Here is a 56,176-nt window from a genome sequence, read left to right on the forward strand (position 1 = left end):
AGTTCACGCTGACGCTGCGCGTGCCGTCGTGGGCGTCGGGGGCGACGGTGCGCGTGCACAGCGGTGGGGAGGTCACGGAGTCTCCTGCGCCCACGGGCACCGTCGACGTCGCTCGCGTGTTCCGGGCCGGCGACATCGTCGAGCTGCGGCTGCCGATCGTCGCACGCGCCGCGGCACCGCATCCGATGGTGGATGCCGTGCGCGGCAGCATCGTGATCGAACGCGGCCCCGAGGTGATGGCGCTGGAGTCGACCGACTTCGGCGCTGATGCGGGCGAGGCCGTGTTCGTCGGCGACCCGATCGAGCGTGACGGGCAGGTGGTGCTGCCTGTGCGCCATCGCTCGTCCGGGACGGTAGTGGATGCCCCGCTCGTGGCTTATCACGACTGGGCCCGCCGGGGCCCCTCGACCATGAGGGTGTGGATTCCGTCCATGTGAAGTCAGGCCCTGACGAGGTCAGCTCCAGAGCGACGCGACGCGGGCCTCGGATTGCGGGTGCAGGACTGAGCGAGCGGTTCGTGCTCGACGCAGATGCGCATCAGCTGGCGCCTTCTTCGGATTCGGGTTTCGGCCAGCTCAGGTGGAGGTCGCGAAGCTCGTACGGGTGAGAAACCTCATCCGTGAGGAAGTACGTGTAGAACACGACGGCTGCTTCGTCAGCGGTGAAGACCTCGTGCGGGTAGACCGTGATGCTGTGGCGACCGTCGTCGAAGTGGATCACCTCGGTGGGCTCGCCTGTGCGATCGCCACCGGGCTTGCCGATCGCGTACTGGTGCGCGGTACCGTCAGGGTCGAGGCGACGCACCTCGAGAGCCAGCGCCTCGGCGGTGCCGGCGCACTGCATGTACTCGTCGCTGAGAGGGATGTCCTCGAGAAGGTCCGCGCCTTCGGGCGCTCGCCAGAGGCTCCATGCCCAGGTCGACAACCCATTCATCTGGTTCAGAGAGAATCGAATTTGATCCGGATACGGGCGGACGTAGTCTACGAGTGCGCCACGAGTGGAGTCGTTGATCTGTCGGATGTGTGTGGGCTGATTCATTTAACGGTCTCCAGCTGCACTCTAGTGATCTCAATCCTCTTACCGTTGTAAATGGCGGTCGCAGGGCGTTCGGGACTGACAGTGTTATCGAACCCTTTCTGGGCTGCGTCACGGACCCCGGTGCCTCCCTTGACCTCGATGCCGGTATACGTCCCATCGGCATTCTCGAAGAAGCCGTCGTAGTACCTGATCTGATCGGCGGTCGCGTCCGGCTTGTGGTGATAGCCCTCGATGCTCGCACGCACCTTGTCACGAATGACGTCTTGTCCAATATCCTCAGCGACTCGATCCAGTCCGATCTTCTCGGTGTCGACCCAGGGTCGTTGCCCGTCACCGTTCCAGTGGCCCTTGATGTCGCGACCCCCGTACTCGGGGTGCGGTGGCGGACGCTCCACGATACGGGTGGCATCATCGCCGGTCGCCTCGTTCATCCAGCGGGTGCTGGCGTGCCAGGCCGCTGCGAGCCCGGCTCCGGCGACCCCCGCTCCGGCCCACGCGACGCCGCCACCGGGTGCAGCTCCCACTCCGGTGAGCGCGACGGCGCCTCCGCCGCCGATCATGGTGCCGCCACCGATGACGAGCGCAACTCCGCCGAGGAGTTCGAGAAGGATGTCGGGGTGGTTGATGAGGGCGCTGCCCATCGAGGCGATGAAGTTCAGCTGCTCGATCGCCGGGTTGAGCACGGCGGTCTCGAACATGACCGTGCCGATCGCCCCCGCGACCGCCCAGTTCTTCGTGCTCTCCGCCTGCTTCGGAGTCTCCAGCGGCGCCGCATCGGCCGCCTCGTGAATGGCGTTCGCGGCATCCACGGCGTAGCGATCCAACACGCCCCGCGCGTTGGTCAAGACCTCCACGGCCTGTGCGCGCAGGTCCGCTCCGCCATCGACGAACGGGACGTCGAGCTCGACGTGTCGCAGGCCGAGGTCGCGCTCCAGCTCCCGCACCTTCACCCGGTGCTCCTGGTGCGCGGCGATCGTCGCCGCCTCCGCCTGCTCCCACACGTCGATTGCCCGTGCCGCTTCGTCCTGCGCCCACCGCAGAGCATCTCCGTAGGCCGACAGGGCGGCGGCGGCGCTCATCAGGTGCTCGCCGCATCTCTGCCACGACGACCGCACGTACTCGGCCCGCTCGAGGTATTTCTCGTGCGGGTACCCCGTCCACGCGGAATCGACCTCGAGGCCCCGCAGCCCATCCCGAAGCGTCGTGGCAGCCTCTGAGCGAGACCGCCACGCGGACGCGACCGTGTGCGCTGCGGCATACGAGCCCGGGATCAGTGCGACCGGGTCGTTCGTCATCCCCAACTCGGGCATCAGTAGTCGCTCTCCGACCAGATCATGTGGTCGAGTTCGCTGCTCGATGCCTCGTCACCCCGGTCGAAGATTTCGGCTGTCTGCCGCAGGTTCTCCGCCAACATGTCGACATCCCCGAGGCGCCGCCCCAGCGCGGTCGTCCAGGTGTCGCCGAATCGGGCCACCGCCGCATCGACCCAGTCCTCGCCCAGCCCCGAAGACTGCGCGACCACGGGCGATCCGAAGTCGCCCCGCACAGCCGCGGCCTTCGTCGCGAATGCGCGGAGCTCGTCCGTTTCCACATCTGCCATCGCCTCCCCCAATGCCCGAATGACGACTTTACGTCTTCACATGGGGCGTTTCTGCGGCTTGATGCGCTACATACCGGTGTGCAGGGATGCTTCATGGTCGACGCGGCTCAGCCGTCCGAGATCCCCGCCGGACCGCGGTCGACACCCGCCCCCGGGGGCACGCAAATGGCCCCCTGTCCACCGGACAGGGGGCCATCGGCGTGAGTCGGAGAGGGCTACTCCCGTTTTCGAGTGACCGCCCGCTGCAGCAGCACGAATACGAGCAGGATGCCGCCGGTGATGATGGTCGTCATCTCGGGTGGGATGCCTCCGTCGCGGGTGATCAGCACGTTCATGAGCCCGAGCACCAGTGCCCCGATGACCGAGCCGAGCACGTAACCGTATGCACCCGTCAGCACGGTGCCTCCGATCACCGCGGCGGCGATCGCATCGAGCTCCCACCCGATGCCGGTGATGTTCTGCGCGGTGCCGAGCCGCGCGGTGTACAACACGGCGGCGAGGCCCGCGAGGGCGCCGCTGATCACGTAGACGAGAACCTTCGTGCGGTGCACCGGCAGTCCCATCAGCAGCGCCGAGCTCTCGGATCCGCCGATCGCGTAGACCGTACGCCCGGTGCGCGTGCGGTGCAGCACGAAGAACGCGGCGGCCACGACGATGACCGCGACGAGAACCGCGGGGGTGATCACGAGGTCGTTGACCTTGGGACCGTCGATGATCTTCAGCTGCGCGCCGATCCAGCGGATGGGCGAGTCCTCGCCGAGCCGCTCGGGTGTGGTGCTGAGCAGCGAGGCGAGGCCCCGCCCGAGGAACATCATCGCCAGCGTCGCGATGAACGGCTGCACGTTGAAGTACCTGATCAGCACACCCGACACGATGCCGAAGAGCACTCCGATGCCGATCATCGCGATGATCACGGCGATGGCGTTCCACCCGGCGTTCGAGAGCATGACGCCCGCGACCGACGAGACCGCGATGATCGAGCCCACCGAGAGATCGATGCCTCCGGTGAGGATCACGAAGGTCAGGGCGACAGCGAGCACGATGAGGTGCGCGTTGTTGATGAGCAGGTTCGACAGGGTGTTGAACTGCAGGATGCGGCCGTAGGCGACTTCACCGAAGATCACCATGCCGACGAAGATGACGACCGATGCGATGGTCGGCAGCACCGACGGATTCGCGGTGATCATGCGTCGCAGGCGGTCGATGACGCTTTCGGTCGCCTGAGGAGCCGGCGCGGCGATCATGACGCTCATGCGGACACCTCTTCCTTGACGGTGATCTGTTCGACCGGTCGCTCCCTGCGGCGTCGACGGAACCAGCTGCGCACCCGCTGCGACTGGAGCAGACACAGCACCACGATCACGATGGCCTTGAAGGCCGGGGTCGCGGACGACGAGACGCCGAGATACAGCACGGTCTTGTCGAGGGTGGCGATCAGCAGTGCTCCGACGAACGCGCCGCTGAGCGAGAACTTTCCGCCCGCCAACGACGCGCCGCCGATGACGACCGCGAGGATCGCGTCGAGCTCTAGCTGATAGCCGGTACGGGAGATGTCGACGGTCATGACACTTCCGACGGACATGATGCCCGCGATGCCGGCGAGGATGCCGCTCATGATGTACGCGGTGAGCAGCAGGCCCTTCGGCTTGATGCCCGCCATGCGACTCGCCCGAGGGTTGATGCCGATGGCCTCGATCATGAGTCCCAGCGCGCTGCGCCTGACGACCCATCCGACGGCGATCACGATGAGCACGGCGAGGATGAACACCACGGGGATGCCGATCACGAAGCCGTTCGCGATCCAGCGGAACGCATCGTTGGAGGCCGTCGTGTTCTGCCCGCCGGTGATCACCTTGGCGATGCCACGACCGGCGAGCATGAGCACCAGCGTGGCGATGAAAGGCTGCAGCCCGACGTAGGCGACGAGCAGACCGTTGACCGCCCCGAGGATGCCGGTGATGACCAGCGCGAGTCCGACCGCGGCGAGTGCTGCGCCGAAGGAGTCGCCTGCGGCGCTGAGGAACTCCATCGAGACAGCCCCGGCGACGGCCATCAGCGAGCCGACAGAGAGGTCGATGCCACCGGTGGCGATCACGAGCGACATCCCGATCGCGATCATCATGATCGGCGCCGCCTGGCGCAGGATGTCGATGAGGTTGCCGACGAGGTTGCCGTTGTTGGGGTTGATCGAGAGCGCGAGGTAGGTCGGGTCCTTGATGACGTTCAAGGCGAGCAGCGCGAGGATCGCGACGATGCCCCAGAAGAACGGCTTGTGGATCAGATCCCGCCAGATGGTGGTGCCGGCTGACGCGGTCATCGCGCTGCCTCCTTGTCGGTCGTGTGGCCGATGGTATCCGGCAGTGCGCCGTCGGCGTCGTCGAGGGTGTCCGCGGCAGCCTCCACCCCGTGAGCGGCGATCACATCCACGATCACCTGGGCTGTCACGTCGGGGCCGTTCTGGATCTCGCCGATCTTGCGGTGGTCCTTGAGCACCACGATCCGCTCGGAGAGCCGCACGACCTCTTCGAGCTCCGACGAGATGAACACGACAGCGACACCGTCTTCCGCGAGCTCGGCCACTGCCTCCTGTATCTCCGCCTTCGCGCCCACATCGATGCCGCGCGTCGGCTCGTCGAGGATCAGCAGCTCGGGCTGCGTCGCGAGCCAGCGCCCGAGCAGCACCTTCTGCTGGTTGCCGCCGGAGAGGTTCTTGATCATCCGATCGGGGTCTGCCGGCCTGACGTTGAACTGCGCGATGTAGCGGTCGACGATCACATCCTGCTCCTTGCGGCTCATCGGCCGCGCCCAGCCCCGCTCAGCCTGCACCGCCAGGATGATGTTCTCGCGCACGGTCAGGTCTCCGATGATCCCCTCGTCACGGCGGTTCTCGGTCGAGAACGCGATCCGACGAGGCAGCGCGTCGGCGGGAGAGCGCAGGTCGACTGTGCGGCCGTGCAGTTCGAGCGTCCCCTCGTCGGCGCGATCTGCCCCGTAGAGCAGCCGGGCGAGCTCGGTGCGCCCGGAGCCCAACAGACCGGCGAAGCCGATCACCTCGCCGGGGAGGATGTCGAGGTCGGTCGCTTCGACCGCGCCCCGTCTCGCGATACCGGATGCCGCGAGCAGCGGCTTCTCGTCGGCGTCTCGCGGTGCGCGACGGCGGTTGCCCCCCAGCGACGTGAGCGCGTCGAGGTCCTTGCCGATCATGGTCGAGATGAGGGCGTGGCGGTCGAGGTCTCGGGTGAGGTACTCGCCCTCGTACCGTCCGTTGCGCAGCACCGTCAGTCGGTCGCTGATCGCATAGACCTGGTCGAGGAAGTGCGAGACGAAGAGGATCGCGACACCCTGGTCGCGCAGCGCCCGGATCACGGTGAAGAGCCCCTCGACCTCCGCGGCGTCGAGGCTGGAGGTCGGCTCGTCGAGAATGAGCACCTTGGCCTTGATCGCCATCGCTCGACTGATCGCGACGAGTTGCTGCATGGCGATCGACAGAGTCGAGAGCGGTCGGCGCGTGTCGAGGCGCCCGAGTCCGAGCCGATCGAGGGCTTCGGTCGCGGCGCGATGCGTGGCCGCCCAGTTGATGCCGAACACACCTCGCAGCTCGTGGCCGAGCATCACGTTCTCACCGATCGACAGGTTCGGGGCGAGGTTGACTTCTTGGTACACCGTCGAGATCCCGGCATCCTGCGCGTCCCCCGCTACGCCGAAGCTGCGCTCCTGACCTGCGACGACGATCGACCCGGAGTCGATCCGGTAGACACCGGTCAGGGCTTTGATCAGGGTCGATTTTCCGGCGCCGTTCTCTCCCATGAGCGCGTGGACCTCGCCCGGGAAAAGCCGGAAATCGACCCCGTCGAGGGCTTTCACGCCAGGGAACTCGATCGAGATCCCGCGCATCTCGACGATGGGCAGTGCTTCGTTCATCGCTGTCTCTCCGTCTGCAGAACCCGGGTGGCGCAGTGCTCCCGCCCCACCCGGGCTCGCTGCCGGATCACTCCGGCGTCGGGTTCGGTGCTCGGTCAGTACTTGCGGTCGGCGAGCACGGCCTGGGCCGCCTCGGCCGAGTCAAACGCCTCGCTGGGGACGACGATGTACGAGTCGACGTCCTCGCCCGCGAGGGCCTTCTCGACGACCTCGAGTGCGGTCTCCCCGAACAGCGGGTTGTACTCGTGCACGTAGCTGAGCTGGCCGTCAGCGAGCGCCTGCATGGCGTTCTTCGTACCGTCGATCGTGGCGATCTTGACATCCTCACCCACGACGAGGCCGGCCTCCTCGGCAGCCTGAGCGGCTCCGAGACCCATCTCGTCGTTCTGTGCGAACACGAGCTGGATGTCGTTGCCCGAGGACTTCAGCATGGTCTCGAACACGCTCTTGCCCTCTTCGGCCGACCAGTTCGCGGTCTGCGCGTCGAGCTTGGTGAGCGACGAGTCGCCGAGCCCCTCGTCGAATCCGGTGTTGCGCTCGTTCACGACGCCGACGCCCGCCGGCCCCTCGAGCACGACGTAGTTGCCGCCGTCGGGGAACGTGGCGGCGGCCCAGGTGCCGACCTCCTTCGCGACCTCGACGTTGTCGGGGGCGATGCGGGTCACATACAGGCTGTCGTCGTCGGGCTCGATGCCGCGGTCGAGCAGGATCACGGGGATCTCCGCCTCCTGTGCGCGCTTGAGCGAGTCCTCCCAGCCGGAGGCCTCGGTGGCCGACAGCAGGATGACATCGACGCCCTCGTCGACGAACGACGTGAACGCGTCGATCTGCGACTTCTGGTCGAGGTTGGTGGCGGGTGCGTACTTGAGGTCGTATCCGGCATCTTCGGTGAAGGTGTCCTGGATGTTCTGCTCGTTGGCCTCACGCCACGCACCCTCGGGACCGACGGCGACGAAGCCGACGGTGGTGAGCTCGTCCGACCCACCGCCCTCGCCACCCGAGTCGCCGGTCGAGCAGGCCGCAAGGCCGATGGTGAGTGCGCCGACTGCTGCCAGGCCGAACGCGATGCGGATGCGCTTCTTCGCGGACATTTCTTCTCCTCTTTGAGACGCCGGGAGTCACTCCGGCAATGGTGGAACCGTCATGGTCCTGTCGTGATTGCAGGACACCTGCACCGCGTGTCCTGCGGTGATGTTACCGGGAACATTTTCTTGAACACAAGAGTTCGTTACGAAATCGGTGAGATCAGTGTCGCTTGATCTTGTTACCGATCACAGTTCAGCGCTGTGGCTCAACTCTGCCGCGATCATCTCGACCACCGTGTCGACCGTGACGCCGGGACCGTTGCTGAGCTCGCCGATCTTCTCGCGGTCCTTGAGCACGATGATGCGGTCACTCAGCCGCACCACCTCTTCGAGCTCTGACGAGATGAAGACCACCGCGACGCCGTCGCCGGCCAGCTGGCTGATGCGGCGCTGGACGTCGAGCTTCGCGGCGATGTCGATACCGCGCGTGGGCTCGTCGAGGATCAGCACGTGCGGGCGCACGGCCAGCGCCCGAGCGAGCAGGATCTTCTGCTGGGTGCCGCCGGACAGCAGTTCGACCGGTCGATCGAGGTCCGCCGGGTCCAGATGCAGCGCCTCGACGTAGGTCTCGACGAGCGCCGACGCCTCGGCCTGCGAGAGCGGTCGCGACCACCCGCGCAACGCCTGCAGTGAGAGGATCATGTTCTCTCTCGCCGTCAGCTCGCCGATGATGCCCTGCGTGCCGCGATTCTCCGCGGACAGCGCGATCCGATGGCGCAGTGCGACCGACGGACTGCGCAGCTGCACCTGCTCGCCGTCGACCCAGAGCACTCCGCTGTCTGCTCGCACAGCACCGCTCAGGAGCGAGGCGACCTCGGTGCGCCCGGAGCCTCGGAGCCCGGCCAGCCCCACGATCTCACCCCGCTGGATCTCGATGTCCATCTGCTCGAGTTCCCCCCGGCGGCCGATGTCCGAGGCCTGCAGCGCGGGCTGGCCGTCGGACGAGTAGTGGTGCGCCTTGCGCTCCGAACCGAGGGCCCGGAGGCTGTCGATGTCCTTGCCGAGCATCTTCGAGATCAGGTCGGCGCGATCCAGGTCGCGGGTGGCGTACTCGCCGACCCGACTGCCACCTCGCAGCACTGTCATCCGATCGCTGATCGCGAAGGCCTGCTCGAGGAAGTGCGAGATGAACAGGATCGCCACCCCGCGCTGTCGGAGCCCACGGATGACGCGCATCAGTGTGGCGACCTCTGCCACGTCGAGGCTCGAGGTGGGTTCATCCAGCACCAGGACCCGTGGCTCGTCGACGACGGCTCGGGCGAGAGCCACGAGCTGCTTCTGCGCAGGCGTCAGCACCGACAGCGGCGTCTTGGGATCGAGGTCGTCGAGTCCCAGCCGCGCGAGCGCCTCGGCGGCATCCGCCCTGGTGCGTCGCCAGTCGATGCCGAATCGCCCTCGGCGCTCTCGCCCGAGCATCACGTTCTCGGCGACGCTGAGGTTCGGACTCAGCTGCGCCTCCTGGAACACGGTGGCGATTCCGGCGGCTCGACTGTCGGCGACTCCGCCGAAGCGGCGTGGCTCGCCGTCGACGAACACCGCACCCGCGTGCGGCGTGTGCGTGCCGGTGATCACGCCGACGAGAGTCGACTTGCCCGCCGCATTCTCGCCCATGACGGCATGCACCTCGCCGGCGAACAGGCGGAAGTCGACATCGTCGAGCGCACGTACGCCGGGGAACTCGACCGTGATGCCCTCGAGCCGCACGATCGGCTCGGGACCACGGTCGGGTGTCATCGCACCTCCCGCGCCGCGGCCGACGAGGCGCGCGCCACGAGTTCGGTCGGGATGCGGGTGAGCGCGGGGATGTCGCGTCCCTCGATCGCCGCGCGCAGCATCTCGACGACCGAGACGCCGAGCGCGCCGAAGTCCTGCCGCACGGTCGTGAGCGGCGGCACGAAATGCCGGGCGAGCGGGATGTCGTCGAAACCGACCACGCTGAGATCGGTGGGCACCTCGAAGCCGCGGTCGTGCAGGCCGTGGATCAGACCGATCGCCATGTCATCATTGGCGGCGAAGATCGCCGTGTACTCGGGCAGGCGCGTCAGTCCCTTCGCGAAATCGTAGGCGAAGTCGGCAGACCAGTCGCCGACGACGATCGGGCGCTCGCGGATGCCCCACGACTTCGCCCTCGAGTGGAACGCGCGCTCCCTGGCCCTGGCGTCCAGCCAGTCCAGAGGGCCGGAGAGATGCAGGATGTCGCGATGGCCGAGCGCGACGAGATGGTCGACGACCAGCGTCGTGCCGGCGTGCTGGTCGATCGACACGGTGAGGAAGGTCGGATCGGCGTCAGCCTTGACGACCAGCATCGGCACCGCGATCGCGATGCGGCGAAGGGCGGCGACGGACGACGATCGCGGCGCGATCACGCAGAGCGCGTCGACACCCTGCGTGACGAGGTTGTCGACGGCCTCCTGCGGAGACAGCGCATCGCCCTCATGCAGCGCGATCGGAGTGACCGAGTACCCCGCGGCACGCGCCGACAGCTCGACCGCACGGAGGATGCTGGTCGGGCCGTGCGCCACCGCGCTCTCTACGATGACACCGATGCGTCGGGTGCGCTGGGTCGCCAGCGCTCTGGCAACGAGATTGGGCCGGTAGTCGAGCTCCTCGATTGCCTCGAGCACACGTCGCCGCGTGTCGGGCTTGATGTTCGGGTGATCGTTGAGCACTCGCGACACGGTCATATGAGACACACCGGCGATGGTCGCGACCTGGCGGATGTTGGGCTTGTCGGAGCCGACGTTCGCCATGCGCACCTCCGTCGGCCGAACCTCGGGAAATGTTACCGAGAACAACCGCGGTGGTGCAATGGATGCCGCTACAGCCCGAGGCGCTCCAGATACGGGTTCACGAGCCGGCGCTCGGGGTCGAACCGGGCGGCGAGCGCCGCGAAGTCCTCCCAGCGCTCGTACCGCGAGCGCACCTCGGCGCCGTCGAGCGTGAACACCTTGCCCCAGTGCGGGCGGGCCGTGGCCGGCAGCAGGGCCTCGAGCGTGGGCAGGAATTCGCGCACCGCCGCTTCGTCGGGCTTCCAGGTGAAGTGGATGCCGACGGCATCCGTTCCGTGCGAGGAGCTGAGCCACAGCTCGTCGGCGGCGACCGTGCGGATCTCATTGACGAGAAGCAGCGGCGCGATCTGACCGGCGAGCGTGCGCACGGCCTGGATCGCGGCCACGGCATCGGCGCGCGGCACGAAGTACTCGCTCTGGATCTCGGCACCCGCAGACGGGGTGAACTCGAGCTTGAAGTGCGCGAGGCGCTCGAACCACGGCCCCGGCACTCCGAGCTGCTCGGTGCAGGCGACCGGGTCGACGCCGATGATGGGGTGCCGCTTGGCGGTCGCCGCTTCGCCGTCGATGCGCGAGAAGAGGTCGGCGCGGGCGATCTCGCGTGCCTCGGGCTGCCGCTGCTTGACCCAGATCTGGTCGGCGACGTCGGTGCGCTCCCAGCGCGAGAAGATGCTCACGCTCGTGCCGATGCTCGTCACCTCGTCGAAGTCGGCGAGGATCGCGTCCCACGACGGATGCTCGAACACGTGCTGTGCGACCTCGTACGCCGGTTCGACGTCGAGGGTCACGTCGATCACTGCGCCGAGCGCGCCCAGACTCACGACTGCGCCGCCGAAGTCGTCGTCGCCGCGCTGCAGCGCGCGCACCTCACCCGAGGGCGTGACGATCGTGAGCGCGCGCACCGCGCTGGCCAGAGAGCCGATCGCGTCGCCCGACCCGTGCGTACCCGTGGCCACCGCCCCGGCGATCGAGATGTGCGGCAGCGAGGCGAGATTGGCGAGCGCGAGCCCCTCGGCATCGAGCAGCGGAGCGATGTCGCCGTACCGCAGGCCGCCCGAGACGCGCACGGCATCGCGCGCCTCGTTCACCTCGAAGACCGTGGGCATGCGATCGAGCACGATCAGCAGTCCGTCGGTGTCGGCGATGTCGTTGAAGCAGTGCCGCGAACCGAGCATCCGCACCCTGCCCCCTCGGGAGAGCAGCGCCTGCAGCTCGTCGACCGACGCAGGGTGCTCCACTCCGGATGCTCGGTAGGTGAGGTTGCCTGCCCAGTTGCGTTCGATCGTCATGGCGCCATGTTAGCCACGGCTGCGGGTTGTCCATCGATGCACCGGGCGCGCCGAGGTGCCCGACTAGGCTGACCGCATGACAGCGACGCCACCGCCCCGAGCGACCATGAAGGACGTCGCGGCGCTGGCCGGAGTCTCGATAAAGACCGTCTCGAACGTCGTCACCGGCACCGTCGCGGTGCGCAAGGAGACCCGCGTCAAGGTCGAGGCCGCGATGGCGCAGCTCGACTTCGTCCCCAATCTCAACGCCCGCGGACTCCGCAAGGGGCGCTCGGGCATCATCGCCGTCGCGCTGCCCGACCTCGCCACCGCGTTCTCGGCCGAGCTGTTGCACCGCATCGTCGAGACGGCGCACGAACGCGGCCTCGCCGTGCAGATCGAGGAGACCGCGACCGACCCCGAGCGTGAGAAGGAGCTCGTCTCGCGCGCCCGCGCCCACCTCGTCGACGGACTCATCCTGAACCCGATCCGTCTCGAAGACAGCGTGCTCGAATTCGGTGATCACCTGCCACCGCTCGTGGTGATCGGCGAGGTGGAGCAGAGCCGGGCCGACCATGTGCGCATCGATAGCAGACGTGCGGCTGCCGACGCCACGCGGCATGTGCTGTCCCGCGGCGCGACGCGCATCGCCGTGATCGGTGCGGACGATGACCCCTCGGTCGCGACGGCGACGAGCAGGCTCCGACTCGAGGGCGTGCACGATGCTCTGCGCGAGGCCGGGATCCCCCGCGACGCCGCGCTCGAGATCAACCCGATGCCCTGGTCGATGACCGGCGGAGCCGCTGGTGTCGAGACGCTGTTCCGCCGCGCCGTCGCCTTCGACGCGATCGTCGCCTTGACCGACACCCTCGCGCTCGGCGCCCTGCACGCCCTGCACGATCACGGCGTCAGCGTGCCCGACGACGTGATCGTGACCGGCTTCGACGACGTGGAGTTCTCGCGCTACACCTCCCCGTCTCTCACCACCATCGCGTTCGATCGCCGCGCCTTCGCCGATGCCGCGCTCGGACTGCTCGAGTCGCGGATGGATGATCGTGCCGCTCCGCCGCGCGCGCTCACGCTGTCGCACCACCTGCTCGAGCGAGCCAGCACGGACGGCACGCCCCGCGGCTACCGCCCCTGACTCCGAGCCTCGGCCCGTCGCCGCACACGGTGCGATCCGAAAGTCGGAGATGACTCTTGCGAGTCGATTACATCGATGTAATGATGTAGCTCGATCCCGACCGCAGTCACGAAGGAGTGACGATGACACCCCCGCTCGATCTGTCTCGGCGGCAGTTCCTCACTGCCGCCTCCGTCACGGCCGCCGCAGCCCTGCTGGCCGGCTGTGCGCCGGGCACTGTATCCGGCGCGAACGGCGCGAACGCCGCCACCCTGCAGTTCTGGCACCTGCTCTCGGGCGGCGACGGCGTCACGATGTCGCAGCTGCTCGACACCGCCAACGCGGCACAGAACGCATACCGCATCCGCCCCACCGTCCTCGCGTGGGGAACGCCCTATTACACGAAGCTCGCCATGGCCGGAGCCGGCGGCCGGGCGCCCGATGTCGCGATCATGCACGCCACGCGCACCGTCGGCTGGGCACCGGGGGGCCTGCTCGACACGTGGGATCTCGACCGCCTCGCAGCCCTCGGCGTCGACGCCTCGACCTTCCCGAAGCCCATCTGGGAGAAGGGCTTCGTCGGCGAGAACATGTACAGCATCGCGCTCGACGCCCATCCGTTCGTGGCGATGTTCAACACCGACATCTGCGACGCGGCGGGCGTGCTCGACAGCGACGGGCGCCTACAGGAGACCTCCTCGCCCGAGGAGTTCCTCGACCAGCTGCGCACGATCGGCGGCAAGGCCGACGGCCACGCGCTCTCGTACGGCTACCTCGGCGACGGCGCGCAGATGTGGCGCCTGTTCTACACCTTCTACTCGCAGCACGGCGGCGCCATGGAGCTTCCTGCCGGCGGCAAAGCGGTGATCGACAAGGATGCCGCGGTCGAATCGCTCACACTCATGCGCACCCTGCTCGACGGTGAGATCGCCCTCGCGCAGGCCGACTACGGCAGCGCGGTGGCAGAGTTCGCGACCGGCAAGAGCGGGATGCTGTTCACCGGCGTCTGGGAGCTGCGCACCATGCAGAGCGCCGATCTCCCCTTCGACGCGACCATGATCCCCACGCTCTACGGCACCCCCGCGGTCTACGCCGACTCGCACTCGTTCGTGCTGCCGCACCAGACCAACGCCGACGAGCAGAAGCGCGAGCTGACCTACCAGTTCGTCGCCGACATGCTGAAGGGCTCGTTCGGCTGGGCCGAGGCCGGGCACATCCCCGCCTACCTTCCCGTGACCGAGTCGCCCGAGTACGCCGACCTGATCCCGCAGGCGCACTACGCCGAGGCCGCACAGCACGTGGTCTACGATCCGACCGCCTGGTTCACCGGCAGCGGCTCGAACTTCCAGGGCGAGTTCGGCGCCGCCGTGCAGGGCGTGCTGCTGTCGGGCGACGACCCTGCCGCCGCGGTCGACCGCTTCGAGACACGCGTCAACGCCCTGCTCCGACAGCCGAACCCGGCAGACCCTGAGGGGACGTTCGCATCATGACCACCGCGACCGACTCCACCCGCACGATCGTCACCGGCTCCAAGGCCGCATTCCCGGCCCGCCGCGCCGGCTCCTCCCGCAACCGCGAGCAGCTGATCAGCTGGGCGTTCCTCGCCCCGTTCCTCGTCGCCTTCGCGCTGTTCCTCGTCTGGCCGATCGTGCACGGCGTCATCCTCAGCTTCACCGACCAGTCGCTCACCGGCGCCGGTGGCTCGTTCATCGGGTTCGCGAACTACGCCGAGGCGCTCACCGACCCCAAGATGTGGCAGTCGATGGGCAACACGGTGTGGTTCACGCTGCTCTCGACCGTGCCGCTCGTCGTGGTCGCGCTGCTGATGGCGGCGCTCGTCGACCGCGGCATCCCCGGCCAGTGGCTGTGGCGGCTGTCGTTCTTCATGCCGTATCTGCTCGCCTCGACCGTGATCTCGCAGATCTGGGTCTGGATCTTCAACCCGCAGATCGGCGCCGCGAACAACATCCTGAAAGCCTTCGGTCTCGAACCGCTGGCCTGGCTGCAGAACCCCGACACGAACATGCTGTCGATCGTGATCGCGACGGTCTGGTGGACGGTCGGCTTCAACTTCCTGCTGTACCTGGCGGCGATGCAGAACATCCCGCCGCAGCAGTACGAGGCCGCCTCCCTCGACGGCGCGGGCCCCTGGCGGCAGTTCTGGTCGATCACGCTCCCCCAGCTGGGTCCGGCGACCGTGCTGATCCTGATCCTGCAGATCCTCGCATCGCTGAAGCTGTTCGATCAGGCGTACCAGATGCTCGGCGGCGTCGCGAGCGACACCACCCGCTCGATCGTCCAGTACATCTACGAAGCGGGCTTCGTCAGCTACCGATTCGGCTACTCGGCCGCGATCTCCTATGTGTTCTTCGCTCTCATCGTCATCATCGGCGTCGCGCAGGCTCTGATCTCGCGCCGCCGGAAGGAGCAGCTGTGATGTCCTCCGCCACCTTCACCGAAACCATCACCACGCCCACGGGCAGGCCTCCGCGCGCCCGTCGCTCGCACCTCCCCGGTCAGAAGCCGTTCGGCGCCCTGCGCATCAGCGCCCTCATCGTGCTGATCGTCCTCGCGATCGGCTGGCTGCTGCCGTTCCTCTGGGCAGTCGCGACCGCCTTCAAGACCGAGACGGATGCCGCCAGCGGCGACCCCTCGTGGATCGGCGCCTCCGGTCCGACGGTCGAGGCGTTCACGGCGATCCTGTCGCAGGGCAACGTCTACACCTGGGCGTTCAACAGCCTGTGGACGTCGATCGCGGTGACCCTGATCACCCTGGCGATCTCGGCCCTCGCGGCGTACGCCTTCTCGCGGCTCGACTTCACCGGCCGCAAGTGGCTGTTCGTCGCGGTCATCGCGTCGATCGTCGTGCCGCCGCAGGTGCTGATCATCCCGCTCTTCTACCAGATGCTCGCGTTCAACATGATCGACACCTACTGGGGCCTGATCCTCCCGCAGGTCGTCGCCCCTGCCATGGTGTTCATCCTGAAGAGGTTCTTCGACGCGATCCCGATCGAGCTCGAAGACGCGGCCCGCGTCGACGGCGCCAGCCGGCTGCGCATCTTCTGGTCGATCGTGCTGCCGCTCTCGCGGCCGATCCTGGCATCCGTCGCGATCTTCGTGTTCATCGGCGCCTGGAACAACTTCCTCTGGCCGTTCCTCGTCATCAACGACACCACGCTGATGACGCTGCCCGTCGGCCTCCAGACCGTGATCAGCGCCTACGGCGTGCAGTACGCGCAGGTCATGGCCCAGGCCGTGCTCGCGGCGCTGCCGCTCATCATCGTGTTCATCATCTTCCAGAAGCAGATCGTCAAGGGCGTCGCGACCAGCGGCTTCGGCGGTCAGTAGTCCCCCCACCCGGCCACAGAGCCACAACCGGCCACAGAGCCAGATACAAGGAGAGCAATGTCTCAGGCCCGCATCACCATCGACCGCGATTTCACCATCGCCGACGTCCCCCGGAGGCTCTTCGGGTCATTCGTCGAGCACATGGGTCGCTGCGTCTACACCGGCATCTACGAGCCGGGGCACCCGCAGGCCGACGAGCGCGGCTTCCGTCAGGATGTGCTCGCCCTCGTGAAGGAGATGGGTCCGACCGTGGTCCGCTACCCCGGCGGCAACTTCGTCTCGGGCTACCGCTGGGAAGACGGCGTCGGCCCGGTCGAGGACCGCCCGGTGCGCATCGACGGCGCATGGCACACGATCGAGACCAACGCGTTCGGTCTGCACGAGTTCATGGACTGGGCGAAGGAGGCCGACGTCGAGGTCATGGAGGCGATCAACCTCGGCACCCGCGGCGTCGAGGAGGCACGGTCGCTCGTCGAGTACGCCAACCACCCGGGCGGCACCTACTGGTCCGACCTGCGTCGCAAGAACGGCGCCGAGCAGCCGTTCGACATCAAGCTGTGGTGCCTGGGCAACGAGCTCGACGGCCCGTGGCAGATCGGCGGCAAGACCGCGACCGAGTACGGCCGCCTGGCCCAGGAGTCGGCCAAGGCCATGAAGCTGGTCGACCCGACGATCGAACTCGTCGCGGTCGGCTCGTCGGCCCGATCGATGCCCACGTTCGGCACCTGGGAGCACACCGTGCTCACACACGCGTACGACGAGGTCGACTTCGTCTCGATGCACGCGTACTACCAGGAGCACGACGGCGACGCCGAGTCGTTCCTCGCGGAGTCCGTCGACATGGATGCATTCATCGACGGCGTCATCGCGACGATCGACGCCGTGAAGGCCGCGGGCAAGCACACGAAACAGGTCGACATCTCGTTCGACGAGTGGAACGTGTGGGACCAGGTGAAGTTCAACGACGTCGAGTCGGTGGAGATCGCGAAGGCGGGGTGGAAGAAGCATCCGCGCGTCATCGAGGACACCTACAACGTGACGGATGCCGTCGTCGTCGGCACGCTGCTGAACAGCCTGCTGCGCCACGGTGACCGCGTGAAGATCGCCAACCAGGCACAGCTGGTGAACGTGATCGCGCCGATCCGCTCGGAGGAGAACGGTCCGGCCTGGCGTCAGACGAGCTTCTGGCCCTTCGAGCGCATGGCGCGCCTGGCGAAGGGCCGCATCCTGCGCCTCGCGGTGTCGGCCCCGCAGATCGAGACGAAGCGCTACGGCGGGGTCGACGCGATCGACGCGGCCGCCACCTGGGACGAGGAGACCGGACGCGTGGTCGTCTTCGTCGCGAACCGTTCGCTGGACGAGGAGAGCGACCTCACCGTCGACCTCCGCGGCCTCACCGGTCTGCGCGTCGTCAACGCCGAGACGCTGACGATCCCCGAGGGCGGCGACCGCCTCACGTCGAACCTCGAGACGACGCAGGATGCCGTGCACATGGTGCCGCTCGCTGCCGCCGAGGTCGTCGACGGCGCGGTGCGTGCGACTCTTCCGCCGCTGTCGTGGTCGGTCATCGAACTGGCCTGAGCGCCCGGTACCCCTGAACACGAAGAAGCCCGGTATCGATCGATACCGGGCTTCTTCGTGTTCAGGCTGAGAGGATCAGCTCTCGATCGTCTGGCGACGGCGAGCGAGCAGCAGGAAGCCGCCCGAGAGCAGTGCGAGAGCGATGGCCGCTGCGGAGAGCGGGACGATCACGTCACCACCGGTGTTCGCGAGGCCGCCCTCACCGGGAGCAGCTGCGCCACCCTCACCCGGAGCCGCACCACCGCCACCGGCGACCGGAGCCGCGAGGACGGAGAACGCCACGTCGGTCGGCGCCGAGGCGACGCCGGTGATGGCCTGGGTGACCGAGACGGTGTACGTGCCGGGCTGCAGAGCCGCGCCGAAGTCGACAGCCCACGATCCGCTCTCGACCGTGGCCGTGAACGTTCCGCTGGCTGCGGCGAAGGATGCCGCGAGTGCTGCCGTCGTGCCCGCCGGAGCCGGCTCAGCGCCGGTGAGCGTCACGGTGACCTCAGCGCCGCTGATGCCCGTGCCCGAGAGCACCGAGGGTCCACCGTCGTGCGGGAACTCCGCGCCGTTGGCGACCGAGGTCACGGCCGGCGAGACGGGGATGACGGAGAACGTCGCGGTCGCCTGGGGCGAGACCTCGGTCTCTCCGTCCAGCGTGCGGCTCTGGGTCACGACGATGCTGTGCGAGCCGTACTTCAGGCTCAGGTCGTCGACGGTCCAGGAACCGTCTGCGGCGACGGTGGTCGTGCCCAGGGACTCGCCCTCGGCGTCGCGCACCGTGATCTCGGAGGTCGGCAGACCGGTTCCGCTGACCGCGGTGACGGTCTCGTTCAGCGTGGCGCCGTCAGCCGGCGAGGTGATGACCGGTGCGACCAGCGGTGCCGGCACGACGGTCAGGTCGAGCGTGGTGGCCGACGACGTGCTGAAGCCGTTCACCGCGGTGATGCTGATCGTCGCGTCACCGAGCTCGACCGGTCCGACGAAGGAGAACGCGCCGTCGACGACCTCGACGGTCTGCTCTGCGCCGTAGCCGCTGACGGTGACCGTCTCGGCGCCGGGCGCGGTTCCGGTGATGGCTGCGCCGGGGTTGACCTCTGCGCCGTCAGCCGGGCTGGACACGACCGGTGCGTCGAGGTCGAGTGCGATCTCGTAGCCGTCGGTCTTCGGGAGAGCGGTCACGAGCGATGCCGCCCAGGTGAACTGCTCTTCGGTCTCGGTCGCTTCGGATCCGCCGGAGATGAGGCCGACGGCCGCGTTGCCCTGGATGACCGCGCCGCCGGAGTCGCCGGGGCCCGCGAGCGTGTTGCTCGAGAAGCCCTGCACCCAGTGACCGCTGATGCTCGCCCAGCCGTCGAGGATGTCGTCACTGTCGACCGTGCCGGTGGTGAAGCCGGTCGTGCGACCGCTCTTCGAGACCTCGCCGAGCGACGGAGCCGCGACCGACTTGATCTCGACGACGCTGTCGGCGAGCGAGCTCAGGGAGTCTCCGGCCGTGGTCCAGTCGGTGACCGCGGGGACCGGGGTGAAGCCCGACTCCGGGTCGATGTCGATGACCGAGATGTCGGTCGCCGTCGTGTCGCCGTTCGAGCCGAGGCTGCCGTTCGCGCCACCGAACTGCGCGAAGCCGAACGTGCCGAGGAGGTCGATCGTGCTGGGCAGCTCGACCTGATCGCTGCCGGCTGCGTCTTCGCTGCTGGGCACCGAAAGCGTCGTGTCGATGAGGGGCTCATCGTTGTCGTCGAACGCGCAGTGTCCCGCGCTCAGGAGCGCCGGGGCACCCGCGGGCGAGAACGCCGCGAAGCCGATCGAGCACGACCACGCTGCGCTGCCCGGCTCGTTCGCGAGGAAGCCTTCGAGATCGGGGGCGACGGACAGGTAGCCCTGGCCACCGACGACATCGCCCTCGTCGAACGCCGAGAGAACGCGGTCGACCGTGACGACAGAGGCGTCGGTCAGGTCGGCCTTCGCGGCGACGTTGTCGATCGCAGCCCCACTGGTCGGGCTGTCAGCGGTGACGACGACGACTCCGCTGCCGTCTGCCGTCGTACCGAAGGCGACGACCTCGACGCCTTCGTCTGCTGCCTGCTTCGTCGCCTCGAGGATCTCTGCGTCGGGGCCGCTCTGGCTCGATGCGTCCGTCGCGGGCGTCTGATCTGCGCCGTCCTCCGCGAACGCCACGGGCGCTCCCAGGAAGAGGCCCGACAGGGCGAGAGTGGTGGCGGCGGTCAACGCCAGCGGGCGTCGACCTGTCCCTCTGTGCTTCATGTGATGTATGTCCTTGCTGGTCACGGATCGTCAGTCAGTTTCAGTTCCGGCACGCGCACGGAGCACAGAACCGGCCGCCTCCCGGTGGAGGCGTGAACTGCGACGCTGGCCCCCCGACAAGCAGGATCCTGCCCGTCGGGACGAACAGGGATCTCCAGCAGAGTACCCAGTAAATCCACAGAATGGGGAAATTGTTTACCAGAATTTTGCCAGTTGACCTGGCACTCGTTTCCGGGTTATACGCGCGAGGCGCCGCGGTCGGGCATCCGCTTCTCCGCACCGCCGAATCCGCTGAGAACCCAATATTCTGGCGACCGACCCGGTTACCATGGCCACCATGAGCACCCACCGCAGAGCACGGAACCTCGTCGGCGTCGCGATGCTGGGAGCCTTCGCCCTGCTGGCCACGGCGTGCGCGACCGGCGCGCCCGGCGACGCCCCGACCTCGACTCCCGAGCCGAACAGCGAAGAGGCTGCCGTCGTCGAGAAGCTCGTCGGGCTCTGGGGTGAGAATGCGGCTGGCCAGCCCCACCTCGAGTTCGCCGCCGACGGCACCGTCACCGGCAGCGACGGATGCAACGGCGTCAGCACGACCTACTCGGTGAACGGCGACCGCGTCGACCTCGTCCGGTTCGCCTCGACCCTGAAGGCCTGCCCCGGCGTCGACGACTGGATGCGCGGGGTGCGCGCGGTCGAACTCGACGGCGATGTGCTCGTGATCATGGACGCGTCGGGCGCCGAGCTGGGCAACCTCACCCGCTCCAGCTGACCCTTCCCGGTCGTCGAGCGACCCCGCGCACCCTCCCCGGTCGTTGAGCGAGCCCGGCGCAGCCGCGCGAGACGGAACGCGCCCCTCCCCGGTCGTTGAGCGAGGCGCGAAGCACCGAGACGAAACGCGCCCCTCCCCGGTCGTTGAGCGAGGCGCGAAGCACCGAGACGAAACGGAGTCAGCCTTCGACGTGCCGCTCGTCGACGCCGTCGTAGAACGACAGCGGTCGGATCAGTGCGTTGGCTCCGGCCTGCTCGATGATGTGCGCCGTCCACCCCGTGACACGGGCCGCCACGAACAGCGGCGTGAAGGTGAGTGTGTCGAAGCCGATCAGGTTGTACGCCGGACCCGACGGGTAGTCGAGGTTCGGGTAGATGCCCTTGCGCGAGACGAACTCCGATTCGAGGGCGTCGTACAGCTCGGCCACCTCGGCGCGGTCGTAGTGCGCGACGAGCGTGTCGAGTGCCGCCTTCATGGTCGGCACACGCGAGTCGCCGCTCTTGTAGACGCGGTGGCCGAACCCCATGATCTTGCGCTTCTCGGCCAGAGCCGCATCGAGCCAGGGCACCACGTTCGAGGCGTCGCCGATCTCGTCGAAGATGTGCAGCACGGCCTCGTTGGCGCCGCCGTGGAGGGGTCCCTTCAGCGCGCCGATCGCGCCGACCACGGCCGAGTACAGGTCGCTGAGCGTCGAGGTGATGACCCGCGCGGTGAACGTCGAGGCGTTGAACGAGTGCTCGGCATACAGGATCATCGAGCGGTTGAACGCGTCGACCACCACGGGGTCGGCTTCTTCTCCGAACGTCATCCAGAGGAAGTTCGCCGAGTAGTCCAGGTCGTCGCGCGGGGCGATCGGCTGCTCGCCACGGCGACGGCGCTGGCCGTACGCGACGATGGCGGGAAGCGCGGCGAAGAGGCGGATGCTGCGCTCGAGGTTCTCCTCGGGGCTGCCGCCGGCATCGAGCACCGAGCCGCCCGCATGCGTGTCCGAGGCGCCGATCAGGCTGACGGCCGTGCGCACCTCGTCCATCGGGTGCGCCTCGAGCGGGATCAGATCGATCGCCGCCTTGACCGTGTCGGTCAGCGCGCGATGCGGACGCTCCTGTGCGCGGAAGGCCGCGAGCTCGTCGAACGTCGGCAGCTCGCCGTGCCAGAGCAGGTACGCGACCGCCTCGAAGGACTGCGTCGCCGCCAGCTCCTGCACGGGGTATCCGCGGTAGAGCAGGCTGTTCGTCTCGGGGTTGACCTTCGAGATCGCCGTCGTGTCGACGACCACCCCTGCGAGGCCCTTCTTGATGTCCGGCTCGGTCATGCTCACTCCTTCGTGACGGTGAAGCCTGCGACGCCCGAGTCGAACTGCGTGTAGGACTCGTAGTCGATCAGGTCGTAGAGATCTGCGCGGTGCTGCATCTCTCCCAGTTTCGAGGTGAGGTGCCCCTCCTCGCTCAGCGTATCGAGCGCACGGCCCGCCGCGCCCATCGCGATGCGCAGCAGCGACACCGGCCAGATCACCATGTTCACGCCGACATCGCGCAGCTGGTCGACCGAGAACAGGTCGCTCTTGCCGAACTCTGTCATGTTGGCAAGGATCGGCACGTCGAGCGCGTTCGCCACGGCCTCGAACTCGGCGAGCGAGCGCATCGCCTCGGGGAAGACCGCGTCGGCCCCGGCATCCACGAGCGCCTTGGCGCGATCGATCGCCGCATCCAGTCCGTCGACGGCGCGGATGTCGGTACGCGCCATGATCAGGAAGTTCGGGTCGCGGCGGGCGTCGGCCGCGGCCCGGATGCGCCGGATCGCCGTGCGCTCGTCGACGACGCTCTTGCCGTCGAGGTGACCGCAGCGCTTCGGGTTGATCTGGTCTTCGATGTGCGCGCCGGCGAGCCCCGCATCCTCGAGCTCCTGGATCGTGCGCGCGACGTTCATCGGCTCGCCGAACCCGGTGTCCGCATCGACGATCGCGGGGATGTCGGTCATGCGCGCGATCTGCTTCGCCCGGCCGGCGACCTCGGTCAGGGTGGTCAGACCGATGTCGGGCACCCCGAGATCGGCCGAGAGCACCGCTCCCGAGATGTAGACGCCGTCGAAGCCCTTCTGCTCGATCAGGCGCGCGCTCAGCGGATTGAACGCCCCGGGGAACCGCAGCAGATCGCCGCTGGCGAGCCGCTCGCGGAACAGGCGGCGCTTCTCGGCCGGAGTGACGTGCGAGTACAGCATCAGAACAGGCCCTTCGGGGCGTCGGCACCCTCGAGCAGACCCGGCTTCGCGATGATCGACAGCTCGCCGACCTCGGCGGCCGTGAGTTCGGGCAGGCGCTGCACGAGGTCGAGGAAGCGCTCGATCTCGGCCGGCTCGAGCACGGGTTCCGCGAGCAGACGGAACTTCGCGATGTAGTTCTCCCGGGCGAACGGACGAGCGCCGAGCGGATGCGCGTCGGCGACGGCGATCTCGTCGACGACGGTCGTGCCGTCGGTCAGGCGGAACTCCACGCGACCGCCGAACGCCTTCACGTCGGGGTCCTCGGAGTGGTAGCGGCGCGTCCACTCGGCGTCCTCGGCGGTGGTGATCTTGTGCCACAGTGCGACGGTGTCTTCGCGACCCGCGCGCTCGGGCGTGTACGAGTCGACGTGGTGCCAGCCGCCGTCCTGCAGGGCGACCGCGAAGATGTACGGGATCGAGTGGTCGAGCGTCTCGCGCGACGCCGTGGGGTCGTACTTCTGCGGGTCGTTCGCGCCCGACCCGATCACGTAGTGCGTGTGGTGGCTGGTGTGCAGCACGATGGCCTCGATGTTCGCGGGGTCGCGCAGCGCCGGGTTCTCGGTGCCGAGCTTGCGGGCGAGGTCGATCCACGCCTGCGCCTGGTACTCGGCCGAGTGCTCCTTCGTGTACGAGTCGAGGATCGCGCGCTTCGCCTCGCCCGTGGCGGGCAGCGGCACCTCGTAGGCGGCGTCCTTGCCGTCGAGCATCCAGGCGATCACGCCGTCTTCGCCCTCATAGATCGGTGCGGGACTGGTCTGTCCGCGCATCGCCCGGTCGACGGCCTCGACAGCGAGCTTGCCGGCGAAGGCCGGGGCGTGCGCCTTCCAGGTCGAGATCTCGCCCTTGCGGCTCTGCCTCGTGGCGGTGGTGGTGTGCAGGCCCTGGCCGACGGCCTGATAGATCGTCTCGACGTCGAGGCCGAGCAGGGTGCCGATGCCGGCCGCGGCCGACGGACCGAGGTGCGCGACGTGGTCGATCTTGTGCTTGTGCAGGCAGATCGCCCGCACGAGGTCCATCTGGATCTCATAGCCGGTGGCGATGCCCCGCAGCAGCGCGCGGCCGTCGGCCTGCACGTGCTGGGCGACCGCGAGGATCGGCGGGATGTTGTCGCCCGGGTGCGAGTACTCGGCGGCGAGGAAGGTGTCGTGATAGTCGAGTTCGCGCACGGCGACACCGTTGGCCCATGCCGCCCACTCGGGGCTGGTGCGGTGGTCGAGCGCCGCGCCGAACACCGTGGCGCCGATGCCGCCGGTCGAGACGGGGTGGCTGAACGCCTGGGCGCGAGCCGCGTTGATGGGGCCTCGGGTGAGGGATGCCGCGGCGACCGACGCGTTGTCGATGATGCGGTTGATGATCATGTCGGCGACGTCCTGCTCGACCTCGACCGGGTCGGCGGCGACCTCGGCGATCTTCCAGGCGAGCTGGTCTTCACGGGCGAGGTTCTCGTCGCTGCGGTGGACGCGGACGTGGTGGGTGACGGTCATTTCACACCTTCGGGGTTGGCGGTCAGGGAGTCGAGGATGCCGGCGAGCGCGTTGTGCAGATGCACGTGCGTGGCGTGGGCGGCGAGGTCGCCGTCTCGGGCGGCGAGAGCTGCGGCGATCGTGCGGTGCTCGCCGGCGGAGGCGGCGAGGCGGTCGGGCTTGTCGCGGGCCATGCGCCGCACCCGCACGAGGTGCGTGCGCACGGTGCGCAGCGCCGAGGCGATGTAGTCGTTGGCGACCGCCGCGTCGAGCGCCGCGTCGAAGCGTGCGATGAGCGCGTAGTAGGCGTCACGCCCTTCGACCGCGGCGAGGTCGACGTGCGCGAACTCCTCGGCGAGCGCGGCGAAGAGGTCGGCATCGCCGCGCTGGGCGGCGAGGCGGGCAGAGGTCTCTTCCAGCGCGCGGCGAATCTCGAACAGTGCACGGATGTCGTCGGCATCGAGATCGGCGACGACCGTGACCCGAGGGGACTGCTGCACGACGAGGCCGTCGGCGGCCAGGCGCCGCAGCGCCTCGCGCATCGGCGTGCGACTGATTCCGAGGCGGGCGGCCTGCTCGACCTCGCCCAGCACGGAACCGGCGGGGAGGGCGCCGGACTGGATCTCGTCGAGCAGCGCCGCATGGGCTCGGTCACTCGCGCTGATGCGATCGGCGACGGAGCTCATTCCCTCAGTGTATACATAAGGCGAGGAGAGTGGGCTCTTTACGCGAACGGGATGCTCTCACGTATACATTGCGCTAGTGCTCTGGCCGCACAGCATCCGGAACCGGCTCCACGAACTCGGCCGGGCGCGGTTCGCCGAGCTTCACGACGACCACTCCGACCAGCACGAGAGCGGCCCCGAGGGCCTGCAGCAGATCGGGGAGCTGGCCGAGCAGCAGCCACCCGAAGAGGAGCGCGGCGACGACCTCGGAGAGCGCGATGAACGATGCCAGGCGCGATCCCAGCATCCGGGTCGACGCGATGCCGAGCACATAGGCGAGAGCCGTCGCGATCAGCCCGATCGCGAGCACCGGCACGAACCAGGGCACGGTGCCGAAGCGGTAGGCGATGTCGTCCGTCGTCCACGCGATCGGGAGGATGCCGACGAGTCCGGCGATCGTCAGCGCGATCGCCCCGAGCAGCAGCCCTCCCCCGGCGAGCGCGATCGGCGGCAGCCCGGTGTCGGCCTTGGCCGAGAGCACGAAGTACGTCGCCGCGCCGACCATCGCGGCGAGCGCCCACAGGATGCCGGCGACGTTGACCTCGGCGCCGGTGAGGATGTCGAGCATCAGCACGAGCCCGACGAAGGCGATGGCGGCGCCGATCACGCTGCGGCGAGTCGGCCGCTCGCCGCGGCGGAGCCACAGCCACAGGATGACGGCGATCGGGGCGGTGTACTCGATGAGCAGGGCGAGGCCCACATCCATCACGGCCACGGCCTGGAAGTAGCAGAGCTGCGTGGCGGTCACCGCGAGCAGCCCGTAGGCGGCGACCATGCCCGCGTTCTTTCGCAGCACTCCCCACCGCCCCCGGAGCGACAGGATCGTCGGCACGAGCAGCGCGAGGGCAGCGACCCACACCCGCACGGTCACCGCGGCCCCCGGCGTCCAGCCGGCATCGATGAGACCGCGCGCCCAGGCACCCGACATCCCGAACGCGAACGCCGCGCCGATCGCGAGCGGCAGACCGAGCCGTACACCCTGCGTCGTGATGTCATTGGCAACCGTGCTCATGACAGGTGACGCTACTCGCGCGAGCTGTAAGGTGTCAATATGACGTTCGCCGATGACACCGAAGAGGCGCTGCGCGCTGCCGTCTGGCTGGTGAACTCCGCCGGAGAGCCCGAGACCCTCGAGACGCCCGCCGACCACGCGGCGTTCCTCACCGAGTTCCCGTACTCGGGACGTCTGGATCGCGACGCGGGCGAGCTGGCGGCGCTACGCAGCATCCGCCCCCGCCTGCGCACGATGCTGCTCGCGCCGCGCGACGAGATGGCCGAGCACGTCAACGCCGCGCTCGCCGAGAACCCGCTCGCTCCGCGCCTGGTGCGCCATGACGGCGTCGACTGGCACCTGCACACCGTCGCCGACGACCGCCCCCTCGTCGAACGCGTGCTGCTCGAGACCGCCATGGCGCTGATCGACGTCATCCGCGCCGACGAGGGCTCTCGCATCTCGGTCTGCGCCGACGACACCTGCGAGGCTCTCGCGCTCGACCTGTCCCGCAACCGCTCGAAGCGGTACTGCTCGACGACGTGTACCAACCGCAACGCGGTCGCCGCCTACCGAGCCCGCCGCGCTCGCGCCTGAGGAACGGCATGGCACTCTCCTCTCCCTCCGACATCTGGTTCCCCGACGCCGCCTCCTTCGACGGCAGCTACGGCCACACGCTCGAGACTCTGCGCGCGATCGCGCCGATCGCACCTCCTGAGGGCTTCGCGGAGCGCTGGATGCGGTGGCGCACCGAGGCGCGCTCGGTCGATGCCGCACCCACCGTGCTGACCACGAGCACCGAGATGGCCGAGGCACCAGGCAGGCGCGTCTCTGTGATCGAGTACTCGGGAGTCGACGGCACCCGCCTGCGTGCGTGGGTCGTCGAGCCCGTCTCGGGAGCTGCGCGCATCGGGATCGTGCACAGCCACGGGTACGGAGGGCGGGAGGCGATCGATCTCGCCCGGGTTCCCGACGACGCGGCCGCCATCTTCCCGGTCGCCCGCGGCCTGCCGAGGCTGAACGCCGGCGTCGGCGCCCCTGCGACGATCGCCGAGCACGTGCTCGCCGGCATCGACGATCCCGAGCGCTACATGCTGGGCCTGTGCGCCCGCGATCTGTGGCTCACTGCCGACGGGCTCATCGCCCTCATCGGGGACGTTCCCCTGTACTACGTGGGAGAGAGCTTCGGCGGGGGCATCGGATCGCTCGCGCTGCCCTGGGACGACCGGTACATCGGCGGCACCCTGATCGTGCCGAGCTTCGGCCAGTACGACGAGCGGCTGGCCGTGCCCTGCCTCGGCAGCGGAGAGGTCGTGCGCGCGCACGTCTCGGCACACCCCGACGCCCGGGAGGTGCTGCGGTGGTTCGACGCGTCGAGTGCCATGACGTTCGCGCGGGTGCCCGTTCGCGTCGAGGCGGCCCTGCGGGATCAGTACGTGCCGCCGCAGGGGCAGTTCGCGGTGGCGAACGCCGTCGGCGCGCTCGAGCTCGAGGTGCTGCCGGCCGGGCATGCGGAGTACCCGGGGTCGGATGCTGTCATCGCCGCCGCGATCCGCCGCGGCCGCGCGCACCTCGACCTCGTGCTGAATCGCTGACGCCGTGTGCTGAATCGCTGACGCCTCGCATCGCCGTCGAGAGAGCGCTGCTACGCACGACCTCCGCGCAGCCAGCTCCGGATGCCGCGACGACGACGTTCCTCCCGGGCATCCGCATGCGTCGAGCGCTCGCCGACGCGATAGAACTCCTCGGCGTTCGACCAGAAGATCGCATCGAGGTCGTGCCCGCGGCGATCCGCCCAGGTGATCACGGCGTCCGCCCATCGACTCCGGGCCGTCGGCTGATACGTCGCCGATCCGTCGGCGGGCGCGTGCGGGTCGCCCGGCTCGGCGGGACCGATGACCGACACCGGCCAATCGCTCCCCCACATCAGCCGCTCCACCCCGAACGCATCGGCCGCGGCGTCGAGGAACGGCTCGAGCTGTGCGGCCGACCACTCGCCGGACGCCTCCGCGGGCAGCCCCGACAGCTTGCAGAAGACCTCGGGATGCCGCGCGAGGTCGTCGAGATCGCGCACCCACTCCATCGACGGCGCCACCGGGGCATCCGCCGTGCCGACCACCGGCTTGCCGAGATGATCGAGCACCATCCGCAGCTCGGGTACCGCGCCGGCGAGACGGGCGATGTCGGGCAGCTGAGGCGCACGCACGCAGGCGTCGAAGGTCCACCCGCGGGCGGCGACCTCGCGCGCACCGGTCACGAATACCGCCGAGACCGCGACTCCATCCGGTTCGTCCTGCAGGTTGTGCCGCACGCCGACCACGAGCGGCTCGGCGGCGAGCCCTTCGAGATGCGCGGTCGTGTCGGTGCCGCGGTCGAGACGCGCGCCGGCGACGATCGCCACGACGCCGGCCGCCTGCGCCTGCGCCGCGACCCAGCGCACCTCGGCGAGGAAGTCGTCCTCGACCGTCTCGGCCTGCACGAACACGGCTCTCTCGACCGTGGCCGCGTCGACCCGGGAGTGCTCGATCTCGAGCGCCGCGAACTCCCAGGCGAGCGGGCCGTCGAGCCAGGTGTACGTCAGTGCGTCGGGCGACCAGAGGTGCAGGTGCGAATCGAGTACGCGCATGGCCCCATCCTGCCGCAGACATCCGACCGATCGAAGGGGTGTCTGCGACTGTCGGCGAGGCCGACTACCCTTTCTCGAAGGCGCACGTCGCGCCGCGCACCGGGGGGAGAGCGTCGATGACGAACGAGCAGGATGCTGCAGGGCAGCACGAACCCGTCGGTCCGCCTGAACCCGTCGTTCGGCCCGAGCCCGTAGTGCCCCCGGCTCCCGTCGACGCGGCGACGCCCGGCGGCCCGCCCGCGGTGCCGCTCGCCCCGCCGCTGAGCTCGCCCGCCGGCCCGCCTCCGCCGCCCCAGCCCGGATACCCGCAGCCTGCATATCCGCCGGCCGGCTATCCGCAGACCGCTCCGTACGGCCAGCAGGTTCCGCCCGGGGCTCCGCCCGGGTCTCCGTACCAGGGCTATCCGCAGGCCGGGTATCCCCAGCCCGCGTACCCGCCGCCCGGGTACCCCCAGTCCGCACCCTCCGGCGCCGGGGCATACCCGATCTCGTCTTCCGCGCCCCCGCCCCCTCGGTCGGGCGGGCGCTCTCTCGCCGTGGTCCTCACCGTCGTCGGGGTGATGGCGGTGCTCGTGGTGGTCGGCGTCGCCGTGGCCGTCGGCCTGCTCCTGGGCTCCACGCCGTCGACGCCGATCGCGGTGCCGAGCCCGAGTTCCGTCGCGCCCGACGGTCAGCCGTCGGAGCCGTCCGCGCCGAGCACGGAGCCCGACGATGGTGAGGACCCGGCCGACCCGGGGGCCGGGGCCGCCATCGCCGACCGGCTCGATCAGAAGATCGACGAGTACAAGCGGCTGCGGGATTCCGGAGAGCTCTGGCAGAGCATCCCCGACACCGAGTTCAATCGCACCGCGGTCAGTGCGTTCCTCTACTTCCTCACCGACATGAAGGCGGCGACGATCTGGGGCGTGGATGCCGCGACCGCCGACGAGTACGAGCAGCGCATGACCATGCTCGAGGAACGTCTGCTGGCGGAGCAGCCGCTCGGGGACGACATCGAGATCACCCTCGAGGACAAGGTGTTCACCTACGACGGCGAGACGGGCGAGGGCGGATACACCCCGCGGTAGCGGCGCGTTACGCTCGAGGGATGAGCGACTGGACCAGCACCGCGATCGCCCTGCTGGAAGCCGACGCGAACCGCAGCGCGGACACACATCTGCACCTCTTCCCGCTGCCGCCCGAGTGGGGCATCGATCTGTACCTGAAGGACGAGTCGGTGCACCCCACCGGCTCGCTGAAGCACCGGCTCGCCCGTTCGCTGATCCTGTACGGACTCGTGAACGGCCGCATCACCGAGCACTCCACACTGGTCGAGTCGTCGAGCGGTTCGACGGCCGTCTCCGAGGCGTACTTCGCCCGCATGCTGGGGCTGCCGTTCGTGACGGTCGTGCCCCGCTCGACCAGCCAGGAGAAGATCGACCTCATCGAGTTCTACGGCGGCCGCTGTCATTTCGTCGACCGGGCCGAGGACATGTCTCCCGAGGCGCAGCGCCTGGCGTCGGAGTGCCACGGGCATTACCTCGATCAGTTCACCTACGCCGAGCGCGCCACCGACTGGCGCGGCAACAACAACATCGCCGAGAGCGTGTTCAGTCAGCTGTCGCAGGAGCGGCATCCGATCCCCCGCTGGATCGTCGTGGGTGCCGGCACCGGCGGCACGAGCGCGACGTTCGGCCGCTACGTCAAGTACCGGCGGCACGAGACGCGGATCGCCGTGGTCGACCCCGAGGGCTCGGCCTTCTACGACGGGTGGGCGGGCACCGTCGACCCTCCTGCCGGACGTCCGAGCCGCATCGAGGGCATCGGCAGGCCGCGCGTCGAGGCGTCGTTCGTGCCGACCGTGATCGACGAGATGATCCGCGTGCCCGACGCTGGATCGATCGCCGCGATCCGGATGCTGCGCGAGCGCACCCTGCACTGGGCGGGCGGGTCGACCGGCACCAACCTCTACGGGGCCTTCCAGCTGATCGCCCGCATGCGTGCGGCCGGCGAGACGGGCAGCATCGTCACGCTCATCTGCGACAGCGGCATCCGCTATGCCGGCACCTACTTCAACGACGAGTGGGTCGCCGAGCAGGGCTGGGATCTCGGCCCGCATCGCGCCCGGCTGGATCACCTCCTGGAGACCGGCGACTGGGTGGAGTGAGCCGCGGTTCACCGCTCCGCACGGACGCCGGGGACCGGCCGTCTCGCGGCGCTTCTCCTGCGCGATCTGACCGACGGCGCCGAATCGGGAACGGCTACGCTGGCCGCATGACTACTCTCATCCTCACTGTCGCGGGTGCCGATCGTCCCGGACTCGTCGCCGCCGTCGCCGATGTCGTCGATGCCCACGGCGGCAACAGGGAGAACAGCTCGTTGGCCGAGCTCGCGGGCACCTTCGCCGGCGTGATCGAGGTGTCGGTGGCCCCCGAGCATGCGGACGAGCTGCAGGATGCGCTGCGCGGCCTGCAGGGGCAGGGGCTTCTGACCCTCGCCGTCCTCACCGGAGCGCCCGCCGACTCGGACGCCGAGGATCGGGTGCTCGAGATCCAGGTGCTCGGCAATGACCGCCCCGGCATCGTCCGCGAGGTGTCCGGCGTGCTCCACGCGCATGATCTCAGCATCGAAGAGCTCGCGACCGAGACCCGCGATGCGGCGATGGCCGGCGGCCGGCTGTTCGAGGCATCCGTGATCGCGCGGGTTCCCGCATCGGTCGACCTCGATGCCCTGCGTCACGACCTCGAGCGCATCGCCACCGAGGTGCAGGTCGACATCACGGTCGCCTGACCGGGATCGGTCAGGCGCGCTGCCGATGGGGTTCGTGGAGGCCCTGGACCGGGTCAACGCCGCCCACCCCTGGTCGCACAACGACGCCTTCGCGGGCTTCGTGCTGCGGCATGCCCGCGCGGTGCGTCGACGAGGCGGAGACACCGCGGTGGATGCAGGCTGCGGCACGGGCGCCCTGGCGAGTGCGCTGTCGGAGGTCTTCCCCGCGGTGATCGGCATCGAGCCGGATGCCGACGCGGCGGCATCCGCCGCGCAGAGGTTAGCCGGTCGGCCCGTCCGGGTGGAGCAGCGGCGATTCGGTGCGGAGCCCGAGGACGCGTACGACCTGATCGTGTTCGTCGCGTCCCTGCATCACATGCCTCTGCGGGCCGCGCTCCAGGACGCCCGTGCGGCGTTGCGACCAGGGGGTCGCATCGTGATCGTCGGCCTCGCGCGCGAGACCTCGGCGGATCTGCTGCGCTCCGCGACATCGCTGCTGCTGAATCCGCTCATCGGCATGGTGCGGGGCCGGTCGCGCGCGGCCGAACCGCCCGTGCGCGCCCACGCCCCGACCGCTCCCGCGACCCAGACCTTCGACGAGATCCGCGCGATCGCTGCCGACGTGCTCCCCGACATCCGGATGCGTCGGCGTCTGTTCTGGCGCTACACCGCGCACTGGGAGGCGCCGGGCCGTCCGCTCTGAGTCGGAGCACTGCCCGATCCGACGCGAGGAGACGACGAAGGCCGCCGTTCCTCAGGAACGGCGGCCTCCATCGTGCAGGGTCAGACCAGGCGCGCCTTCGGCGACACCGAGTACGTCGCCTCGGCATCGCTGTTGACCGCGTCGCCCAGAGCGGCGTCGATCGCGGCGAGCGTGTCGGCGTCGAGCGTGACCCCCGAGGCCTTCACGGTGTCGGCGAGCTGCTCGGGGCGCGAGGCCCCGACCAGTGCCGCGGCGACGTTCTTGTTCTGCAGCACCCACGCGATGGCGAGCTGCGGCATCGTCAGACCCGCCTCCTCGGCGATCGGCTTCAGCTTCTGCACCGCGGCGAGGATGTCGTCCTGCAGGAAGCTCTTGATGAAGTCGGCGCCGCTGTGCGGATCGGTCGCGCGCGAGCCGGCGGGAACCGGCTGACCGGGCAGGTACTTGCCCGAGAGCACGCCCTGCGCCATCGGCGACCAGACGATCTGCGAGATGCCGAGCTCTTCGGAGGCGGGCACGACCTTGCCCTCGATCACCCGGTGCAGCATCGAGTACTGCGGCTGGTTCGAGATGAGCTGCACACCGAGCTTCGTGGCGAGGGCGTGCCCCTCGCGCAGCTGCTCGGCCGTCCACTCCGAGACGCCGATGTAGAGGGCCTTGCCCTGACGCACGACGTCGGCGAACGCCTGGAACGTCTCTTCGAGCGGGGTCTCGTAGTCGAACCGGTGGGCCTGGTACAGGTCGACGTAGTCGGTGCCCAGTCGCTTCAGCGAGCCGTTGATGGACTCGAGGATGTGCTTGCGGCTCAGGCCGGTGTCGTTCGGGCCCTTGGGGCCGGTCGGGAAGTAGACCTTCGTGAAGATCTCGAGGCTCTCGCGACGCTGACCCTCGAGCGCCTTGCCGAGCACGACCTCGGCGGCCGTGTTGGCATAGGTGTCTGCGGTGTCGAACGTCGTGATGCCGGCGTCGAGCGCGGCGTGCACGGTCTTCACGGCGGCGTCGTCGCCGACCTGCGATGCGTGGGTGACCCAGTTTCCATAGGTGATCTCAGAGACCTTGAGACCGCTGTTGCCGAGATAGCGATAGTTGACCATGCGACAACGCTACCGGCCGCCGCGGACGTCGGGCCCGGATCTCCGTGACCGGTCTCAGCGCCCGCCGTCAGACGCGGGGCTCGACCAGCTGCTCCTGCTCCTCGAGCGTCTGCGCCTGGGCGCGCTTCTCGGCGAGCTCGCGCTCCTTCGACTCCTGAGCCGCCTCGCGTCGCTCGGCGCGCGTCTGCGGCGTCTCCGCCGACTCCGTGCCGGTCTCCGCCTGGATCCCCTGCGACTGCGCGGTCACGATCGCTGCGCGATCGCGGAAGCCCTCGGCGGTCACCCTGTCGAGCGCGACCTGCTTGCGGATCGCCGCCGCCTTCTCGTAGAGCGACGGGTCGCCGTACGAGGTCAGCACCTTCACGAGCACGGGCAGCAGCTCGATCATGAAGAACAGAGCCGCGATCAGGATGTGCGCCCACAGGATCGTCGGCTCCTTCTCGCTGAGCCGGTTCAGGCCGCTGATCTGGCTCAGCAGACCGATCGCTCCCGCGTTGCCCGATGCCACGGACTCGGCGCGCGCGTTGTAGGCCGCGAGCGCGGTGTCGTAGCTGTCGCGGGCGGCGGGCAGCTGCGACTGCGCCTCCTCGCGGTTCTGCGCCTCCGACGTGCTGGTGTTCTCCTTCGCCGCGGTGCCGGCCGCGGCGAGCTCCTCGTTGGCGGTGCGCAGCTGCGCGGCGAGCGCGTCGTACGTCTGCTGCGCCTCTGCGAGCTGGGCCTGTGCGGCATCCGAGCTCGCGCCCTCGCCGTTCACCCCGGTGCAGCCGGGAACCGTGCCGGCGCCCTCACCGGTCAGCTCGCACTGGTAGAGGATCCTCGCCTGATCGATGACGGCCTGCTGGTCGGTCATCTTGGTCGTGAGGTCGTCGACCGTCGCCTGCGCGGCCGATTCGCTGGCCGACGACGAGTCGGTGCCGGCGACGACACCGGTGGCCGCCTGGTTCTCGAGTGCGGCGACGCGGTCGGATGCCGCGTCGAGCGCCTTCTTCTCGGGCCCGGTCTCGAGCGCATCCTGGTCGGCCTGCGCCTGCGTGATGTTGGTCGAGGCGACCTCGCGCGCGATGTCGTTGTGGAAGATCTGCAGCACGAGCGGCTCGGCGACGACGAAGCCGATGATGGCGGCCATCACGACTCGCGGGATGGCGAGGCCGATCAGCTTCCAGACGTTGCGCGTCGAGGTCATGGTCGACGTGAGGAACCGGTCGAGGTTGAAGATGATCAGCGCCCACACGATCGCGAGCGGCACGGCGAGCCAGATCGCGGCCTGCACGCCCGTGGTCAGGGCGAAGAGCATCGAGATCGCCGAGACGAGCGCGGTGCCCGCCAGGACGAAGAACATCTGCACGAAGCGCGGTGTCTCGCCGGGCACCCGGTCGAGGATCTCCCCGTCGGCGCCACCCAGGATCGCCAGCTGACGCAGTCGCGAACCGGGTGTCCGAGGCGTCCGCTCGCGCGGCTGGCGGCGAGGCTTCGGCTCCCGCGCCGGGGCGGGAGCGGCGGAGTCGTCCGTGGCCGCATCCGCGTCGGGTTCCGTCGTCGTCCGGTCGACGGGCTCCGGCGCCTGCAGATCGGCGCCGGTGGGCTCGTACTCCCGCAGGAAGTCGAGGTCATCCGTGTCAGCGTTCGGGTCGCTGTCGAGGATGATCCGACCCTGGGAATCGAACCGTCCGGGGCGGTGGGCAGAATAGGGCATCCCGACAATCTACGAAACGTCGCCTGTGGAAAACGTGCACGAACCCTGTGTTTCCGCCTCTGCGGGGCCGCCCGGACGCGGCGGACGGTCAGCGCGGAAGCATGCGGGCGAGCGCATCGGCGCTCGCGGCGAGCGCATCGTCGAGGGAGAAGTGCCCTGCCGCGCACAGCGTGGCAAGCCCGTGCACGAGGCCCCACACACCGGTGACGCTGTGCTCGTCGAGCCCCGCGGCGACGGATGCCGTTCCCAGCAGCTCTTCGAGCTCGGCGATCAGCGGGGCCATGGTCTCACTCGGCTCGCCGGGGATGCAGACCGTGGGGTCGTAGACGACGTCGAAGCCGTTCGGATGCTCGACCGCATAGCGGATGTACGCGGCACCACCCTCGATCGCGGCGGATGCAGGGTCGGATGCCCCCTCGATCGCCGCGCGCACCGCGACGACGAGATCACCCATGCTCCGCTCGGCCAGCACCTTGAGCAGTCCACGGCGGTCGGAGAAGTGGTGGTACGGGGCGTTGTGGCTCACATCGGCGGCGCGGGCGACTTCGCGAAGGCTGATCTCCCCCGCCGGCTTCTCCGCGAGCAGCTGCATCGCGGCCGCCTCGAGGGCATGGGCGAGGTCGCCGTGGTGATAGCCGGATCGAGAACTTGACACAAGCAACATTGTTGCCTATCTTGACAGTGTCCACCACAGCTTGACACTGTCAACATAGGAGTCCATATGTCTTCCGCACTGATCATCGACGGGCACCCCGATGCGCGCTCCCTTTCGGCCGAAGTCGCCCGGCGCTACGCCGCAGCGCATGGAGACGCGCGCATCCTGGCGCTGCGCGACCTCGTTTTCGATCCGTCACTGCGATTCGGCTACCGCCAGCGCATGGAACTCGAGCCCGACCTGATCGACGCGAAGCGCGCCCTCGCCGAGGCCGCGACCGTCGTCGTGGTCACGCCGCTCTGGTGGGGATCGGTGCCCGCACTGCTCAAGGGCTTCTTCGACCGCGCGCTCCTGCCGCAGCAGGAGTACCGCTACACGAAGCTCGGACTGGTCGAGGGCCTGCTGCCCGCCCGCAACGGCCGCCTGCTCCTCCTGGCCGACACCCCGTGGTTCCTGACACCCTTCACCGGCCTGCCCGCCCAGACGCACGTCGCCCGCGGCACACTGCGCTTCTGCGGCATCCGGTCGGTGCGCACCACACGCATGCTCGGCGTCAAGGACGCGACCCCCGCGCGCATCGAGTCGTGGCTCGCACGCGCCGAGTCGCTGGGCCGCCGAGACGGCATCCGCGATCGAGGTCGCGGCGCAGGGACTCAGGCCATGGCGGCCGAGGCCGCTTCGTCCTCGGTCGTCGCGACGAGCTGACCGCACGCGCCGTCGATCTCCTTGCCGCGGGTGTCGCGAAGGGTCGTCGGGATGCCGGCGTCGTTGAGCCGGCGCACGAACTCGTTCTGCACCGACGGCTCCGACGACGTCCAGATCGAGCCGGGCGTCGGGTTCAGCGGGATCGGGTTCACGTGCACCCAGCCACGACCGCGCTCGTTGAGCTTGTCGGCGAGCAGGTCGGCACGCCAGGCATGGTCGTTCATGTCCTTGATCAGCGCGTACTCGATCGAGACACGGCGGCCGGTCTTGGCGTAGTAGTCATAGGCGGCGTCGAGCGCCTCGTCGACCTTCCAGCGGGAGTTCACCGGGATGAGCTCGTCACGCAGGTGGTCGTCGGGGGCGTGCAGCGACAGCGCGAATGTGACGGGGATGTTCTCGTCGGCGAGCTTCTTGATCGCCGGCACGAGACCGACCGTCGACACCGTGATGCCGCGGGCGCTCATGCCGAGGCCGTCGGGCTGCGGGGCCACCATCGAGCGCACCGCATCCATGACGCGCTTGTAATTGGCGAGCGGCTCGCCCATGCCCATGAAGACGATGTTCGAGACACGCTCCATCGAGTGGTCGTCGGCCTTCTTGCCGCCGAGACCGCCCTCGGCGATCAGACGGTTGGCGCGCACGATCTGCTCGATGATCTCGGCGGTCGACATGTTGCGGGTGAGACCCGCCTGACCGGTGGCGCAGAACGGGCAGTTCATGCCGCATCCGGCCTGCGACGAGACGCAGAGCGTGATGCGACCCGGGTAGCGCATCAGCACCGACTCGACGAGGGCGCCGTCGTGCAGACGCCACAGGAACTTGATCGTGTCGCCGCGGTCGGTCTCGAGCCGGCGCACCTCGGTCAGCAGCGGCGGCAGCATGCCCGCGACGAGCGACTCGCGGATGCCGGCAGGAAGATCGGTCATCTCCGCGGCATCCGAGGTGTAGTGGCGGAAGTAGTGGGTCGAGAGCTGCTTCGCGCGGAATCCGGGCAGACCCAGCTCCTTCACCTTCTCGACGCGCTCGTCCGGGGTGAGGTCGGCGAGGTGCACGGGCGGCTTGCCGCGCTTGGGGCTCGCGAACTGCAGCAGCGGGCGCCCCTCGGCATCCTTCTGCTGGGTCCACCCCTCGGTCGCGGGGCGCACCTGCGGCGTGCCCGTGGAGCGGACCGCCCCCGTACGGGACGACGCGGATGCTGCCTGGGGGCGCGTCTCGCGCGTGCGGGGAGTCTCGGTCATACCCTCCAGGGTACGCGGTGCCGGGTGGGAGACGCCTGGGGCGCAGAGACCCCCCTCCCTAGACTGAGGCCATGGAGCTCATCCTGTGGGTCGGAATCGTTCTCGTGGTCATCGCCGTCGGCGCGGTGATCGTCGCCGCCGCACTGCGCGGCATGAGCCCGAAGGTGCCGGAGGCCCAGGCCTACCGCCCCTCGCCGGCACGGCAGACCGCGGCCGCCGCGACCACGACCATCACCCCCGCGTCGGGCCTGACGCCCGAGGTGATCGCCGAGATCGACCGCCTCGTCACCGCCGACCAGAAGATCCGCGCCATCAAGGTGTACCGCGAGCACACCGGCGTGCGGCTGCAGGACGCCAAGGACAGGATCGACCACTGGTCGGTCAGCACCACCGCCCCGCACACCGCCGCCGTCTCCCACGCGTCCGAGGCCCACTCCTCGATCACCGCCACCGCCTCGTCGGTGCGCGGCGCACTGCCGGCATCCGTCGCCGCCGAGGTCGACCGCCTCGTCGCGACCGACCAGAAGATCCACGCGATCAAGCTGGTCCGCGAGCACGCCGGCGTCGGGCTCAAAGAGGCGAAGGACCTCGTCGAGTCCTGGCCGCATCCGCACCGTCTGTGACCCACGCGGGGCGCCGTCGGGGAGAATGAGATCATCCCCCGATGAAGGAGCTTCTTCGATGCCCGACCGTCTCGACCGCGCCCGCAGCACCGGAGTGCTGGCCGTTCTGCGCGCCCCCTCGCCCGAGCTCGCCCTCGACGCGTCGGAGGCGATCATCCGCGGCGGCGTGACCGGCATCGAGGTCACCTTCTCGACGCCCGACGCCCCGGAAGTCATCCGCGAACTCATCGCCCGACACGGCGACGCCGCCCACATCGGGGCGGGCACCGTCACCACCGTCGCGCAGGCCGAGGCCGCCGCAGAGGCGGGCGCCGAGTTCCTCGTGAGCCCCGGCACCCTGCCCGCGCTCACCCGTGCCATGCTCGACACCGGCCGGGTCGTGATGACGGGCGCGATGACGCCCACCGAGGTCATGACCGCACTCGAGCTCGGCGTCGACGTCGTGAAGATCTTCCCCGCGTCGCTCGGCGGCCCGTCGTATCTCGGTGCGCTGCGCGGCCCCTTCCCCGACGCTCCGCTCATGCCGACCGGTGGGGTGACTCCCGACAACCTCGCCGACTGGTTCCGCGCGGGCGCCGTGGCGGTCGGCGCCGGTGGCGACCTCGCGAACGGCGCCTCGATCGCCGCATCCGACTGGGCCGACATCGAGCAGCGCTCGGCCCGCTTCGCGGCATCGCTGGCCGCCGCGCGCAACTGAGCCCCACCCCCGCCCTGTCGTCCCCCATCCCGTCATCCCCTGAGGAGTCCGCCATGTCCGACGCCACCCGCGACCTCCTCGACGCCGCCTCCTCCGGAGATGCCGACGCGGTGCGTGCGGCCCTCGACGCCGGTGCCGACATCGAGGCCCGCGGGCGAGACGGCATGACCGCGCTCGTGGCGGCGACCAAGGCGAACCACATCGACGCAGCACGCGCGCTGATCGAGTCCGGCGCCGACGTGAACGCCACCGACGACATCCAGGACTCGGCCTACCTGTACGCCGGCGCCCGCGGGCACGACGAGATCCTGCAGCTCGCACTCGCCAACGGGGCCGACCTCGCCAGCACCAACCGCTTCGGCGGCACGGCACTGATCCCGGCATCCGAGCGCGGGCTGCTCTCGACCGTCGACATCCTCCTCGCCGCGGGCGTCGACCCGAACCACGTCAACAACCTGAACTGGACGGCCCTGCACGAGGCGATCGTCCTCGGCGACGGATCGGACGTCTACGTCGACGTGGTGCGCGCCCTGATCGACGGCGGTGCCGACATCACGATCCGCGACGGCGACGGAGTCCTGCCCGTCGACCTCGCACGCTCGCGGGGCTACGACGCGATCGTCGCGCTGCTCGACGCCGACCGCCGGTGATCGCCCTCGAGCCGTGGGCGTGGGCCGCGCTCGCACTCGCCGCGGTGACGATCGGCATCTCGAAGACGGCCCTGCCCGGCGGCAGCATCCTGGCGATCGCGCTGTTCGCGACCGTGCTGCCCGCTCGCACCTCGACCGCCGCGATGCTCCTGCTGCTGATCGTCGGCGATGTGTTCGCCCTCATCACTTACCGGCGCCACGCGCACTGGCCCACACTGCTTCGACTCGCGCCCGCGGTGGTGGCGGGGCTGCTCGCCGGATTCGCGTTCCTCGCCATCGCCGGCGACGGCATCGTGCGCCGCGCGATCGGCGTCATCCTGCTCGCCATGATCGCGGTCACCCTCTGGCGGCGCTGGCGCCAGAGCAGAACGGATGCCGCGGCGCACGCGCCGGGCGGCGTGCTGCTCTCGAGCGTCTACGGCACACTCGGTGGCTTCACCACGATGGTCGCGAACGCGGGCGGACCGGTGATGTCGATGTACTTCCTGGCGACGCGCACCCCGGTGCAGGTGTTCCTCGGCACCTCGGCCTGGTTCTTCGCGATCATCAACCTCGTGAAGATCCCGTTCCTCGCCGGTCTCGGCCTGTTCGAGGGGCCCGTGCTGCTGATGGATGCCGTGCTCGCGCCACTCGTGGTGATCGGCGCCCTCGTCGGCATCCGCCTGGCGCGCCGCATGGATCAGCGCCTCTTCGACCGCATCGTCATCGCGCTGACGATCGTCGGCGCCGTCTACCTGCTCTTCTGACCCGCGAGCCCGCGCCCTCAGTCGAGGAAGATGTCGGGGAACAGGCGGTCGTCGGGTGTCCCCGGAACCGCGGCGTACCCCGAGAAGTCGGTGACTCCGTCGGCCTCGAGCACGTCTTCGACGATGAGCGACTGACCGGTGTACTCGGCCGCGGGCTTGAGCAGCACCGCATACGCGGCGTCGGCGTAGATGTCGGCCGTGCGGCTCGCCGCCATGACCTTGTCGCCCCCGAGCAGGTTCTGCACCGCGGCCGTGGCGATGGTCGTGCGCGGCCACAGCGTGTTCGCGGCGATCCCGTCGCGGGCGAACTCCGCGGCGAGCCCGAGCGTGACCATGGTCATGCCGAACTTCGCGAGGGTGTACCCGGTGTGGGCGCCGAGCCACTTCGGCGTGGGGTTCAGCGGCGGGGAGAGCGAGAGGATGTGCGGGTTCTCGGCGTCCTTCAGCATCGGCACGGCCGCGCGCGACAGCATGAACGTGCCGCGCACGTTGACGTCCTGCATCAGGTCGTACTTCTTCGCGCCCAGGTCGAGCGAGCGCGACAGGTCGATCACGCTGGCGTTGTTGATGACGATGTCGATGCCGCCGAACTCGCCCTGCGTCTTGAGCACGGCCTCGGTGATGTCGTCGTCGTCGCGCACGTCGCCGACGATCGGCAGCGCCTGGCCGCCGGCCGCGCGGATCTGCTCGGCGGCCGAGTGCACCGTGCCCTCGAGCTTCGGATGCGGGGTGTCGGTCTTCGCGAGCATCGCGATGTTCGCCCCGTCGGCTGCGGCGCGCAGCGCGATCGCGAGGCCGATGCCGCGGCTCCCGCCGGACATGAGGATGGTCTTGCCTGCCAGTGTGCTCATCAGCCGCCTTCTTGTGTCGAGTCGCGTGAACTGCTGTGTCTCCGGCGCGAATCAGGCACTGTGCGCGATTCGCCCGCCGGGGAGGTCTACTTCGGCGCCATGCGGATCGCGCCGTCGAGCCGGATCGTCTCTCCGTTGAGATAGCCGTTCTCGATGATCTGCTGCACGAGCGACGCGTACTCGTCGGGCCGACCGAGGCGCGACGGGAACGGCACCTGCTGGCCGAGCGAATCCTGCGCCGCCTGCGGCAGCCCCATCAGCATCGGGGTCTCCATGATGCCCGGCGCGATGGTGCAGACGCGGATGCCGTAGCGGGCGAGCTCCCGCGCGACCGGCAGCGTCATGGCATGCACGCCGCCCTTCGACGCCGAGTAGGCGGGCTGCCCGATCTGCCCGTCGAACGCGGCGACGCTCGCGGTGTTGACGATCACGCCGCGGTCCCCGCTCTCGGTCGGGTCGTTCTTCGCGATCAGCGCGGACGCCTGGGAGAGCACGTTGAAGGTGCCGACGAGGTTGATCCGCACGATGCGCTCGAAGTCGGCGAGCACCGCCGGGTTGCCCTCGCGGTCGAGGACCTTGGCGGGCGGGGCGATGCCGGCGCAGTTCACGACGATGCGCAGGGGCGCCTTCGCCTGCGCCGCGGCGACGGCCGCAGCGGCATCGTCGGCGCTCGTCACGTCTCCGCCGACGAAGACACCGCCGAGCTCGGTGGCGACCTCGGATCCCGACGACGACGGGAGGTCGAGGATCGTCACGACGGCGCCCGCTGAGGCGAGCCTGCGGGCCGTGGCGAGGCCCAGCCCTGACGCTCCACCGGTGATGAGAGCACTCGAGCCCTGGATCTGCATGCGGTTCTCCTTCGAACGTGCGACTCAGTGTCAGCCTAGCTGATCCGGAGTCCCAGCGAAGGGAGGGCCCGCTCCAGGCTGGCGGTCGCCCCTGAGCCTACGTCACCGACACCCCGCCGTCTCCGGCCGCACTCCGTCTCCGGTCGCTCTCCGGGCGAGCCCGGGCGCACCGAAGGGGAGGGCCCCCACGGGCCCTCCCCTTCGACTCGGCGCACTCGGGTGGGAGGCGCCGCCCCGGAGAACCGGTCAGACCTCGATCTGCGCGGCGATCGCCTGGAGCTTGTGCCGGGCCAGCGCGAGGTTCGCCGAGGTCTTGGTGAGCACCAGGTAGATGAAGAGCCCGTTCGCGTTCTGCGCGTCGAGGACGTTGATCAGGTGGTACTGCGAGGTCAGGGTGATGAGGATGTCGTCGATCTCGTCGGTGACCCCCAGGTCGCGCATCGTGGCGAGCTTGGCCCGCACGACGTTCGAGTTGCCCGCCGCGGCGATGCCGAGATCGAACGAGGGGTTGCCGCCCTGCGCCAGGGCCATGCCGCTCGCGTAGTCGACGATGGCTGCGCCGGTGGCGCCCTCGATGGCGAGCAGCTGCTGCAGCGCGTCGTCCAGTGAGCTCATGTTCGGGTACTCCTCTGTGGTCAGGATGGTCTCGGAGTGCGCCGACTCGGGCGCGATCGTGGGAGCACGGGCGTCAGCCTGGATCCACTGCAGGAATCGGTCGAGATCCGGCTCGTCGGCGTCTGCGACCGCGGAGCCGGACGACGGTGCGTCGACATGGCTGCCGGTGCGTCGCCACCACGGGGACCGGGACGAAACGCGCACGGAGACCTCTGGTGTGTCGGTGATGCGGCCGCAGAGCGCGACCGGGACCGACACTAACCGAAGGTCAGCGGGCAAATCCGGGAGAATACGCGTATATCGATATACGTTGCTCGGGCCTGCGAGGATGGAGACGTGAACCTCCCGCTCGCATCCGTTCCTCCCGCGTCCACCGAGGTGCCGGACGTGGTCCGACGACTGGCCGCAGGGGCCGCGCTCGAACCGGTCTGGCTGAACGGCATCGGCGGACTCACCTTCCGCACCGATGACGGCCGCTACATCAAATGGGGACCGCACGACGTGGAGGCGACCATGCGCGACGAGGCCGAACGGATGCGGTGGGCTCGCCACTGGATCCCGGCGCCCGAGGTCCTCGACCAGGGCGCGGACGCGGATCACGAGTGGCTCGTCACCGCGGCGCTCCCCGGCCACAGCGCCGTCGACGCCCGGTGGCGCGACACCCCGGAGGTGGCGGTCCGCGCGGTCGGCACCGCTCTGCGCGCGATGCACGAAGCCCTGCCGGTCGACGAGTGCCCGTGGACCTGGGACCCCGCATCGCGGATCGCGAATGCCCGGGAGCGGGGCGTCACCGTGCCCGCCGATCTGCACACGCCTCCGCCGACCGACAGGCTCGTGGTCTGCCACGGCGACGCCTGCATGCCGAACACCCTGCTCGACGACGAGGGCCGTCCTCTCGCCCACGTCGATCTCGCCGTGCTCGGCGTCGCCGACCGGTGGGCCGACATCGCCGTGGCCTCGATGAGCACCGGGTGGAACTTCGGCCCCGGGTGGGACGACGTGCTCATCGAGGCGTACGGGGTCGCTCCCGATCGGGAGCGGCTCAAGTACTATCGCCGGCTCTGGAACGAGACCTGATCGGGCGGATCCACCCGCCCGCCGACGACGACGTCCGCTAGGCGCCCGCCGCCGACTCGTCGGGCTCCTCGTGGATCGTCACGCGGATCTCGGCGATCCGACGGCGATCGACGGCGGTCACGCGGATCGTCGCACCGGGCACCTCGACCGAGTCTCCGACCACCGCGAGGCGTCCGAGCATCTCGGTGACGAAGCCGGCGACCGTGTCCGAGGCCCCACGAGGCAGGGCGATGCCGGTGATCTCGGCGAAGTCCTGCAGGTTGAGGCGACCGTCGAGAGCGCCACCGGCCGCCGGCATCCGCTCCTCCGTGTCGTACTCGTCGAAGATCTCGCCGACGACCTCCTCGACGAGGTCTTCGAGGGTCACGATGCCGTCGGTGCCGCCGTACTCGTCGACGACCACGGCGATCTGATGCCCGGCGGCCCGCATGCGGGTCAGCGTCGGCAGCACGCCGGCGGTCGACGGCACGTACTCGACCGGTCGCATGAGGCCGAGCACCGAGCGCATCGGGTCCTCTGCGGCGGCCTCGAAGAGATCGCGCACGTGCACGAAGCCGACGATGTCGTCGAGCGAGGCGTCGATCACGGGATACCGCGAGAACGGCAGCTCCCGCACCTGGGTGATCGCGTCGGCGAGCGACGAGGCGCCGTCGAGTGCGACGACCTCGGGGCGGGGCCGCATGACCTCGCTGACCTGACGACCGCGCAGCGACAGCACGTCGTCGAGGATGCGGCGCTCGTCGTCGGGCAGGCTCTGGTGCGTCGCGACGATGTCACGCAGCTCCTCCTCGCTGAGCTCGTCCGCCGCCTTGTGCGGATCGCCGCCCAGCAGGCGCACCATGGCGTTCGTCGAGACCGAGAGCAGCCAGATCACCGGACGCATGACCGTGGCGAAGCCGTCGAGCACCGGCGCGACCGCATAGGCGAACTGCGCGTTGCGCTGGATGGCGAGACGCTTGGGCACGAGCTCGCCGAGCACGAGCGACAGGTAGGCGATCACCAGCGTCAGCAGCACGGTCGCGAGGGTCATGGACAGCGCGGGCGCCATGCCGAAGCTCTCGAGCAGCGGAGCGACCGACGGGGCGATCGACGTGGCGCCGTATGCGGCCGAGGCGAAACCCGCCACGGTCACACCGATCTGCACGGCCGAGAGGAAGGTGTTGGGATTGCGCGCGAGTCCGGCCACCTTCTCGCCGCGCCTGCCTCGGGCCGCGATCGCATTGATCTGGCTCTCGCGCAGCGTGACGAGGGCCATCTCCGTGGCGGCGAACACGCCGCCGACGAGGACGAAGACGAACACCAGGGCGATGTTCAGTGCGAGATCCCCCATCAGCGGGTCACCTCGCGAGGTGCAGGGGCGCCCGAGGTCATTCGGGCGCCGGGTCTGTCAGGGTCTGCGGACGCGTCGGATCGGCGCGAGGTGTTCACGAGTGTTCCTTTTCGGTGTCGGTGGTGAGCGGTGCAGAGGTGGAGGAGGGGTCTTCGAGCGCGTCGCGCCGGTCGTCGCGGCGCGTCTTCATGAGGCTCGCGACGGTGGCGACGGCGATCGTGGCGCCGATGAACACGAGCGAGAACCAGATCGGGATCTCGGGAGCCCAGAGCATCGGCTCACCGCCGTTGATGAAGGGGAGCTCGTTGACGTGCATCGCGTGGAGCACGAGCTTGACGCCGATGAAGGCGAGGATGACCGCGAGGCCCTGCGCGAGGTACACGAGGCGCTGCAGCAGACCGCCGATGAGGAAGTACAGCTGGCGCAGGCCCATCAGCGCGAAGGCGTTGGCGGTGAAGACGATGTACGCCTCTTCGGTCAGACCGTAGATCGCGGGGATCGAGTCGACCGCGAAGATCAGGTCGACGAAGCCGATCGCGATGATCACGAGGAACATCGGGGTGAAGAAGCGCTTGCCGTCACGCTGCACCGTGAGGCGGTCGCCGTTGTACTCGTCGCTCACCGGAAGGATGCGGCGTACGAAGCGCATGAACCGACCGTTCGCCGGGTTGTGGTCACCCTGCGCGAACGCCTGACGGTAGGCGAGGAACAGCAGCAGGGCGCCGAACAGGTAGAAGATCCAGGAGAAGTTCTCGATCAGCGTCGCGCCCAGGGCGATGAAGCCACCGCGCATGATCAGTGCGATCACGATGCCGATCATCAGCACCTTCTGCTGATACATCCGGGGCACCGCGAACCCGGTCATCACGATCAGGAAGACGAAGAGGTTGTCGATCGACAACGCCTTCTCGGTGAGGTAGCCGGCGAAGTACTCGCCGCCGTATGTCCAGCCCGAGACGGTGCCGATGCCGACGCCGAACAGCAGCGCGAGACCGATGTAGAACGCCGACCACCGTGCGGACTCGCCGATGGTGGGCTCATGCGGCTTGCGGACGTGCGCGAAGAACTCGTACACGAAGAAGGCGATCGTGACGGCGATCGTGATGATCCACACGAGGGGCGTGATGTTCAAGGAGGTCTCCAGAAGACGTAGGCGTGACGATGTCGACGCCAAGGTCTTCTCCATCCTCGAGATCGAGGACCGGGGACCCGGGATGCAGGGACATCCGTAATGACGAGCCGCCCGTGGTGGAGTACTCCCCTTGGGTTCACTCGATGCTAGCGAATACATCGGCATCTCAGCTAGGAGAAAGCTGAGTATGACCTGACGGTGGGTCAGGCCGTCGGACCGAGGATGAAGTTCCACGCGCCGGTCAGCACCGCGACGGCGATCGCGATCACCGGGATAATCGCCGCGACGATCACGAGCAGCGTGTCGCGGCGATCCCACGTCGACTCGCGCGCCCACGACCGCGGACCCGTTCCGCCGAAGCCGCGCGCCTCCATGGCCGTCGCGAGAGAGGAACCGCGTCGGATCGCCAGTACGAACAGCGCGAACGCCATGCCCAGTGCGCGGCGCACGCGCCCCTGGTCGGCCACGCCGCGGGCTCTGCGAGCCAGCGCGAGCGCACGCCAGTCCTCGGTGAGCAGCCCCAGCATCCGCATCCCCGCGAGCGCACCCACCACGAATCGCGCCGGCAGCCTCACCCGCTGCGCCAGACCGTCGGCGAGATCCGTGGGGTCGACCGTGACGAAGAGCACCACCGCCGGCAGGCCGATCGCCAGCACGCGCACGGCTGTCGCCGCGGCGAGCGCGAGCGAGCCGTCGCTGATGCGGATGACGAACCACTCGAGATGGATCGTCCCGCTCGTCGCCCCGTAGAGGGCGATCGTGACGGCGCCGAGGGGAGCCGCGATCCACAGCACCGCGGTACGGGTCCAGAACTCCCTCGCCCCGAGTCCCGCGAGCAGCAGCAGCGGGATCTCGAGGAGCAGGGCGACGGATGCCGAGACGACGTCGATCGAGAGCACCAGCGGAAGGGCGATGAGCAGTGCCGCCGCGAGCTTCGCGAGCGCCGCGCGCCCCGCGATCGGCCCCGGACGGTCTGGGCGGGCGGTGAGCGGATCGATCATCGGCCGACCACCACTCGTCGCGCGTGCAGTGCGTCGAGCACGGCCTCGTCGTGGCTGATCGCGACGACGGCCGTCCCCTCGTCGCGCAGCCGGGCGATGAGGCCGACGAGCTCGGCCCAGGTCGTGGCATCCTGCCCGAATGTGGGCTCGTCGAGCACCAGCATCCGGGGACGCGTGGCGAGTGCCGCGGCGACCGTGAGCCGCCGTTTCTCGCCGCCGGAGAGCGTGTAGGGGTTCGCGTCTGCGAGAGACGCGAGTCGCAGGCGCGCGAGGAGCTCGTCGGTGCGCGTGGCGATCTCGCCGTCGGAGAGCCGCAGAGCGCGCGGACCGACCGACAGCTCGTCTCGCACGGTCGTGGCGAGCAGCTGATGCTCGGGCGTCTGCAGAACCGTGGCGATGCGGGTGAGCAGCGCGCGCGACGACCAGCGGAAGGGATCGGCCTTCTCGTCCGACGCGAGGGCGGGGAGCGCGGTCACCGAACCGCTCTCGGCGGGGATGAGCCCTGCGAGGGTCAGGCCGAGCGTGGACTTGCCCGCACCGTTGGGGCCGGTGACGCCGACCACCTCGCCCGCACGTACGTCGAGGTCGAACGGGCCCGCGACGGCGAGTGCGCGCCGTCGCGCCACCGTCAGCCCGAGAGCCTCGATGAGGGTCTCGCCTGGCCGCTGCGCGGGCGCGGGCGGCACGGCGGGCGGGTGACCGGGCACCCACACTCCCGATGCCGCGAGCTCGGCGCCGCGCGCGCCGAGGACCTGTTCGGGTGTGCCGTCGGCGAGCACGACGGTCCCCGCGGGGTCGGCGCCCAGAACGATGACGCGCGTGACGAGCGGCAGCCAGATGTCGATCCGATGCTCGATCACGACCAGCGTGGCACCGGTCGCGTCGAGCGCGGCCGAGACGGCATCCCGCACGTCGGCCACGCCCTGGGGGTCGAGGTTGGCCGTCGGCTCGTCGAGAAGGATCGCCCCCGGCCGCATCGCGAGCACGCCGGCGAGCGCGAGACGCTGTTTCTGCCCGCCCGACAGCGCCGCGGTCGATCGGTCGAGGGCGACGTCGAGCTCGACGGCATCCAGCGCCTGCCGAACCCGCGGCCAGATCTCCTCGCGCGGAACGCCGAGGTTCTCGCAGCCGAACGCGACGTCGTCGCCGACCCGCGCGAGGATCGTCTGCGTGTCGGGATCCTGCAGCACCATGCCGACCCGACCGCGCGCCTCGGTGGGAGCACGCCCGTCGACCCGCAGCGCACCGTGCGTCTCGCCCTCGTCCGCCCCGCCCAGCACCCCGCCGAAGCCCTGCAGCAGGGTCGACTTGCCCGACCCCGAGGCGCCGAGCAGAAGCACCCGCTCGCCCGGCTCGATGCGCAGATCGACCTCCCGGACGGCCCAGCGCAGCCGTGTCGCGTACCGCCACCCCCAGCCGTGGGCTTCGAGGGTGGCGGGCGTCGTGGGCGAGGTCACACCCGTGCGGTGACCTCGCGGCCGGCGGCGAACCGGCTGAGGGCTCCCGTCGCCGCGAGACCTCGCGCGATCAGCCAGGCGCCCAGGCCGGCGATCACCGCGCCCGAGACGGTGGTCGAGACGATGTACACGGTGGTGAAGAGCGTGTCGGCACCGGCGTACCAGAGGATGCGGTCGTTGATGCCGCACGCCAGACCGGCGCCGGCACCGGCCAGCATCGCGACGGGCAGACGCCAGACGCCGTAGACGAAGAGGAGGAAGATCAGCTCGGCACCGAGTCCCTGGACGAGTCCCGAGACGATGGTCAGCGGCCCCCAGGCGTTGCCGACCAGCGCCGAGATGATCGCGGCGACGAGCTCGGTGTAGAGCGCCGCGCCGGGTTTGCGGATGATGAGTCCGCCCAGCACGCCGGCGATGAGCCACGGGCCGGCGAGCAGACCCTGCACACCGGGCAGGAGAGGGGTGAGGACGGTGCTCGGGATCTCGTAGCCGACGTTCCAGAGCAGGAAGATCACGGCGCACGCGACGGCGATGACGCTGGCGACGACGATGTCGACGACACGCCAGCGCCAGAGCTCGGGGCGACCGAGGCCCTTCGCTGCGGATGCTGCCGCTGCGGATGCCGATCCGGTGGTGGATCCGGACGTGGATGTGCTCATTGAATGCTCCTCCCTGCGCTGGCATGACCCAGATCAGGTTCGACGGTCGAAGCGCGATTCGCTCCCTCTCAGCCCGGCTCGCCGGACTCCCGTGGTTGTTCTCACGATCTTACCCAGTACCGACACTCTCGTCCCCTCCTGTTGCAGCGCCCGGATTCCCGCCGTGGATTCGGTACCGTGAGGAGGTGACCGCTCCAGACGCCACCGAGGCCACTCCCGACGCGCCCGCCGATGACGCTCGTCAGGATGACGACCTCGATGCGACCTTCGGCGCCGCCTCGAGCTCCGCCGCCGACCCCGAACCGGATGCGCAGTGGGCGGAGGAAGGGCGAGGCGCCACCGCCCTCACCTGGATCGATCCTGTCGCGATCGGGCAGCAGTCGGCCACGGCGGCCCTCGACGAGGAGTCCGTCGACCGCACCGTCGGCGGCGCTGCTCTTCTCGGTGACGCGCACCTGCGTCCGCGCATCGCGACGCCGGGGGTGCTCGTTCCCCTGGCTCTCGTCGTCGGACTCGTCGGCGCCTATGCGGGATCGACCATGCTCTGGCCCCTGCACGAGGTCGCCCCGACCGTGGCGACCGCCGAGTTCTCGGCCGTCGCCGCCGCTCCCGCCGACGTGCTGTGGCCCGCGCAGGGCAGCGCCGCCGTGGGCATCACCGGCCTCGGCACCACCTCGTCGACCGTCGACCCGGCCGCGATCGCCAGCATCACCAAGGTCGTCTCGAGCCTGATGGTGCTCGACCGCATGCCTCTCGCGGTCGGCGAGCAGGGCCCGGAGTTCTCGTTCACCCGCGCCGACAACCTCGAGTACTGGCAGTACCGGCGCCTCGACCAGTCGGCGCTCGATGTGCCGGTCGGCGGCGTGCTGACCGAGTACCAGCTGCTGCAGGGAACGCTGCTCGGCTCGGCGAACAACTACATCGACCGGCTCGCCCAGGAGATCTGGGGCTCGAACGCGGCGTTCGCCGATGCCGCGGCGACCTGGCTGAGCGATCGCGGGCTCGACGACATCACCATCGTGACCCCCTCGGGCTTCGACGACCGGAACACCGCGACGCCGCAGTCGCTCGTCGCGCTGGCGGAGATCGCCATGCAGAACCCGGTCTTCGCCGGCATCGTCGCGACGCCGTCGGTCGATCTGCCCGGCGCGGGCACCGTGGTGAACACGAACGGGATGCTGGCCGACGCCGGCGTCGTCGGAGTCAAGACGGGCACGCTCGGCGACAGCTGGAACCTGCTGACGGCCAAGGACATCACAGTCGACGACACGACGGTGCACGTCTTCGCGAGCGTGCTCGGACAGATCGACGACGAGCAGCGTCTCGCCGAGACGCGAGCGCTGCTGGCCCAGGTGGAGACCGCCCTCGACAGCCAGGAGCCGGTTCTCGTGAAGGGCACCGTCGTGGGCACGGTGTCGACCATCTGGGGCACGACCGTCGACATCGTGACGGACGATGACGCGAATGTCGTGCTGTGGAACGGCGTCGGCGCCGAGGTCACCCCGTCGTTCGAGCTCGGCGACGAGCGGGAGTCGGGCGATCAGGTCGGCACGCTCACCAGCGTGGGGCCCCTCGACACCACCACGACGCCTCTCGTGCTCGCCGAGGATGTGGACGGCCCCAGCCCCTGGTGGCGCCTGACGCATCCGCTCGAGCTCTTCGGCCTGTCCGGCGCACAGCGCTGATCGCGACGCCTCGCCGTCCCGGAAACCGAACGACGCCCATCCCCGTCGAGGGATGGGCGTCGTTCGTTCTGCGGTTACGGCAGGGCTGTCGTCACGCCTGCGAGCCGTCCGACTGCGGTCGTTCGACCACCGCCTGCGCTTCGGCCGCCGACGCGGCCGGAGCCGACGCGCCGACCGCGGCACCGATCTGAGCCGCGGTGGCGGCTTCTTCCGCCTCGCCGCTGACCATGACCGGGGTCGACCCGGTGAGCGCGTCCTCGGCGTCGATGTCGGTCGCCGCCTGCTCGAACTGTGACTGGTACAGACGCCAGTAGGCGCCCTGCGCAGCGATCAGCTCGTCGTGCGTGCCCTTCTCGACGATGTCGCCGTGCTCCATCACGAGGATCAGGTCGGCGTCGCGGATCGTCGACAGGCGGTGCGCGATCACGAACGACGTGCGTCCCTGGCGAAGCGCCGCCATCGCGTTCTGCAGCAGCAGCTCGGTGCGGGTGTCGACAGCCGACGTCGCCTCGTCGAGGATCAGGATCGACGGCTGCGCCACGAACGCGCGGGCGATCGTGATCAGCTGACGCTCACCGGCCGAGACATTCGACGCATCCTCGTCGAGCACGGTGTCATAGCCCTCCGGCAGCGCGTGCACGAACCGGTCGACGTACGTCGCCTTGGCGGCCTCGAGCACCTCTTCGTCGGACGCGGTCGAACGCCCGTAGCGGATGTTCTCGCGGATGCTGCCGGCGAAGAGCCACGGATCCTGCAGGACCATCCCGGTGCGCGATCGGAGGTCATCGCGGGTGATCTCCGAGATGTCCTGCCCGTCGAGCGTGATGCGCCCGCCGCTGAGCTCGTAGAACCGCATGATGAGGTTCACGAGCGTGGTCTTGCCCGCGCCCGTCGGGCCGACGATCGCGACCGTCTGACCCGGCTCTACCCGGAACGAGAGATCGGTGATGAGCGGGCGCTCGGGCGTGTACGAGAACTTCACGTTCTCGAACTCGATGACGCCCCGGCCCTGCACCAGCTCGGGAGCCTCGGCGTCGTCCGCCTCCTGCTCCTCGGAGTCGAGCAGCTCGAACACGCGCTCGGCCGATGCCGTGCCGGACTGCACGACGGCCGCCATCCCTCCGAGCTCCGACAGCGGCTGCGTGAACTGCTGCGAGTACTGGATGAAGGCCTGCACGTCGCCGATGCGCAGCTGGCCGCTGGCGACCATGAGGCCGCCGAGCACGGCGATACCGACGTAGGTGAGGCTGCCGACGAAGGTCATCGCCGGCATGATGATGCCCGAGAGGAACTGCGCCTTGAAGCTCGCCTGGAACAGCTCTTCGTTCTCGGCCTTGAACTTGTCGAGGGCGTCCTTCTCCCGGCCGAACACCTTGACGAGAGCGTGGCCCGAGAAGGCCTCCTCGACGCGGGCGTTGAGGCGGCCGACCTTGCGCCACTGGATGCCGAACGCCTTCTGCGAGCGCGGTCCGATCACGCCGAAGATGACGGCCATGAGCGGCAATGCCACGAGAGCGACGAGCGCGAGCTGCCACGAGATCGAGAACATCAGCACCAGCACGCCGACCACGGTCAGGACCGCCGTGAGCGCACCCGAGAGAGACTGCTGCATCGTCTGCGTGATGTTGTCGATGTCGTTGGTGACGCGCGAGATCAGATCACCGCGCTGCACCTTGTCGAAGTACGACAGCGGCAGGCGGTTGATCTTCGCCTCCACCCGCTCACGCAGGCGCCACATGGTGCGCACCATGATGACGTTGATGACGTACCCCTGGACCCAGCTGAGGAACGCCGCCACCACGTAGATCGCGAGCACGGCGGCGATGATCCACCGCAGGGCGTCGAAGTCGATGCCCGCACCGACCTGGAAGTCGTGCAGCGCGGCGACCTGATTCGCGAAGTCGTCCTGACCGGCGGAGCGCAGCTGCTCGACCACCGTGTCCTGGGGCGTGCCGACGGGGAATCCGGGGAAGTCTCCCTGCGCCTGAGCGAGCTGGTTGGAGATGAAGCCGGTGTAGATCAGGTTGGTGGCCTCGGCCAGCACCTTCGGCGCAGCCACGGTCAGCACGACGCCGATGGCACCCATGATCGACACGAAGATGAACCATGCCGCCGAGGGCCTCAGCAGCCCGATCATGCGCGAGAAGCTCTTGCCGAAGTTGTCGGCCTTGCCCGGCGCCACGCTGTCCCAGCCGCCGCCGTTCTGACGCGCCTGCTCGGCCAGCTCGGCCTCGTACTTCTCCTCTTCGGTCATCTCGGTCTCGACGGTCGCCGCCGGAGCGGTCCCCCGCTGACGACGGTTCTTCGGAGCGTTCTGCTCGCTCATGCGTCCACCCCCAGCTGCGACTCGACGATCTCACGGTAGGTGTCGCTCGTCGTCAGCAGTTCTTCGTGCGTGCCGACGCCGACCATGGTCCCGCCGTCGAGGACGACGATGCGGTCGGCATCCGTGATGGTCGAGATGCGCTGGGCGACCACGATCTTCGTGACGTGCGGAAGCTCGCGCCACAGCGCCTGTCGCAGACGGGCGTCGGTGGTGAGGTCGAGTGCCGAGAACGAGTCGTCGAAGACGAGGATCTGCGGCTGGCGCACGATCGCGCGGGCGATCGCGAGGCGCTGCCGCTGACCGCCGGACACGTTCGTGCCGCCCTGCGCGATGCGGGATTCGAGTCCGTCCGGCATCTCCTCGACGAAGTCGCGCCCCTGCGCGATCTCCAGGGCGTGCCACAGGTCGTCGTCGGTCGCGTCTTCCCGGCCGTAACGGAGGTTCGAGGCCACCGTGCCCGTGAAGAGGAACGGACGCTGCGGGACGAGGCCGATCGACGCCCACAGCGACTCGACATCGGCCTCGCGGACATCCGTGCCGCCGACGAAGACGGCGCCGCCGGACACGTCGAACAGACGCGGGATGAGCGAGACGAGTGTGGTCTTGCCCGCACCCGTGGAGCCCACGATCGCCACCGTCTCCCCCGGCTGGGCGCCGAAGCTGATGCCCGACAGCACCGGTGAGTCCGCACCGGGGTAGGTGAACTCGACATCGTCGAACGCCACCGCACCGGGCGTCGCGAACTCGGTCACGCCGTGCTCGGGCCGGGTCATGCTCGAGCGGGTGTCGAGCACCTCGCCGATGCGCTCGGCCGAGACCGCGGCGCGCGGGATCATGATCGCCATGAAGCTCGCCATGATGACGCCGCCCATGATCTGACCGATGTACTGCATGAAGGCGAAGATGGTGCCCACCTGGGCGGTGCCCGCGTTCACCTCGATGCCGCCGAACCAGATGACGGCGACCACGGTGACGTTGAGGATGAGCATGAACAGCGGGAAGAGCAGGACGAAGAGCGAGCCGACCTTGCGACCGACGTCCATGATGTCGGTGTTCGCCTCGCGGAACCGCTCTTCTTCGACGCGCTCGCGCACGAAGGCGCGCACGACGCGCACGCCGGTGAGCTGTTCGCGCATGACCCGGTTCACCGCGTCGAGCTTGCCCTGGTAGCTGCGGAACAGCGGCACCATGCGGCTGACCACGAGACCGGCCACGATGAGCAGCAGCGGGACGGAGACCGCGATGAGCCAGCTCAGGCCCACGTTGGTCTGGATGGCGAAGATGATGCCGCCGATCGCGAGCAGCGGCGCGGTGACGAGCATCGTCGCACCCATCATCGCCAGCATCTGCACCTGCTGCACGTCGTTCGTGTTGCGGGTGATCAGGGATCCGGCGCCGAACTGCGACACCTCTCGCTCGGAGAATCCGCTCACCTTGCCGAAGACGTCGGAGCGGATGTCGCGCCCCGCGCCCATCGCGGCACGCGCCGCGAAGTAGGTGGCGATGATCGAGGCGATGATCTGGCCGAGCGACACGGCGAGCATGAACAGACCGGTACGCCAGATGTATCCGGTGTCGGACATCGCGACGCCCTTGTTGATGATGTCTTCGTTGAGACGGGGCAGGTAGAGGGTCGCGAGAGCGCTGGCGAACTGGAAGACCAGCACGATCAGTAGCAGCCACTTATAGCGGGACAGATAGCGGACGAGTATTTTTCCCAGCACAGGCGGACTTTCTAGGAAGGATGAAGTGGCGGATCCCTCGGCGGGCGAGTGCGGGCCGATGTTCGCGCACATGTAAGGGTGCCACGAACCACCGACTTTCGGATCCCCCTGTGGGTGGACCTTCGCTCACAGCGAACCGTTACGCGGCGTGATCGGCACTTTCTGTACTCGGTCGACCTGTAGGTCGAGACGGGTCCGAATCTTGTACCGCCAGTCAGATACAACTTGTGATAGACAGTAGGTACAAACTCTGACACGGGGGTCGAAGATCATGGACAGACTGATCGCTCTGCTCTCCGCCCAGCCGGCGGAGATCCTTCTGGCGCTGCTGTCGCAGCCGCTGTTCTCACTGGCGGTCGCCGCGCTCGTCGCGATCGTCTGGCGGCTCGCCTCGCGCCGGAGCGCGGCAGGCGGGTCCGACCTGCCGACGACGGCTCTCGATGAGACGGTCCGTGCGCGCTACCGACCCGAGATGATCGCCGTACGTGTCGGCGCGATCGCGGTCGTCGTCAGCCTCGTGCTCGAGAACCTCACGGCCACCCTGACGCCGCCCGACAGCGACGCGGTCTCGTGGTGGCGGTACGCCACTCCCCTCCTCGCCGGCGCCGTCTCGCTCCTCGCACTCGTGTGTCTGGTCGCGCTCCGCGGCTCGTCCGCACCGCGGCGACCGGTGCCGCTGGCCGGCCGCCGCACCTGGGCGACCTTCGGCACCCGCGCCGACCTCACCGGCGCCGGGCTCGCCGCGCTCGCCCTCACGCTGACCGCGATCGCGGCGGGGCTCGCCTCCTCTCCCGACCCCCGAGGGCGCTACGTCTGGCTCGAGGTCCCGATCCAGAACGCGTCCGTCGATCCCCTCCGCCCCTGGTTCTTCGGCTGGGCGTACGGAGTCCCGGTCCTGATCAGCCTCGCGGCGCTGCTGGTCGTCGGGGTCGCCACGCTGCACTGCAGCGCTGCACGTCCCTTCATCGCCCCCGAGACCCTTCGCGTCGAGCGGAACCAGCGATCGACGGTGGCATCCGGCATCCTGCGCATCGCGACCGGGGCGACGATGCTCTCGCTGGCCGCCGCGTGGCGGTTCAT

General features: G+C 69.2%; 52 protein-coding genes and 1 riboswitch (2 of these 53 running past the window's edge). Of the genes, 21 read left to right on the forward strand and 31 right to left on the reverse strand.

Features of this window, described 5'->3' with window-relative positions:
• On the forward strand, nt 1-437 hold the 3' portion of the coding sequence (locus HWD99_RS08900; protein WP_374205459.1) for a glycoside hydrolase family 127 protein. 1,432 nt of this gene lie to the left of the window's left edge; the window shows 437 of its 1,869 coding nt (coding positions 1,433-1,869); the start codon falls outside the window, past its left edge; it ends in the stop codon at nt 435-437.
• A 100-nt stretch (nt 438-537) separates the two neighbouring features.
• On the opposite strand, the gene HWD99_RS08905 is transcribed toward HWD99_RS08900, so the two are convergent.
• From HWD99_RS08905 to HWD99_RS08950, 10 genes are all read right to left on the reverse strand, one after another.
• The gene (locus HWD99_RS08905) at nt 538-924 is read right to left on the reverse strand and encodes a hypothetical protein (RefSeq protein ID WP_374205460.1); all 387 of its coding nucleotides are present in this window, start codon (nt 922-924) and stop codon (nt 538-540) included.
• Between the two features lie 110 nt (nt 925-1,034).
• Nucleotides 1,035-2,348, reverse strand: a complete 1,314-nt coding sequence (locus HWD99_RS08910) for a putative T7SS-secreted protein (RefSeq protein WP_241795883.1) — start codon at nt 2,346-2,348, stop codon at nt 1,035-1,037.
• Complete coding sequence (locus HWD99_RS08915; RefSeq protein WP_241795884.1) at nt 2,348-2,638, reverse strand: type VII secretion target; 291 nt, start codon at nt 2,636-2,638, stop codon at nt 2,348-2,350. The genes HWD99_RS08910 and HWD99_RS08915 overlap by 1 nt, the downstream gene beginning before the upstream one ends.
• Nucleotides 2,639-2,853: 215 nt before the next feature.
• Complete coding sequence (locus HWD99_RS08920) at nt 2,854-3,891, reverse strand: ABC transporter permease (RefSeq protein WP_241795885.1); 1,038 nt, start codon at nt 3,889-3,891, stop codon at nt 2,854-2,856.
• On the reverse strand, nt 3,888-4,955 hold the full coding sequence (locus HWD99_RS08925) for an ABC transporter permease (protein ID WP_241795886.1): 1,068 nt from the start codon (nt 4,953-4,955) through the stop codon (nt 3,888-3,890). Before HWD99_RS08925 ends, HWD99_RS08920 begins: the two co-directional genes overlap by 4 nt.
• Complete coding sequence (locus HWD99_RS08930) at nt 4,952-6,559, reverse strand: sugar ABC transporter ATP-binding protein (RefSeq protein ID WP_241795887.1); 1,608 nt, start codon at nt 6,557-6,559, stop codon at nt 4,952-4,954. The genes HWD99_RS08925 and HWD99_RS08930 overlap by 4 nt, the downstream gene beginning before the upstream one ends.
• A 95-nt stretch (nt 6,560-6,654) precedes the next feature.
• Nucleotides 6,655-7,650, reverse strand: a complete 996-nt coding sequence (locus HWD99_RS08935) for a substrate-binding domain-containing protein (RefSeq protein ID WP_241795888.1) — start codon at nt 7,648-7,650, stop codon at nt 6,655-6,657.
• A gap of 180 nt (nt 7,651-7,830) precedes the next feature.
• Nucleotides 7,831-9,378, reverse strand: a complete 1,548-nt coding sequence (locus tag HWD99_RS08940; protein ID WP_241795889.1) for a sugar ABC transporter ATP-binding protein — start codon at nt 9,376-9,378, stop codon at nt 7,831-7,833.
• Complete coding sequence (locus tag HWD99_RS08945) at nt 9,375-10,394, reverse strand: LacI family DNA-binding transcriptional regulator (RefSeq protein ID WP_241795890.1); 1,020 nt, start codon at nt 10,392-10,394, stop codon at nt 9,375-9,377. The genes HWD99_RS08940 and HWD99_RS08945 overlap by 4 nt, the downstream gene beginning before the upstream one ends.
• 68 nt (nt 10,395-10,462) lie before the next feature.
• Nucleotides 10,463-11,722 (reverse strand): D-arabinono-1,4-lactone oxidase, encoded by a 1,260-nt coding sequence (locus tag HWD99_RS08950; RefSeq protein WP_241795891.1) that lies wholly within the window; start codon nt 11,720-11,722, stop codon nt 10,463-10,465.
• A gap of 76 nt (nt 11,723-11,798) precedes the next feature.
• Between HWD99_RS08950 and HWD99_RS08955 the strand changes: the two genes are divergently transcribed.
• From HWD99_RS08955 to HWD99_RS08975, 5 genes are all read left to right on the forward strand, one after another.
• Nucleotides 11,799-12,845 carry a LacI family DNA-binding transcriptional regulator gene (locus HWD99_RS08955; RefSeq protein ID WP_241795892.1) on the forward strand — a complete coding sequence of 349 codons (1,047 nt, stop codon included), beginning with the start codon at nt 11,799-11,801 and terminating at the stop codon, nt 12,843-12,845.
• Nucleotides 12,846-12,967: 122 nt separating this feature from the next.
• Nucleotides 12,968-14,314, forward strand: a complete 1,347-nt coding sequence (locus tag HWD99_RS08960) for an extracellular solute-binding protein (protein ID WP_241795893.1) — start codon at nt 12,968-12,970, stop codon at nt 14,312-14,314.
• Nucleotides 14,311-15,261, forward strand: a complete 951-nt coding sequence (locus HWD99_RS08965; RefSeq protein WP_241795894.1) for a carbohydrate ABC transporter permease — start codon at nt 14,311-14,313, stop codon at nt 15,259-15,261. Before HWD99_RS08960 ends, HWD99_RS08965 begins: the two co-directional genes overlap by 4 nt.
• The gene (locus tag HWD99_RS08970) at nt 15,261-16,172 is read left to right on the forward strand and encodes a carbohydrate ABC transporter permease (protein WP_241795895.1); all 912 of its coding nucleotides are present in this window, start codon (nt 15,261-15,263) and stop codon (nt 16,170-16,172) included. The genes HWD99_RS08965 and HWD99_RS08970 overlap by 1 nt, the downstream gene beginning before the upstream one ends.
• Nucleotides 16,173-16,229: 57 nt before the next feature.
• Nucleotides 16,230-17,753 (forward strand): alpha-N-arabinofuranosidase, encoded by a 1,524-nt coding sequence (locus HWD99_RS08975; protein ID WP_241795896.1) that lies wholly within the window; start codon nt 16,230-16,232, stop codon nt 17,751-17,753.
• Between the two features lie 75 nt (nt 17,754-17,828).
• On the opposite strand, the gene HWD99_RS08980 is transcribed toward HWD99_RS08975, so the two are convergent.
• Nucleotides 17,829-20,006 (reverse strand): Ig-like domain-containing protein, encoded by a 2,178-nt coding sequence (locus tag HWD99_RS08980; protein WP_241795898.1) that lies wholly within the window; start codon nt 20,004-20,006, stop codon nt 17,829-17,831.
• A gap of 337 nt (nt 20,007-20,343) precedes the next feature.
• Here HWD99_RS08980 and HWD99_RS08985 point away from each other — a divergent pair, with 337 nt between their 5' ends.
• On the forward strand, nt 20,344-20,775 hold the full coding sequence (locus HWD99_RS08985; RefSeq protein ID WP_241795899.1) for an META domain-containing protein: 432 nt from the start codon (nt 20,344-20,346) through the stop codon (nt 20,773-20,775).
• A gap of 178 nt (nt 20,776-20,953) precedes the next feature.
• Here HWD99_RS08985 and HWD99_RS08990 read toward each other — a convergent pair whose 3' ends face one another.
• The 5 genes from HWD99_RS08990 to HWD99_RS09010 form a co-directional block, all read right to left on the reverse strand.
• A complete protein-coding gene (locus tag HWD99_RS08990; protein WP_241795900.1) occupies nt 20,954-22,087 on the reverse strand; it encodes a bifunctional 2-methylcitrate synthase/citrate synthase in 1,134 nt (377 codons plus the stop codon).
• 2 nt (nt 22,088-22,089) lie between these two features.
• Nucleotides 22,090-22,992: a methylisocitrate lyase gene (gene prpB, locus HWD99_RS08995; RefSeq protein ID WP_241795901.1), complete on the reverse strand. Its 903-nt coding sequence runs from the start codon at nt 22,990-22,992 to the stop codon at nt 22,090-22,092.
• The gene (locus HWD99_RS09000) at nt 22,992-24,518 is read right to left on the reverse strand and encodes an MmgE/PrpD family protein (protein WP_241795902.1); all 1,527 of its coding nucleotides are present in this window, start codon (nt 24,516-24,518) and stop codon (nt 22,992-22,994) included. Before HWD99_RS09000 ends, prpB begins: the two co-directional genes overlap by 1 nt.
• Entirely contained in the window at nt 24,515-25,183 is a 669-nt protein-coding gene (locus HWD99_RS09005; RefSeq protein WP_241795903.1) for a GntR family transcriptional regulator, read from the reverse strand. The genes HWD99_RS09000 and HWD99_RS09005 overlap by 4 nt, the downstream gene beginning before the upstream one ends.
• 73 nt (nt 25,184-25,256) lie before the next feature.
• The gene (locus tag HWD99_RS09010; RefSeq protein ID WP_241795905.1) at nt 25,257-26,234 is read right to left on the reverse strand and encodes a DMT family transporter; all 978 of its coding nucleotides are present in this window, start codon (nt 26,232-26,234) and stop codon (nt 25,257-25,259) included.
• Between the two features lie 39 nt (nt 26,235-26,273).
• Here HWD99_RS09010 and HWD99_RS09015 point away from each other — a divergent pair, with 39 nt between their 5' ends.
• Nucleotides 26,274-26,810 carry a CGNR zinc finger domain-containing protein gene (locus HWD99_RS09015; RefSeq protein ID WP_241795907.1) on the forward strand — a complete coding sequence of 179 codons (537 nt, stop codon included), beginning with the start codon at nt 26,274-26,276 and terminating at the stop codon, nt 26,808-26,810.
• Nucleotides 26,811-26,818: 8 nt separating this feature from the next.
• Nucleotides 26,819-27,808, forward strand: coding sequence for an acetylxylan esterase (locus HWD99_RS09020; protein WP_241795908.1), 990 nt, complete (start codon nt 26,819-26,821; stop codon nt 27,806-27,808).
• Between the two features lie 50 nt (nt 27,809-27,858).
• Here the strand turns inward: HWD99_RS09020 and HWD99_RS09025 are convergent, their stop codons facing one another.
• Entirely contained in the window at nt 27,859-28,839 is a 981-nt protein-coding gene (locus tag HWD99_RS09025) for an amidohydrolase (RefSeq protein ID WP_241795909.1), read from the reverse strand.
• 116 nt (nt 28,840-28,955) lie between these two features.
• Here HWD99_RS09025 and HWD99_RS09030 point away from each other — a divergent pair, with 116 nt between their 5' ends.
• The 4 genes from HWD99_RS09030 to HWD99_RS09045 all read left to right on the forward strand — a co-directional run bounded on the left by HWD99_RS09030 (nt 28,956) and on the right by HWD99_RS09045 (nt 32,290).
• Nucleotides 28,956-29,906: a hypothetical protein gene (locus tag HWD99_RS09030; protein WP_241795910.1), complete on the forward strand. Its 951-nt coding sequence runs from the start codon at nt 28,956-28,958 to the stop codon at nt 29,904-29,906.
• Nucleotides 29,907-29,926: 20 nt separating this feature from the next.
• Nucleotides 29,927-30,985, forward strand: coding sequence for a PLP-dependent cysteine synthase family protein (locus tag HWD99_RS09035; protein WP_241795911.1), 1,059 nt, complete (start codon nt 29,927-29,929; stop codon nt 30,983-30,985).
• Between the two features lie 107 nt (nt 30,986-31,092).
• Complete coding sequence (locus tag HWD99_RS09040) at nt 31,093-31,608, forward strand: glycine cleavage system protein R (protein ID WP_241795912.1); 516 nt, start codon at nt 31,093-31,095, stop codon at nt 31,606-31,608.
• Between the two features lie 25 nt (nt 31,609-31,633).
• Nucleotides 31,634-32,290 carry a class I SAM-dependent methyltransferase gene (locus HWD99_RS09045; protein ID WP_241795913.1) on the forward strand — a complete coding sequence of 219 codons (657 nt, stop codon included), beginning with the start codon at nt 31,634-31,636 and terminating at the stop codon, nt 32,288-32,290.
• An 80-nt stretch (nt 32,291-32,370) separates the two neighbouring features.
• On the opposite strand, the gene HWD99_RS09050 is transcribed toward HWD99_RS09045, so the two are convergent.
• The 3 genes from HWD99_RS09050 to HWD99_RS09060 form a co-directional block, all read right to left on the reverse strand.
• Nucleotides 32,371-33,384: an aldo/keto reductase family protein gene (locus HWD99_RS09050; protein WP_241795914.1), complete on the reverse strand. Its 1,014-nt coding sequence runs from the start codon at nt 33,382-33,384 to the stop codon at nt 32,371-32,373.
• Between the two features lie 67 nt (nt 33,385-33,451).
• Complete coding sequence (locus HWD99_RS09055) at nt 33,452-35,077, reverse strand: DUF4407 domain-containing protein (protein ID WP_241795915.1); 1,626 nt, start codon at nt 35,075-35,077, stop codon at nt 33,452-33,454.
• 88 nt (nt 35,078-35,165) lie between these two features.
• Complete coding sequence (locus tag HWD99_RS09060) at nt 35,166-35,732, reverse strand: TetR/AcrR family transcriptional regulator (protein WP_241795916.1); 567 nt, start codon at nt 35,730-35,732, stop codon at nt 35,166-35,168.
• 66 nt (nt 35,733-35,798) lie between these two features.
• Here HWD99_RS09060 and HWD99_RS09065 point away from each other — a divergent pair, with 66 nt between their 5' ends.
• Complete coding sequence (locus HWD99_RS09065; RefSeq protein WP_241795918.1) at nt 35,799-36,437, forward strand: NAD(P)H-dependent oxidoreductase; 639 nt, start codon at nt 35,799-35,801, stop codon at nt 36,435-36,437.
• On the opposite strand, the gene rlmN is transcribed toward HWD99_RS09065, so the two are convergent.
• Nucleotides 36,386-37,675 (reverse strand): 23S rRNA (adenine(2503)-C(2))-methyltransferase RlmN, encoded by a 1,290-nt coding sequence (gene rlmN / locus HWD99_RS09070; protein WP_241795919.1) that lies wholly within the window; start codon nt 37,673-37,675, stop codon nt 36,386-36,388. The two genes, HWD99_RS09065 and rlmN, sit on opposite strands and share 52 nt — an antisense overlap.
• A gap of 71 nt (nt 37,676-37,746) precedes the next feature.
• Here rlmN and HWD99_RS09075 point away from each other — a divergent pair, with 71 nt between their 5' ends.
• The 4 genes from HWD99_RS09075 to HWD99_RS09090 are packed head-to-tail and all read left to right on the forward strand — an operon-like array spanning nt 37,747 to nt 40,391.
• A complete protein-coding gene (locus HWD99_RS09075; protein ID WP_241795920.1) occupies nt 37,747-38,298 on the forward strand; it encodes a ribosomal protein L7/L12 in 552 nt (183 codons plus the stop codon).
• 58 nt (nt 38,299-38,356) lie between these two features.
• A complete protein-coding gene (locus HWD99_RS09080; protein WP_241795921.1) occupies nt 38,357-38,995 on the forward strand; it encodes a bifunctional 4-hydroxy-2-oxoglutarate aldolase/2-dehydro-3-deoxy-phosphogluconate aldolase in 639 nt (212 codons plus the stop codon).
• 53 nt (nt 38,996-39,048) lie between these two features.
• Nucleotides 39,049-39,645, forward strand: coding sequence for an ankyrin repeat domain-containing protein (locus HWD99_RS09085; RefSeq protein ID WP_241795923.1), 597 nt, complete (start codon nt 39,049-39,051; stop codon nt 39,643-39,645).
• Nucleotides 39,642-40,391: a sulfite exporter TauE/SafE family protein gene (locus HWD99_RS09090; protein WP_241795924.1), complete on the forward strand. Its 750-nt coding sequence runs from the start codon at nt 39,642-39,644 to the stop codon at nt 40,389-40,391. The genes HWD99_RS09085 and HWD99_RS09090 overlap by 4 nt, the downstream gene beginning before the upstream one ends.
• Before the next feature lie 17 nt (nt 40,392-40,408).
• Here the strand turns inward: HWD99_RS09090 and HWD99_RS09095 are convergent, their stop codons facing one another.
• The 3 genes from HWD99_RS09095 to HWD99_RS09105 form a co-directional block, all read right to left on the reverse strand.
• Nucleotides 40,409-41,242, reverse strand: coding sequence for an NAD(P)-dependent oxidoreductase (locus tag HWD99_RS09095; protein WP_241795925.1), 834 nt, complete (start codon nt 41,240-41,242; stop codon nt 40,409-40,411).
• Nucleotides 41,243-41,328: 86 nt separating this feature from the next.
• Complete coding sequence (locus tag HWD99_RS09100) at nt 41,329-42,090, reverse strand: SDR family NAD(P)-dependent oxidoreductase (RefSeq protein ID WP_241795926.1); 762 nt, start codon at nt 42,088-42,090, stop codon at nt 41,329-41,331.
• Nucleotides 42,091-42,336: 246 nt separating this feature from the next.
• Nucleotides 42,337-42,909 carry a hypothetical protein gene (locus HWD99_RS09105; RefSeq protein ID WP_241795927.1) on the reverse strand — a complete coding sequence of 191 codons (573 nt, stop codon included), beginning with the start codon at nt 42,907-42,909 and terminating at the stop codon, nt 42,337-42,339.
• A gap of 132 nt (nt 42,910-43,041) precedes the next feature.
• On the opposite strand from HWD99_RS09105, the gene HWD99_RS09110 reads away from it, so the two are divergent.
• Nucleotides 43,042-43,782 carry an aminoglycoside 3'-phosphotransferase gene (locus tag HWD99_RS09110; RefSeq protein ID WP_241795928.1) on the forward strand — a complete coding sequence of 247 codons (741 nt, stop codon included), beginning with the start codon at nt 43,042-43,044 and terminating at the stop codon, nt 43,780-43,782.
• A 37-nt stretch (nt 43,783-43,819) separates the two neighbouring features.
• Here HWD99_RS09110 and HWD99_RS09115 read toward each other — a convergent pair whose 3' ends face one another.
• From HWD99_RS09115 to HWD99_RS09135, 5 genes are all read right to left on the reverse strand, one after another.
• Nucleotides 43,820-45,112, reverse strand: a complete 1,293-nt coding sequence (locus tag HWD99_RS09115) for a hemolysin family protein (RefSeq protein WP_241795929.1) — start codon at nt 45,110-45,112, stop codon at nt 43,820-43,822.
• A 94-nt stretch (nt 45,113-45,206) separates the two neighbouring features.
• Complete coding sequence (locus HWD99_RS09120; RefSeq protein ID WP_241795930.1) at nt 45,207-46,244, reverse strand: TerC family protein; 1,038 nt, start codon at nt 46,242-46,244, stop codon at nt 45,207-45,209.
• 203 nt (nt 46,245-46,447) lie between these two features.
• Nucleotides 46,448-47,245: an energy-coupling factor transporter transmembrane protein EcfT gene (locus tag HWD99_RS09125; RefSeq protein WP_241795931.1), complete on the reverse strand. Its 798-nt coding sequence runs from the start codon at nt 47,243-47,245 to the stop codon at nt 46,448-46,450.
• Nucleotides 47,242-48,702 carry an ABC transporter ATP-binding protein gene (locus HWD99_RS09130; RefSeq protein ID WP_241795932.1) on the reverse strand — a complete coding sequence of 487 codons (1,461 nt, stop codon included), beginning with the start codon at nt 48,700-48,702 and terminating at the stop codon, nt 47,242-47,244. The genes HWD99_RS09125 and HWD99_RS09130 overlap by 4 nt, the downstream gene beginning before the upstream one ends.
• Entirely contained in the window at nt 48,699-49,361 is a 663-nt protein-coding gene (locus HWD99_RS09135; protein WP_241795933.1) for an ECF transporter S component, read from the reverse strand. The genes HWD99_RS09130 and HWD99_RS09135 overlap by 4 nt, the downstream gene beginning before the upstream one ends.
• A riboswitch (TPP riboswitch) is annotated at nt 49,355-49,464 on the reverse strand. (Overlaps the previous gene by 7 nt.)
• 82 nt (nt 49,465-49,546) lie before the next feature.
• On the opposite strand from HWD99_RS09135, the gene HWD99_RS09140 reads away from it, so the two are divergent.
• Nucleotides 49,547-51,046 (forward strand): D-alanyl-D-alanine carboxypeptidase, encoded by a 1,500-nt coding sequence (locus tag HWD99_RS09140; RefSeq protein WP_241795934.1) that lies wholly within the window; start codon nt 49,547-49,549, stop codon nt 51,044-51,046.
• Between the two features lie 91 nt (nt 51,047-51,137).
• On the opposite strand, the gene HWD99_RS09145 is transcribed toward HWD99_RS09140, so the two are convergent.
• Both HWD99_RS09145 and HWD99_RS09150 read right to left on the reverse strand, forming a co-directional pair.
• A complete protein-coding gene (locus HWD99_RS09145; RefSeq protein ID WP_374205461.1) occupies nt 51,138-53,372 on the reverse strand; it encodes an ABC transporter ATP-binding protein in 2,235 nt (744 codons plus the stop codon).
• Nucleotides 53,369-55,096, reverse strand: coding sequence for an ABC transporter ATP-binding protein (locus tag HWD99_RS09150; RefSeq protein ID WP_241795935.1), 1,728 nt, complete (start codon nt 55,094-55,096; stop codon nt 53,369-53,371). The genes HWD99_RS09145 and HWD99_RS09150 overlap by 4 nt, the downstream gene beginning before the upstream one ends.
• Before the next feature lie 271 nt (nt 55,097-55,367).
• Between HWD99_RS09150 and HWD99_RS09155 the strand changes: the two genes are divergently transcribed.
• Nucleotides 55,368-56,176, forward strand: partial view of a hypothetical protein gene (locus HWD99_RS09155; protein ID WP_241795936.1) — the 5' portion only. 238 nt of this gene lie beyond the right edge of the window; 809 of the gene's 1,047 nt are visible here — the first part of the coding sequence; the start codon lies at nt 55,368-55,370; the stop codon falls past the right edge of the window.

It is taken from the genome of Microbacterium sp. C5A9 (assembly GCF_022627955.1).
GTDB lineage: Bacteria > Actinomycetota > Actinomycetes > Actinomycetales > Microbacteriaceae > Microbacterium.

Excerpts from the sequence above, each read along its gene's own strand:
- HWD99_RS08910 (WP_241795883.1), bottom strand. The coding sequence starts at position 2,348 with ATGCCCGAGTTGGGGATGACGAACGACCCGGTCGCACTGATCCCGGGC.
- HWD99_RS08915 (WP_241795884.1), bottom strand. The coding sequence starts at position 2,638 with ATGGCAGATGTGGAAACGGACGAGCTCCGCGCATTCGCGACGAAGGCC.
- HWD99_RS08920 (WP_241795885.1), bottom strand. The coding sequence starts at position 3,891 with ATGAGCGTCATGATCGCCGCGCCGGCTCCTCAGGCGACCGAAAGCGTC.
- HWD99_RS08925 (WP_241795886.1), bottom strand. The coding sequence starts at position 4,955 with ATGACCGCGTCAGCCGGCACCACCATCTGGCGGGATCTGATCCACAAG.
- HWD99_RS08930 (WP_241795887.1), bottom strand. The coding sequence starts at position 6,559 with ATGAACGAAGCACTGCCCATCGTCGAGATGCGCGGGATCTCGATCGAG.
- HWD99_RS08935 (WP_241795888.1), bottom strand. The coding sequence starts at position 7,650 with ATGTCCGCGAAGAAGCGCATCCGCATCGCGTTCGGCCTGGCAGCAGTC.
- HWD99_RS08940 (WP_241795889.1), bottom strand. The coding sequence starts at position 9,378 with ATGACACCCGACCGTGGTCCCGAGCCGATCGTGCGGCTCGAGGGCATC.
- HWD99_RS08945 (WP_241795890.1), bottom strand. The coding sequence starts at position 10,394 with ATGGCGAACGTCGGCTCCGACAAGCCCAACATCCGCCAGGTCGCGACC.
- HWD99_RS08950 (WP_241795891.1), bottom strand. The coding sequence starts at position 11,722 with ATGACGATCGAACGCAACTGGGCAGGCAACCTCACCTACCGAGCATCC.
- HWD99_RS08955 (WP_241795892.1), top strand. The coding sequence starts at position 11,799 with ATGACAGCGACGCCACCGCCCCGAGCGACCATGAAGGACGTCGCGGCG.
- HWD99_RS08960 (WP_241795893.1), top strand. The coding sequence starts at position 12,968 with ATGACACCCCCGCTCGATCTGTCTCGGCGGCAGTTCCTCACTGCCGCC.
- HWD99_RS08965 (WP_241795894.1), top strand. The coding sequence starts at position 14,311 with ATGACCACCGCGACCGACTCCACCCGCACGATCGTCACCGGCTCCAAG.
- HWD99_RS08970 (WP_241795895.1), top strand. The coding sequence starts at position 15,261 with ATGTCCTCCGCCACCTTCACCGAAACCATCACCACGCCCACGGGCAGG.
- HWD99_RS08975 (WP_241795896.1), top strand. The coding sequence starts at position 16,230 with ATGTCTCAGGCCCGCATCACCATCGACCGCGATTTCACCATCGCCGAC.
- HWD99_RS08980 (WP_241795898.1), bottom strand. The coding sequence starts at position 20,006 with ATGAAGCACAGAGGGACAGGTCGACGCCCGCTGGCGTTGACCGCCGCC.
- HWD99_RS08985 (WP_241795899.1), top strand. The coding sequence starts at position 20,344 with ATGAGCACCCACCGCAGAGCACGGAACCTCGTCGGCGTCGCGATGCTG.
- HWD99_RS08990 (WP_241795900.1), bottom strand. The coding sequence starts at position 22,087 with ATGACCGAGCCGGACATCAAGAAGGGCCTCGCAGGGGTGGTCGTCGAC.
- prpB (WP_241795901.1), bottom strand. The coding sequence starts at position 22,992 with ATGCTGTACTCGCACGTCACTCCGGCCGAGAAGCGCCGCCTGTTCCGC.
- HWD99_RS09000 (WP_241795902.1), bottom strand. The coding sequence starts at position 24,518 with ATGACCGTCACCCACCACGTCCGCGTCCACCGCAGCGACGAGAACCTC.
- HWD99_RS09005 (WP_241795903.1), bottom strand. The coding sequence starts at position 25,183 with ATGAGCTCCGTCGCCGATCGCATCAGCGCGAGTGACCGAGCCCATGCG.
- HWD99_RS09010 (WP_241795905.1), bottom strand. The coding sequence starts at position 26,234 with ATGAGCACGGTTGCCAATGACATCACGACGCAGGGTGTACGGCTCGGT.
- HWD99_RS09015 (WP_241795907.1), top strand. The coding sequence starts at position 26,274 with ATGACGTTCGCCGATGACACCGAAGAGGCGCTGCGCGCTGCCGTCTGG.
- HWD99_RS09020 (WP_241795908.1), top strand. The coding sequence starts at position 26,819 with ATGGCACTCTCCTCTCCCTCCGACATCTGGTTCCCCGACGCCGCCTCC.
- HWD99_RS09025 (WP_241795909.1), bottom strand. The coding sequence starts at position 28,839 with ATGCGCGTACTCGATTCGCACCTGCACCTCTGGTCGCCCGACGCACTG.
- HWD99_RS09030 (WP_241795910.1), top strand. The coding sequence starts at position 28,956 with ATGACGAACGAGCAGGATGCTGCAGGGCAGCACGAACCCGTCGGTCCG.
- HWD99_RS09035 (WP_241795911.1), top strand. The coding sequence starts at position 29,927 with ATGAGCGACTGGACCAGCACCGCGATCGCCCTGCTGGAAGCCGACGCG.
- HWD99_RS09040 (WP_241795912.1), top strand. The coding sequence starts at position 31,093 with ATGACTACTCTCATCCTCACTGTCGCGGGTGCCGATCGTCCCGGACTC.
- HWD99_RS09045 (WP_241795913.1), top strand. The coding sequence starts at position 31,634 with ATGGGGTTCGTGGAGGCCCTGGACCGGGTCAACGCCGCCCACCCCTGG.
- HWD99_RS09050 (WP_241795914.1), bottom strand. The coding sequence starts at position 33,384 with ATGGTCAACTATCGCTATCTCGGCAACAGCGGTCTCAAGGTCTCTGAG.
- HWD99_RS09055 (WP_241795915.1), bottom strand. The coding sequence starts at position 35,077 with ATGCCCTATTCTGCCCACCGCCCCGGACGGTTCGATTCCCAGGGTCGG.
- HWD99_RS09065 (WP_241795918.1), top strand. The coding sequence starts at position 35,799 with ATGTCTTCCGCACTGATCATCGACGGGCACCCCGATGCGCGCTCCCTT.
- rlmN (WP_241795919.1), bottom strand. The coding sequence starts at position 37,675 with ATGACCGAGACTCCCCGCACGCGCGAGACGCGCCCCCAGGCAGCATCC.
- HWD99_RS09075 (WP_241795920.1), top strand. The coding sequence starts at position 37,747 with ATGGAGCTCATCCTGTGGGTCGGAATCGTTCTCGTGGTCATCGCCGTC.
- HWD99_RS09080 (WP_241795921.1), top strand. The coding sequence starts at position 38,357 with ATGCCCGACCGTCTCGACCGCGCCCGCAGCACCGGAGTGCTGGCCGTT.
- HWD99_RS09085 (WP_241795923.1), top strand. The coding sequence starts at position 39,049 with ATGTCCGACGCCACCCGCGACCTCCTCGACGCCGCCTCCTCCGGAGAT.
- HWD99_RS09095 (WP_241795925.1), bottom strand. The coding sequence starts at position 41,242 with ATGAGCACACTGGCAGGCAAGACCATCCTCATGTCCGGCGGGAGCCGC.
- HWD99_RS09100 (WP_241795926.1), bottom strand. The coding sequence starts at position 42,090 with ATGCAGATCCAGGGCTCGAGTGCTCTCATCACCGGTGGAGCGTCAGGG.
- HWD99_RS09115 (WP_241795929.1), bottom strand. The coding sequence starts at position 45,112 with ATGGGGGATCTCGCACTGAACATCGCCCTGGTGTTCGTCTTCGTCCTC.
- HWD99_RS09125 (WP_241795931.1), bottom strand. The coding sequence starts at position 47,245 with ATGATCGATCCGCTCACCGCCCGCCCAGACCGTCCGGGGCCGATCGCG.
- HWD99_RS09135 (WP_241795933.1), bottom strand. The coding sequence starts at position 49,361 with ATGAGCACATCCACGTCCGGATCCACCACCGGATCGGCATCCGCAGCG.
- HWD99_RS09145 (WP_374205461.1), bottom strand. The coding sequence starts at position 53,372 with ATGAGCGAGCAGAACGCTCCGAAGAACCGTCGTCAGCGGGGGACCGCT.